Origin of the sequence: Actinoallomurus rhizosphaericola (genome assembly GCF_024055675.1) — a bacterium.
GTDB lineage: Bacteria > Actinomycetota > Actinomycetes > Streptosporangiales > Streptosporangiaceae > Actinoallomurus > Actinoallomurus soli.
This window is the reverse complement of record NZ_JAMXMW010000014.1, coordinates 172,223-229,319: the sequence shown is the minus strand read 5'-3', so window position 1 is coordinate 229,319 and position 57,097 is coordinate 172,223. Positions and strand designations below refer to the sequence as shown.

At 72.0% G+C, this 57,097-nt stretch carries 51 protein-coding genes and 1 pseudogene (2 of these 52 cut by a window edge); 29 read left to right on the top strand and 23 right to left on the bottom strand.

Features of this window, described 5'->3' with window-relative positions; translation table 11 throughout:
- Together NE234_RS28850 and pip are read right to left on the bottom strand one after the other, a co-directional pair.
- Positions 1–378 carry the 5' portion of an arginase family protein gene (locus NE234_RS28850; protein WP_252783819.1) on the bottom strand. 567 nt of this gene lie to the left of the window's left edge, so 378 of the gene's 945 nt are visible here — the first part of the coding sequence; it begins with the start codon at positions 376–378; the stop codon falls past the left edge of the window.
- Positions 379–433: 55 nt separating this feature from the next.
- Positions 434–1,390: a prolyl aminopeptidase gene (gene pip, locus NE234_RS28845; RefSeq protein ID WP_252783818.1), complete on the bottom strand. Its 957-nt coding sequence runs from the start codon at positions 1,388–1,390 to the stop codon at positions 434–436.
- 186 nt (positions 1,391–1,576) lie between these two features.
- On the opposite strand from pip, the gene NE234_RS28840 reads away from it, so the two are divergent.
- From NE234_RS28840 to NE234_RS28795, 10 genes are all read left to right on the top strand, one after another.
- Positions 1,577–3,739 carry a coiled-coil domain-containing protein gene (locus NE234_RS28840; protein WP_252783817.1) on the top strand — a complete coding sequence of 721 codons (2,163 nt, stop codon included), beginning with the start codon at positions 1,577–1,579 and terminating at the stop codon, positions 3,737–3,739.
- 247 nt (positions 3,740–3,986) lie between these two features.
- Positions 3,987–5,645 (top strand): CTP synthase, encoded by a 1,659-nt coding sequence (locus tag NE234_RS28835; RefSeq protein ID WP_252783816.1) that lies wholly within the window; start codon positions 3,987–3,989, stop codon positions 5,643–5,645.
- Positions 5,642–6,304, top strand: a complete 663-nt coding sequence (locus NE234_RS28830; protein WP_252783815.1) for an NUDIX domain-containing protein — start codon at positions 5,642–5,644, stop codon at positions 6,302–6,304. Before NE234_RS28835 ends, NE234_RS28830 begins: the two co-directional genes overlap by 4 nt.
- 74 nt (positions 6,305–6,378) lie before the next feature.
- Entirely contained in the window at positions 6,379–7,290 is a 912-nt protein-coding gene (gene xerD / locus NE234_RS28825; RefSeq protein ID WP_252783814.1) for a site-specific tyrosine recombinase XerD, read from the top strand.
- Positions 7,291–7,481: 191 nt separating this feature from the next.
- The gene (locus NE234_RS28820) at positions 7,482–8,372 is read left to right on the top strand and encodes a ParA family protein (protein WP_252783852.1); all 891 of its coding nucleotides are present in this window, start codon (positions 7,482–7,484) and stop codon (positions 8,370–8,372) included.
- 73 nt (positions 8,373–8,445) lie between these two features.
- Positions 8,446–9,282, top strand: coding sequence for a segregation and condensation protein A (locus NE234_RS28815; RefSeq protein ID WP_252783813.1), 837 nt, complete (start codon positions 8,446–8,448; stop codon positions 9,280–9,282).
- 208 nt (positions 9,283–9,490) lie between these two features.
- Positions 9,491–10,024 carry an SMC-Scp complex subunit ScpB gene (gene scpB / locus NE234_RS28810; RefSeq protein ID WP_252817359.1) on the top strand — a complete coding sequence of 178 codons (534 nt, stop codon included), beginning with the start codon at positions 9,491–9,493 and terminating at the stop codon, positions 10,022–10,024.
- Positions 10,021–10,758 carry a pseudouridine synthase gene (locus tag NE234_RS28805; RefSeq protein WP_252783812.1) on the top strand — a complete coding sequence of 246 codons (738 nt, stop codon included), beginning with the start codon at positions 10,021–10,023 and terminating at the stop codon, positions 10,756–10,758. The genes scpB and NE234_RS28805 overlap by 4 nt, the downstream gene beginning before the upstream one ends.
- A gap of 38 nt (positions 10,759–10,796) precedes the next feature.
- Positions 10,797–11,165, top strand: a complete 369-nt coding sequence (aroH, locus tag NE234_RS28800) for a chorismate mutase (RefSeq protein ID WP_252783811.1) — start codon at positions 10,797–10,799, stop codon at positions 11,163–11,165.
- A gap of 102 nt (positions 11,166–11,267) precedes the next feature.
- Positions 11,268–13,673, top strand: a complete 2,406-nt coding sequence (locus NE234_RS28795; protein ID WP_252783810.1) for an ATP-binding protein — start codon at positions 11,268–11,270, stop codon at positions 13,671–13,673.
- Here NE234_RS28795 and NE234_RS28790 read toward each other — a convergent pair.
- Positions 13,651–14,556 carry a cyclase family protein gene (locus NE234_RS28790; RefSeq protein WP_252783809.1) on the bottom strand — a complete coding sequence of 302 codons (906 nt, stop codon included), beginning with the start codon at positions 14,554–14,556 and terminating at the stop codon, positions 13,651–13,653. The genes NE234_RS28795 and NE234_RS28790 overlap by 23 nt on opposite strands.
- A 214-nt stretch (positions 14,557–14,770) precedes the next feature.
- On the opposite strand from NE234_RS28790, the gene NE234_RS28785 reads away from it, so the two are divergent.
- From NE234_RS28785 to NE234_RS28770, 4 genes are read left to right on the top strand one after another with little or no spacing between them, the layout of a single operon-like run.
- Positions 14,771–16,315, top strand: a complete 1,545-nt coding sequence (locus tag NE234_RS28785; protein WP_252783808.1) for a sugar ABC transporter ATP-binding protein — start codon at positions 14,771–14,773, stop codon at positions 16,313–16,315.
- A complete protein-coding gene (locus NE234_RS28780) occupies positions 16,312–17,406 on the top strand; it encodes an ABC transporter permease (RefSeq protein ID WP_252783807.1) in 1,095 nt (364 codons plus the stop codon). The genes NE234_RS28785 and NE234_RS28780 overlap by 4 nt, the downstream gene beginning before the upstream one ends.
- Complete coding sequence (locus NE234_RS28775) at positions 17,403–18,557, top strand: substrate-binding domain-containing protein (protein WP_252783806.1); 1,155 nt, start codon at positions 17,403–17,405, stop codon at positions 18,555–18,557. The genes NE234_RS28780 and NE234_RS28775 overlap by 4 nt, the downstream gene beginning before the upstream one ends.
- A 59-nt stretch (positions 18,558–18,616) precedes the next feature.
- On the top strand, positions 18,617–19,684 hold the full coding sequence (locus NE234_RS28770; protein ID WP_252783850.1) for a prephenate dehydrogenase: 1,068 nt from the start codon (positions 18,617–18,619) through the stop codon (positions 19,682–19,684).
- Between the two features lie 9 nt (positions 19,685–19,693).
- Here NE234_RS28770 and NE234_RS28765 read toward each other — a convergent pair whose 3' ends face one another.
- A complete protein-coding gene (locus NE234_RS28765) occupies positions 19,694–21,001 on the bottom strand; it encodes an MFS transporter (RefSeq protein WP_252783805.1) in 1,308 nt (435 codons plus the stop codon).
- 43 nt (positions 21,002–21,044) lie between these two features.
- Positions 21,045–21,668, bottom strand: coding sequence for a GntR family transcriptional regulator (locus tag NE234_RS28760; protein WP_252783804.1), 624 nt, complete (start codon positions 21,666–21,668; stop codon positions 21,045–21,047).
- A gap of 120 nt (positions 21,669–21,788) precedes the next feature.
- Here NE234_RS28760 and cmk point away from each other — a divergent pair, with 120 nt between their 5' ends.
- On the top strand, positions 21,789–22,517 hold the full coding sequence (gene cmk, locus NE234_RS28755; protein WP_252783803.1) for a (d)CMP kinase: 729 nt from the start codon (positions 21,789–21,791) through the stop codon (positions 22,515–22,517).
- Positions 22,514–23,890, top strand: a complete 1,377-nt coding sequence (der, locus tag NE234_RS28750; RefSeq protein ID WP_406567086.1) for a ribosome biogenesis GTPase Der — start codon at positions 22,514–22,516, stop codon at positions 23,888–23,890. The genes cmk and der overlap by 4 nt, the downstream gene beginning before the upstream one ends.
- Before the next feature lie 225 nt (positions 23,891–24,115).
- On the opposite strand, the gene NE234_RS28745 is transcribed toward der, so the two are convergent.
- Together NE234_RS28745 and NE234_RS28740 are read right to left on the bottom strand one after the other, a co-directional pair.
- Positions 24,116–24,526: an STAS domain-containing protein gene (locus tag NE234_RS28745; protein ID WP_252783802.1), complete on the bottom strand. Its 411-nt coding sequence runs from the start codon at positions 24,524–24,526 to the stop codon at positions 24,116–24,118.
- A gap of 349 nt (positions 24,527–24,875) precedes the next feature.
- Positions 24,876–25,466 carry a hemerythrin domain-containing protein gene (locus NE234_RS28740; protein WP_252783801.1) on the bottom strand — a complete coding sequence of 197 codons (591 nt, stop codon included), beginning with the start codon at positions 25,464–25,466 and terminating at the stop codon, positions 24,876–24,878.
- Positions 25,467–25,664: 198 nt separating this feature from the next.
- Here NE234_RS28740 and NE234_RS28735 point away from each other — a divergent pair, with 198 nt between their 5' ends.
- The gene (locus NE234_RS28735; RefSeq protein WP_252783800.1) at positions 25,665–26,141 is read left to right on the top strand and encodes a hypothetical protein; all 477 of its coding nucleotides are present in this window, start codon (positions 25,665–25,667) and stop codon (positions 26,139–26,141) included.
- A 10-nt stretch (positions 26,142–26,151) separates the two neighbouring features.
- On the opposite strand, the gene NE234_RS28730 is transcribed toward NE234_RS28735, so the two are convergent.
- A complete protein-coding gene (locus NE234_RS28730; protein WP_252783799.1) occupies positions 26,152–26,295 on the bottom strand; it encodes a hypothetical protein in 144 nt (47 codons plus the stop codon).
- Between the two features lie 251 nt (positions 26,296–26,546).
- Between NE234_RS28730 and NE234_RS28725 the strand changes: the two genes are divergently transcribed.
- Together NE234_RS28725 and NE234_RS28720 are read left to right on the top strand one after the other, a co-directional pair.
- A complete protein-coding gene (locus NE234_RS28725; protein WP_252783798.1) occupies positions 26,547–27,632 on the top strand; it encodes an S-(hydroxymethyl)mycothiol dehydrogenase in 1,086 nt (361 codons plus the stop codon).
- Entirely contained in the window at positions 27,629–28,261 is a 633-nt protein-coding gene (locus NE234_RS28720; protein WP_252783797.1) for an MBL fold metallo-hydrolase, read from the top strand. Before NE234_RS28725 ends, NE234_RS28720 begins: the two co-directional genes overlap by 4 nt.
- Positions 28,262–28,403: 142 nt before the next feature.
- Here NE234_RS28720 and NE234_RS28715 read toward each other — a convergent pair whose 3' ends face one another.
- Entirely contained in the window at positions 28,404–29,150 is a 747-nt protein-coding gene (locus NE234_RS28715; protein ID WP_252783796.1) for a TetR/AcrR family transcriptional regulator, read from the bottom strand.
- A gap of 91 nt (positions 29,151–29,241) precedes the next feature.
- Here NE234_RS28715 and NE234_RS28710 point away from each other — a divergent pair, with 91 nt between their 5' ends.
- Positions 29,242–30,300 (top strand): amidohydrolase family protein, encoded by a 1,059-nt coding sequence (locus NE234_RS28710; protein WP_252783795.1) that lies wholly within the window; start codon positions 29,242–29,244, stop codon positions 30,298–30,300.
- Between the two features lie 114 nt (positions 30,301–30,414).
- On the opposite strand, the gene NE234_RS28705 is transcribed toward NE234_RS28710, so the two are convergent.
- Positions 30,415–32,076 (bottom strand): FAD-dependent monooxygenase, encoded by a 1,662-nt coding sequence (locus tag NE234_RS28705; protein WP_252783794.1) that lies wholly within the window; start codon positions 32,074–32,076, stop codon positions 30,415–30,417.
- Positions 32,077–32,164: 88 nt separating this feature from the next.
- Here NE234_RS28705 and NE234_RS28700 point away from each other — a divergent pair, with 88 nt between their 5' ends.
- Positions 32,165–32,773, top strand: coding sequence for a TetR/AcrR family transcriptional regulator (locus NE234_RS28700; protein WP_252783793.1), 609 nt, complete (start codon positions 32,165–32,167; stop codon positions 32,771–32,773).
- Between the two features lie 95 nt (positions 32,774–32,868).
- Positions 32,869–33,321 carry a carboxymuconolactone decarboxylase family protein gene (locus NE234_RS28695; protein WP_252783792.1) on the top strand — a complete coding sequence of 151 codons (453 nt, stop codon included), beginning with the start codon at positions 32,869–32,871 and terminating at the stop codon, positions 33,319–33,321.
- A 117-nt stretch (positions 33,322–33,438) separates the two neighbouring features.
- Here NE234_RS28695 and NE234_RS28690 read toward each other — a convergent pair whose 3' ends face one another.
- Positions 33,439–34,167: a dienelactone hydrolase family protein gene (locus NE234_RS28690; RefSeq protein WP_252783791.1), complete on the bottom strand. Its 729-nt coding sequence runs from the start codon at positions 34,165–34,167 to the stop codon at positions 33,439–33,441.
- Positions 34,168–34,318: 151 nt separating this feature from the next.
- Complete coding sequence (locus NE234_RS28685) at positions 34,319–35,980, bottom strand: DUF4241 domain-containing protein (RefSeq protein WP_252783790.1); 1,662 nt, start codon at positions 35,978–35,980, stop codon at positions 34,319–34,321.
- A gap of 255 nt (positions 35,981–36,235) precedes the next feature.
- On the opposite strand from NE234_RS28685, the pseudogene NE234_RS28680 reads away from it, so the two are divergent.
- Together NE234_RS28680 and NE234_RS28675 are read left to right on the top strand one after the other, a co-directional pair.
- Positions 36,236–37,195, top strand: a pseudogene (locus NE234_RS28680) (zinc-binding alcohol dehydrogenase family protein); the annotation flags it as partial.
- Positions 37,196–37,332: 137 nt separating this feature from the next.
- A complete protein-coding gene (locus NE234_RS28675; protein ID WP_252783788.1) occupies positions 37,333–39,237 on the top strand; it encodes a translocation/assembly module TamB domain-containing protein in 1,905 nt (634 codons plus the stop codon).
- A gap of 34 nt (positions 39,238–39,271) precedes the next feature.
- Here NE234_RS28675 and NE234_RS45495 read toward each other — a convergent pair whose 3' ends face one another.
- Both NE234_RS45495 and NE234_RS28665 read right to left on the bottom strand, forming a co-directional pair.
- Positions 39,272–40,552 carry a pentapeptide repeat-containing protein gene (locus NE234_RS45495; protein WP_252783787.1) on the bottom strand — a complete coding sequence of 427 codons (1,281 nt, stop codon included), beginning with the start codon at positions 40,550–40,552 and terminating at the stop codon, positions 39,272–39,274.
- A gap of 279 nt (positions 40,553–40,831) precedes the next feature.
- Entirely contained in the window at positions 40,832–42,073 is a 1,242-nt protein-coding gene (locus NE234_RS28665; protein WP_252783786.1) for an NYN domain-containing protein, read from the bottom strand.
- Positions 42,074–42,151: 78 nt separating this feature from the next.
- Here NE234_RS28665 and NE234_RS28660 point away from each other — a divergent pair, with 78 nt between their 5' ends.
- Entirely contained in the window at positions 42,152–42,349 is a 198-nt protein-coding gene (locus tag NE234_RS28660; protein ID WP_252783854.1) for a hypothetical protein, read from the top strand.
- Between the two features lie 30 nt (positions 42,350–42,379).
- Here the strand turns inward: NE234_RS28660 and NE234_RS28655 are convergent, their stop codons facing one another.
- Genes NE234_RS28655 through NE234_RS28645 form a run of 3 tightly spaced genes read right to left on the bottom strand, consistent with a single transcriptional unit; the run spans position 42,380 to position 45,715 of the window.
- Positions 42,380–43,174, bottom strand: coding sequence for a cyclase family protein (locus NE234_RS28655; RefSeq protein ID WP_252783785.1), 795 nt, complete (start codon positions 43,172–43,174; stop codon positions 42,380–42,382).
- Positions 43,161–44,474, bottom strand: a complete 1,314-nt coding sequence (locus NE234_RS28650; RefSeq protein WP_252783784.1) for an MFS transporter — start codon at positions 44,472–44,474, stop codon at positions 43,161–43,163. The genes NE234_RS28655 and NE234_RS28650 overlap by 14 nt, the downstream gene beginning before the upstream one ends.
- A complete protein-coding gene (locus NE234_RS28645; protein ID WP_252783783.1) occupies positions 44,474–45,715 on the bottom strand; it encodes a M20 metallopeptidase family protein in 1,242 nt (413 codons plus the stop codon). The genes NE234_RS28650 and NE234_RS28645 overlap by 1 nt, the downstream gene beginning before the upstream one ends.
- 101 nt (positions 45,716–45,816) lie before the next feature.
- Between NE234_RS28645 and NE234_RS28640 the strand changes: the two genes are divergently transcribed.
- Positions 45,817–46,827 (top strand): Lrp/AsnC family transcriptional regulator, encoded by a 1,011-nt coding sequence (locus NE234_RS28640; RefSeq protein ID WP_252783782.1) that lies wholly within the window; start codon positions 45,817–45,819, stop codon positions 46,825–46,827.
- 8 nt (positions 46,828–46,835) lie between these two features.
- Here the strand turns inward: NE234_RS28640 and NE234_RS28635 are convergent, their stop codons facing one another.
- Both NE234_RS28635 and NE234_RS28630 read right to left on the bottom strand, forming a co-directional pair.
- Positions 46,836–48,161, bottom strand: a complete 1,326-nt coding sequence (locus tag NE234_RS28635; protein WP_252783781.1) for an MFS transporter — start codon at positions 48,159–48,161, stop codon at positions 46,836–46,838.
- A gap of 89 nt (positions 48,162–48,250) precedes the next feature.
- Complete coding sequence (locus NE234_RS28630) at positions 48,251–48,916, bottom strand: GntR family transcriptional regulator (protein ID WP_252783780.1); 666 nt, start codon at positions 48,914–48,916, stop codon at positions 48,251–48,253.
- A gap of 132 nt (positions 48,917–49,048) precedes the next feature.
- Between NE234_RS28630 and NE234_RS28625 the strand changes: the two genes are divergently transcribed.
- Positions 49,049–49,630, top strand: coding sequence for a dihydrofolate reductase family protein (locus tag NE234_RS28625; protein WP_252783779.1), 582 nt, complete (start codon positions 49,049–49,051; stop codon positions 49,628–49,630).
- A gap of 79 nt (positions 49,631–49,709) precedes the next feature.
- Here NE234_RS28625 and NE234_RS28620 read toward each other — a convergent pair whose 3' ends face one another.
- The gene (locus NE234_RS28620) at positions 49,710–51,569 is read right to left on the bottom strand and encodes a serine/threonine-protein kinase (protein ID WP_252783778.1); all 1,860 of its coding nucleotides are present in this window, start codon (positions 51,567–51,569) and stop codon (positions 49,710–49,712) included.
- A gap of 385 nt (positions 51,570–51,954) precedes the next feature.
- Here NE234_RS28620 and NE234_RS45100 point away from each other — a divergent pair, with 385 nt between their 5' ends.
- The gene (locus NE234_RS45100) at positions 51,955–54,372 is read left to right on the top strand and encodes a choice-of-anchor Q domain-containing protein (protein WP_305886726.1); all 2,418 of its coding nucleotides are present in this window, start codon (positions 51,955–51,957) and stop codon (positions 54,370–54,372) included.
- A 110-nt stretch (positions 54,373–54,482) separates the two neighbouring features.
- Here the strand turns inward: NE234_RS45100 and NE234_RS28605 are convergent, their stop codons facing one another.
- From NE234_RS28605 to NE234_RS28595, 3 genes are all read right to left on the bottom strand, one after another.
- Positions 54,483–54,968: a hypothetical protein gene (locus NE234_RS28605; protein ID WP_252783777.1), complete on the bottom strand. Its 486-nt coding sequence runs from the start codon at positions 54,966–54,968 to the stop codon at positions 54,483–54,485.
- Positions 54,969–55,099: 131 nt separating this feature from the next.
- A complete protein-coding gene (locus tag NE234_RS28600) occupies positions 55,100–55,780 on the bottom strand; it encodes an SDR family oxidoreductase (protein WP_252783776.1) in 681 nt (226 codons plus the stop codon).
- A 157-nt stretch (positions 55,781–55,937) separates the two neighbouring features.
- Positions 55,938–56,690 carry a GntR family transcriptional regulator gene (locus tag NE234_RS28595; protein WP_252783775.1) on the bottom strand — a complete coding sequence of 251 codons (753 nt, stop codon included), beginning with the start codon at positions 56,688–56,690 and terminating at the stop codon, positions 55,938–55,940.
- A 191-nt stretch (positions 56,691–56,881) separates the two neighbouring features.
- Between NE234_RS28595 and iolC the strand changes: the two genes are divergently transcribed.
- Positions 56,882–57,097, top strand: partial view of a 5-dehydro-2-deoxygluconokinase gene (iolC, locus tag NE234_RS28590; protein ID WP_308206940.1) — the start only. It continues 756 nt past the right edge of the window; the window shows 216 of its 972 coding nt (coding positions 1–216); the start codon lies at positions 56,882–56,884; the stop codon falls past the right edge of the window.

Genomic DNA, 57,097 nt, shown 5'->3' with positions numbered 1-57,097 from the left:
CCCGTCGAGGTACACGAACCCGTACGCTCCGCGCCGCCGCAGCGCCAGGGCCGGCCCCAGCGCGATGCCGCAGTCGCCGCCCAGCACGAGCGGGAACCGCCCCGTGTCGAGGAGGTCCCCGACGCGGTCCGCGAGCCGTACGGAGAACTCCGCGATCGCGGGCCCGTTGCGGTAGCCGGTGACGGGGTCGCCGTCGAAGGAGTACGGCGGCGGCTCGACCCGGCCCGCGTCGGCCGCGCCGAGCCGGCCGACGAGGCCGTGGCCGCGCAGCGCGGCGGCGAGGCCGCGGACCCCGGGCTCGTGGCCCTCGCGCGGCGGCCGGAGCCCGAGGTTCGACGGAGCGTCCAGTACGGCGATCGACCGCTGCACGAGGGTCATGACACCACCTAAGTCGTTACGGTGGTCACATCCTGTCGGCGCTCGATCCGTGCCGTCAACGGGCGAAGCGGTCGGTGGCCTCGATGAGGTGGTGCAGGATGCCCGGCTCGCTGTAGGCGTGCCCCGCGTCGTCGACGAGATGGAACTCCGCCTCCGGCCACGCCCGGTGCAGGTCCCACGCGGTCGCCGCCGGCGTCGCGATGTCGTAGCGGCCCTGCACGATCACGGCCGGGATGTGCCGGATCTTGTCGACGTCCCGGATCAGCTGCCCGTCCTCGAGGAACCCGTCGTTGACGAAGTAGTGGTTCTCGATCCGGGAGAACGCCACCGCGTAGTCGGGGTCGCCCTGGACCGCGATGACCTCCGGGTCGGGACGCAGCGTGATCGTCGAGCCCTCCCACACGCTCCACGCCCGCGCCGCCGGGATCCGTACGTCCGGGTCGGGGTCGTTCAGCCGTGCGGCGAACGCGGCGATCAGGTCGTCCCGCTCGTCCTCGGGAATCGGGGCGACGTACTGCTCCCACAGGTCGGGGAAGAGCAGGGAGGCGCCCTCCTGGTAGTACCAGTACAGCTCGAAGGGCCGCAGCGTGAAGATCCCCCGCAGGATCAGCTCGGTGACCCGGTCCGGGTGCGTCTCGGCGTACGCCAGGGCCAGCGCGCTGCCCCAGGAGCCGCCGAACACCAGCCACCGGTCGATGTCCAGGTGCTCGCGCAGCCGCTCCAGGTCCGCGACGAGGTTCCAGGTGGTGTTGTGCTCCAGTGAGACGGCCGGGTCGCTCGCGTGCGGCCGGCTGCGCCCGCAGTTGCGCTGGTCGAACAGCACGATGCGGTACGCCTCCGGGTCGAACTGCCGCCGGTGGTCAGGCGTGCAGCCGCCGCCGGGCCCGCCGTGCAGCATCACCGCGGGCTTGCCGTCGGGGTTGCCGCAGACCTCCCAGTAGATCTGATCGTCGTCGCCGACGTCGAGCAGGCCGGAGTCGTACGGCTCGATCGGCGGGTAGAGCGTCCTCATGGCGGAGATTCTCGCATCCGACACGCCGACGACCGCGCAGAGTGACGGCGAACACCCTTACGGTGCGTAATCGCTGGTCACGGAGGCCGCACCAGACCGCGCAGATATCGAAATCATCACGAGTTATGCGCCACACCTTGCGTGACATGGCAGACAGCTAGGTGAGACGCCCGTAGAGTTCCCTATGTGAGCGATCTCAACGGTTCGGGCGGTTCCTATGCCGCGGAGGGCGCCGGGTCGTCGTGGGCGCCGGGCAATGTCAACACGCCGGCGCGCTCTGGCGAGACCGACCAACCGGCCGAGGTGGTCGACCGGCTGAGGCAGATGGCCGACATGCTCGCCGGCGCGCTCGCGCAGGGTGAGCAGAAGGTCGCCGAGGCCAAACAGGAGGCCGAGACCCGGATCGCCGCCGTACGCGCCGAGCACGAGTCGGCCAAGCAGGAGGCCGCCTCCGCCTGGCAGGAGGTGGAGCGGCTGCGCACCCAGGCGGAGCAGGCCCAGGCCACCGCGCGCCAGATGCTGGCCGAGCGCGAGTCCGCCAAGCAGGACGCCGCCTCCGCGCTGCAGGAGGTCGAGCGCATCCGCGCCGCGCACGACCAGATGGAGCAGCGCGTCGAGCAGGCCGAGGCCGCCGTGCGCCAGATGATGGCCGAGCGGGAGTCCGCGCAGCAGGAGGCCGCGGCCGCGCGCCAGGAGACCGCCACCGCCCGGCAGGAGACCGTGGCGGCGCGGCAGGAGACGCAGGCCGAGCGGCAGGCCAAGGAGCAGGCCGAGGCCGCGGCGCGGCAGTTGATGGTCGAACGCGAGTCCGCGCAGCAGGAGACGCTCGCCGAGCGGCAGCTGAAGGAGCAGGCCGAGGCCGCCGTCCGGCAGATGATGGCCGAGCGCGAGGCCGCCCAGCAGGAGACCGCCGCCGCGCGGCAGGAGACGCTGGTGGAGCGGCAGGCCAAGGAGCAGGCCGAGGCCACCGCCCGCGGCCTCATGGCCGAGCGGGAGGCCGCCAAGCAGGACGCCGCCGCCGCCCTGCAGGAGGTCGACCGGATGCGCGCCCAGGTCGAGGAGATGGGGCAGCGCGTCGAGCAGGCCGAGGCGACCGCCCGGCAGGCGATGTCCGAGCGCGACTCGGCCACGCAGGAGGCGCAGACCGCCTGGCAGGAGGGGCTGCGGGCACGCGCACAGGCGGAGCAGTCCGAGGCCGCGATGCGCCAGGCCCTGACCGAGCGTGACCAGGCGCGCGGGGAGGCCGTCGGCGCCCGCCAGGAGACCGACCAGGCCCTCGCCCAGGCGCGGCAGGCCGAGCAGCGCGCCGAGCAGGCCGAGGCCGCCGTACGCCAGCTCATGGCCGAGCGGGAGGCCGCCCAGCGGGAGGCCGGATCGGCATGGCAGGAGGTCGAGCGCCTGCGCGTCTCGACCGAGCAGGCCGAGGCCGCGATGCGGCAGGCGTTCACCGAACGCGACCAGGCACGGGCCGCCGCCGAACAGGCGCAGGCGGTCGCCGAGCAGGCCAGGGCGGCGGCCGACCAGGCGGAGGCCACCGCCCGGCAGGCGTTCACCGAACGCGACCAGATGCGCGAGGACCGCGACGAGGCGCACCGCTCCGCCGGGGAGGCCCAGACGGCGCGCAAGGCCGTCGAGGGCGAGCGCGACCGGATCTCCCAGCACGCGGCCGACCTGGCGCAGACCCTTGACGGCGCCCAGGCCGAGGTCGCCGGCCTGCGGGCCAAGGTCGCCGAGCTCGAGGCCGCGACGCTGACCCTGCAGCAGACGGCGGCGGCGTCGGCGAAGGAGGCCGAGGACGCCCGCCGTCGCGCCCAGGAACTCGACGTCGAGCGCCTGCGGGCGGTGGACCAGGCGGCCAAGGCCGAGAGCAACCGGGACCTGGCCGAGCGGGGACAGGCACGGGCCCAGTCCGAGCTGGCCCAGGCCCAGCGCCGGGCCGAGGACGCCGCCCGCGAACGCGACCAGGCCCTCGCGTCGGCCCGGCAGGCGAGCACCGACCGGGACCAGGCCCTCGCGTCGGCCCGGCAGGCGACCGCCGACCGGGACCAGGCCCTCGCCTCCGTCCGGCAGGTGACCACCGAACGCGACCAGGCCCTCGCCTCCGCCCGGCAGGCCACCGCGGACCGGGACGCCCTCGCCCAGAAGCTGAAAGAGCGCGAGGAGTGGGTCGACCAGCTCGCCGAGGCCGTCACCCAGCAGCGCGACGCCCTGGCCGCCCTCTCCACGGAGCGGGACCAGGCGCGTACCGCCGCCGACCAGGCACGGAAGATCATCGACGAGCTCACCGGCCAGCTGCAGAGCGGCGGGATCCCGAACACGACGGGAAGCTACGCGAACGGCTACCGCTGACGTCTCTTCGGCGCCGATCGGCGAACGTTCCTCCGCGCCGATCGGCCGGCGCCTCTTGGGCACCGATCGGAAAGCGAGCCTCCGCGCCGGTCGGCGGGTGATCCTTCCGCGCTGATGGGCGGGTGTCTTCTCGACGCCGATCGGCGGGCGCTGGCAGGAGAGCCGCCTGTTATCCTGGTGGCCCGTGGACATTCGGTTGTTCGCCACGCCGGTGAACGCCGCGACAACGACCACGGGAGCGTCTTTCTTGCCTTCGGCAGTCATTGGTGGGCCCCTCCGGGCCACCAAGCATCTCTTCGTCACCGGCGGTGTCGCCTCGAGCCTCGGCAAAGGCCTGACGGCCTCCAGCCTCGGGCGGCTGCTGACCCTTCGGGGTCTGCGCGTCACCATGCAGAAGCTCGACCCCTACCTCAACGTCGACCCCGGGACGATGAACCCGTTCCAGCACGGGGAGGTCTTCGTCACCGACGACGGGGCCGAGACCGACCTCGACGTCGGCCACTACGAACGGTTCCTCGACACGGAGCTGCACGGCTCCGCCAACGTCACGACCGGCCAGGTCTACTCCAACGTGATCGCCAAGGAGCGGCGCGGGGAGTACCTCGGTGACACCGTGCAGGTCATCCCGCACATCACCAACGAGATCAAGGACCGGATCCGCGGGATGGCCGGTCCCGACGTCGACGTGGTCATCACCGAGGTCGGCGGCACGGTCGGCGACATCGAGTCGCTGCCGTTCCTGGAGGCCGTGCGGCAGATCCGCCACGAGATCGGCCGGGACAACTGCTTCTTCCTGCACGTGTCCCTGCTGCCCTACATCGGCCCGTCCGGTGAGCTGAAGACCAAGCCGACGCAGCACTCGGTCGCCGCGCTGCGCAGCATCGGCATCCAGCCCGACGCGATCGTGTGCCGCTCCGACCGGCCGATCACCCAGGGGCTGAAGAACAAGATCAGCCTGATGTGCGACGTGGACGCCGACGCCGTGGTCTCGGCGGTGGACGCCCCGAGCATCTACGACATCCCGAAGGTCCTGCACACCGAGGGCCTGGACGCCTACGTCGTGCGCCGGCTCGGCCTGCCGTTCCGCGACGTGGACTGGAAGCAGTGGGACGACCTGCTGCACCGCGTGCACCACCCCGCCCACGAGGTCACGATCGCGCTGGTCGGCAAGTACATCGACCTGCCCGACGCGTACCTGTCGGTGACCGAGGCGCTGCGGCACGGCGGGTTCGCCAACGACACCCGCGTCAACATCCGCTGGGTCAAGAGCGACGACTGCGAGACGCCGCAGGGCGCGGAGCGCGAGCTCCGCGGCGTCGACGGCGTTCTGATCCCCGGCGGCTTCGGCGTGCGCGGCATCGAGGGCAAGGTCGCCGCCGCCCGCTGGGCACGGGAGAACCGCATCCCCACCCTGGGCATCTGCCTGGGCCTGCAGTGCATGGTCATCGAAGCGGCCCGATCCCTGGCCGGGATCGAGGGCGCCAACAGCGCCGAGTTCGACGAGAAGGCCGCCGACCCGGTGATCGCCACGATGGCCGACCAGGTCGACGTCGTCGCCGGCGAGCGGGACATGGGCGGCACGATGCGCCTCGGCCTGTACCCGGCCGACCTCGCCGAGGACTCCCTGGTCCGCGAGCTGTACGGCGCGGCCAAGGTCGAGGAGCGTCACCGGCACCGCTACGAGGTCAACAACGCCTATCGCGAGGAGCTGACCGCGGCCGGGCTCGTCTTCTCCGGTCTCTCCCCGGACGGGCGCCTCGTCGAGTACGCCGAGCTGCCCCGCGACCGCCACCCGTTCTACGTCGCCACCCAGGCGCACCCGGAGTTCCGGTCCCGGCCGACCCGCGCGCACCCGCTGTTCGCCGGCCTCATCGCCGCCGCCCTGCGCGAGGCGGGGGACCGGTGACCGGCGACGTGAGCGGCGCGGACCCGACCGGCGGGAACGACGGCGTCGCCGACGAGCCCTGCCGCTGGGAGACCCTGGGCAGCGAGCCGCGGTTCAAGGGCGCGATCCTGGAGGTACGCACCGACCGGGTCCGGATGCCGAACGGTGACGACTCCGAGGTCGTCGAGCGCGACATCGTCGTGCACCCGGGGTCCGTCGGAGTGATCTGCCTCGACGACGAGGACCGTGTCCTGCTGCTGCGGCAGTACCGCCACGCCGTCGGATACCGCCTGTGGGAGCCGCCGGCCGGGCTGCGCGACGTCGAGGGCGAGCCGCTCTGGCGCACGGCGGAGCGGGAGCTGGCCGAGGAGGCGGGCTACCGCGCCCGCGAGTGGCACACCCTCCTGGACGCCTGCACGTCACCGGGCATGACGAACGAGCGGACGCGGATCTTCCTCGCCCGCGGGCTCAGCGAGATCCCCGAGGGCGAGAACGACTTCGAGCGGGTGCACGAGGAGGCGGACATGCCGACCGTGTGGGTCCCGCTGGAGGAGGCGGTCACCGCGGTCCGGCGGGGACGGGTCCACAACTCCCTTGCCGTCATGGGTATCTTGTCGGTCTACGCCGCCCGGGCCACGGGCTTTCGCGACCTGCGCGCACCCGACGCCCCCGAGTGGTGACCCGCGTCCGCCACGACTCGTCGGGATGAGGTGCCGCGCTGATATCCGCCGCCGGTGAAGAGGTCGGACGATCGTTGCAGGCGCAGGTCCGGGCCTACCTCGACCATCTCGCGGTCGAGCGCGGCCTGGCCGCCAACACGTTGAGTTCATACCGGCGTGACCTGCGCCGCTACGTCGACACGCTGACGGCACGCGGCCGTACGGCGATCGGCCAGGTCGGCGAGGACGACGTCGTGTCCTTCCTGGCGGGACTGCGGGAGGGCGACGAGGCGCACCCGCCGCTCGCGGCCGGCTCCGCGGCGCGCGCGGTCGTCGCCGTGCGCGGCCTGCACCGGTTCGCGGTGCGGGAGGGCATGTCGGCGGACGACCCGGCCCGGGACGTCAAGCCGCCCGCGCCGCCGCGCCGGCTGCCCAAGGCGATCGGCATCGAGGAGGTCGAGCGGCTGCTGGCCGCCGCCGGGCCGTCGGACACGCCGCGGGGGATGCGCGACCGCGCGCTGCTGGAACTGCTGTACGGCACCGGCGCCCGCATCTCCGAGGCGGTCGGCCTGGCCGTCGACGACGTCGACCTGGACGACGCCGTGGTCCTGCTGCGCGGCAAGGGCGGTAAGGACCGCGTCGTCCCGGTCGGCCGGTACGCGCGGGAGGCCCTCGAGGCCTACCTCGTACGGGCCCGGCCGGCGCTCAACACGCGGGGCCAGGGCGGACCGGCGCTGTTCCTGAACGCCCGTGGCGGGCGCCTGTCGCGCCAGAGCGCCTGGTCGACGCTGCGGTCGGCGGCCGCGCGCGCCGGGCTGAAGGGCGTCTCTCCGCACACGCTGCGGCATTCTTTCGCGACCCACCTGCTCGACGGCGGCGCCGACGTTAGGGTGGTACAGGAGTTGCTGGGCCACGCGTCGGTGACGACGACCCAGGTCTACACCCTGGTCACCGTCGACCGGCTCCGCGAGGTCTACGCATCGGCGCATCCGCGCGCGCTGGCGTGAGCGGGCCGAGGGCGGGAGGCGGCGTTTCACGGCGTCCCGCAGGTCCGTGACACGGTGGTGTTCGCGGTGCGCCGCCTTGCCCGCCCTGATTGACAGGCCCTAGAGTCCCCATCTACGGCAAACCACAGCCGCCGGGGAGGTTCGAGGAGCTGGTGACTGAACCCAGCGAGCAGGAGAGAGCACGTTCCGAAATGGCGCTCTCGACCGCCATCGCGACCGATCCGCGTGACGCAGCGCCACTCGGCCCTACGCTGCGTCCCATTCCGTCCTTCCCGGACCCGCCGCCGTTGCACGAGCACGGCCCGGCCCGGATCGTCTCGGTCTGCAACCAGAAGGGCGGCGTCGGCAAGACGACCACCACGATCAACCTCGGCGCCTCGCTCGCGGAGCAGGGCCGCCGGGTGCTGCTCGTCGACTTCGACCCGCAGGGGGCGCTGTCGGTCGGTCTCGGCAAGGGCGATCCGCGCCAGCTCGACCTGACGATCTACAACCTGCTCATGGAGCGGGGCGTGGAGACCGAAGAGGTCATCCTGCCGACGAGCGTCGAGGGCATGGACCTGCTGCCCAGCAACATCGACCTGTCCGGCGCGGAGGTCCAGCTCGTCCACGAGGTCGGCCGGGAGTACATCCTCGGCGGGCTGCTCAAGCCGGTCGCCGACGAGTACGACTACATCATGATCGACTGTCAGCCGTCGCTCGGCCTGCTGACCGTCAACGCGCTCGCCGCCAGCCAGGGCGTCCTCGTGCCCCTGGAGTGCGAGTACTTCGCCATGCGCGGCGTCGCGCTGCTCATGGAGACGATCGAGAAGGTCAAGGCCCGGCTCAACCCCGGGCTGACCATCGACGGGTTCCTCGCCACCATGTACGACTCGCGCACCCTGCACACCCGCGAGGTGCTCGGCCGGATCGTGGAGGCGTTCGGCGAGCAGGTCTTCCACACGGTCATCAACCGCACGGTCCGCTTCCCGGACGCCACGGTCGTCGGTGAGCCCATCACCCGGTTCGACCCGTCGTCCATGGGCGCGAACGCCTACCGGGAGCTGGCCAAGGAGGTGCTGCAGAGGTGGCAGCCCGTCGGGTGACCTCCGCAGCCCGTCGGGTGACCCCCGCGACGGCGTCCTAGGGGAGTCCGTGACCTCGACTACCGTTGACGAGGTGGGCGAACCGGCGGCGGAGGAGACAGAGGATCAGGGCGGTGGATTCCGGGTCCACCTGGACAACTTCGAGGGCCCGTTCGACCTGCTGCTCGGGCTGATCTCCAAGCACAAGCTCGACATCACCGAGGTGTCGCTGCACAAGGTCACCGACGAGTTCATCGCCTACATCCGGTCCCACGGCAGCGAGTGGGACCTGGACCAGGCCAGCCACTTCCTGCTCGTCGCCGCCACTCTCCTCGACCTCAAGGCCGCGCGGCTTCTCCCGTCCGGTGAGGTCGAGGACGAGGAGGACCTGGCGCTGCTCGAAGCCCGCGACCTGCTGTTCGCGCGGCTCCTGCAGTACCGCGCCTACAAGGAGATCGCGGGGCTGTTCGCCGGGCGGATCGCGGCCGAGTCGCGCCGCTTCCCGCGGATGGTCCCGATGGAACCGCAGTTCGCCAACCTCCTGCCCGAGGTGCTGCTCGGCCTGGGGCCGGAGGCGTTCGCGGGCCTGGCCGCCCGCGCACTGGCGCCCAAGCGCCCGCCGACCGTGTCCATCGAGCACATGTACTCCCCGCAGGCCAGCGTGCGGGAGCAGGCGAGCATCCTCGTGGAGCGGTTGCGTAAGCTGGAGCGCGCGACCTTCCAGGTCCTGACCGCCGACTGCGCGGGCACTTTCGAGGTCGTCGCCCGGTTCCTGGCCCTCCTGGAGCTCTACCGCGAGAAGGCCGTCGCCTTCGAGCAGGACGAGCCCCTCGGCGAGCTGCACGTCACCTGGACCGGCGCGGCCGAGGGTGAGATCAAGGTCGGCGACGACTACACCGGCCGACCGACGGAGTCCGACGACGATGACTGACACGCCGCCCTACGAGCCCGAGCCGGCCTCCCGGCCGGACGCCTTCGCACCGGCCTCCGGGCCGGGAGAGCCGCCCGTCGAGGCGGGGGAGCCGACCTCACGGCCCGGCGAGCCGACCTCACGGCCCGGCGAGCCGGCCTCGCGGCCGGGTGGGCCCGAGACGCCCGGCGCGCCGTACGACGAGGGTCCGGACGCCCCGGAGCCGTCGCTGCGGGCGGGGCTGGAGGCGATCCTGCTCGTGGTCGACGAGCCGGTGCCGGAGGTCACGCTCGCGCAGATCCTCGAGCGGCCCCGCCACGAGGTCGCCGCGACGCTGCGCGAGCTCGCCGCGGAATACACCGCCCAGGGGCGCGGGTTCGACCTGAGAGAGATCGCCGGTGGGTGGCGCTTCTACACGCGTGACGTCTGCGCGCCGCTCGTCGAGCGGTTCGTCCGGGACGGCCAGCAGGCCCGCCTGACCCAGGCCGCCCTGGAGACGCTCGCCGTGGTGGCGTACCGCCAGCCGGTGAGCCGGGCACGGGTCTCGGCCATTCGCGGGGTCAACAGCGACGGCGTGATCCGCACGCTGACCCTGCGGGGCCTCATCGAGGAGGCGGGCCACGACCCGGAGCACCAGGCGGTGCTCTACCGTACGACCGGTTACTTCCTCGAACGGCTGGGTCTCAACAGCCTGGAGGAGCTGCCCGATCTCGCCCCGTATCTACCTGACGACGTGGAAGGCATAGAGGAACTCCAGCAGTGAACCAGACCAATGAGGGCGTGCGACTGCAGAAGGTGCTCGCCGACGCGGGCATCGCGAGCCGGCGCGCCTGTGAGGACCTGATCGCCGCCGGCCGGGTCACCGTGGACGGCGAGAAGGTGACGTGGTTCGGCGCTCGCGTCGATCCGGAGACCGCCGTCATCCACGTGGACGGCAAGCGGATCCCGACCCGCACCGAGCTGCGCTACTACGCCCTGAACAAGCCCAGGGGCGTCGTCAGCACGATGTCGGACCCGCGCGGGCGCAAGACCCTGGCCGAGTACGTCGGGGACGTTCCCGAGCGTCTCTACCACGTGGGGCGGCTCGACACCGAGACCGAGGGCCTGATCCTGCTGACCAACGACGGGGAGCTGGCCAACCGGCTGATGCATCCGCGGTACGGCGTCAGCAAGACCTACCTCGCGGAGGTGCACGGCCCGATCGAGCGTGACCTGGGCCGCCGGCTGAAGAAGGGCGTCGAGCTCGCGGACGGGTTCGCCAAGGCGGACGGGTTCCGGATCTTCGACCAGGTCGGCAAGCGCGTCCTGGTCGAGGTGACGCTGCACGAGGGCCGCAAGCACATCGTCCGGCGTCTGCTGGCGGAGGTCGGCTACCCGGTCCAGCAGCTCGCGCGCACGGAGTTCGGCCCGGTCAAGCTCGGGAAGCTCAAGTCCGGCACGATCCGGGCGCTGAGCACCAAGGAGATCGGCGAGCTGTACGCCGCCGTCGAGCTGTAGAGCGCACCGTTCGCGGGCGGGATATCGAGGAAGGTTCCATGGGACGAGCAGTACGAGCGGTACGCGGTGCCACGCAGATCGAGGACAACGACCGGGACCAGATCCTGGAGGCGACGGGCGAGCTGGTCGCCGAGGTGATGAGCCGCAACTCCCTCACGACCGATGACGTCATCAGCGTCATCTTCACGGCGACCCCGGACCTGACCGCGGAGTTCCCGGCGCTGGCCGCGCGCAAGATGGGCTTCAACGAGGTCCCGCTGATCTGCGCGACCGAGATCGACGTACCGCACGCGCTGCCCCGGGTGATCCGCCTGATGGCCTACGTCGAGACGGACCGGCCGCGCTCGGAGATCCAGCACGTCTATCTGCGCGGGGCCGTGGCCCTCCGGCTCGATATCGTCCAATAACGCGCGCTCCCGGTAAACTGGGCAGCGACCTGCCGAAACTTTCGCAAGGGTGTCGTGGCGGTAGCGATGACACGGCGATGCACGGGAAACCTACCGGCCGAGGTGACGAGCTTCGTCGGCCGTCGGCACGAGCTGGCCGAGGCGAAGCGACTGCTGTCGGTCGGCCGATTGGTGACCTTGACCGGCTCCGGAGGTGTGGGCAAGACCCGGCTGGCCGCTCGCGTGGCCGCCGAGATGCGGCGTGAGTTCCCCGACGGCGCCTGGCTGGTCGACCTGGCGCCCGTGGCTTCCGGTGAGTCGCTCACGCAGGTCGTGGCCGGGGTGCTCGGCTTCCAGGACCAGACGAGCCTGCAGATGCTCGGAGATCATCTGGCGAACCGGCGGCTCCTTCTCCTGCTGGACAACTGCGAACACCTGACGGCCGACGCCGCGGCGCTGGTCGGCAGCCTCTTGCCCTTCGCTCCCGGGCTGCGTGTCCTGGCCACCAGCAGACAGGTGCTTCATGCCGAGGGCGAGCACGTCCTGGAAGTGCCCCCGCTGTCCGTACCGGACCGGGACGAGGTCGCGCCGGGCGACGCCGCGACCCGTTTCGAAGCGGTGAGCCTGTTCGCCGAACGGGCGTCCGCCGTCGTGCCGGACTTCGTCGTCGACGCCGAGAACTCGGTCGCGGTGATGCGGCTGTGCCGCCGGCTCGACGGCATTCCCCTGGCCATCGAGCTGGCGGCCGTGCGGCTGCGGGCGCTGTCGGTGCGGCAGATCCTTGACCGGCTGGACGATCGGTTCCGGATCCTCGTAGGGCGGAATCCGACGGCCGTCCCGCGCCAGCAGACCCTGCGAGCGTTGATCGACTGGAGCTACGACATGTGCACACCGCAGGAACGCGCGGTGTGGGAGGCGTTGTCGGTGTTCTCCGGTGGCTGTTCCCTGGAAGCGGCCGTATGCGTATGCTCCGCCGACGACCTGTCCCCTGAGGACGTGGTGGACATCGTGACGGCGCTCGTGGACAAGTCGATCCTCCTGCGGAGGGACCGGGAGCGCCGCGCACCCCGGTACGAGATGCTCGAGAGTCTGCGAGAGTACGGGCGAGAACGCCTCGCCGCGTCGGGCCGGGAGACGGTGATGCGGCGGCGTCACGCCGCGTGGTGCCACGAGGTGGCCGCCGAGGCCCAGCGGAGGTGTTTCGGCCCGGACCAGATGGAGGTGGTCACCTGGATCCGCGCCGAGCAGCCCAACATCACTTCGGCACTGGAGTTCTGCCTGACGGAGGGCGGTGAGGCGCACTGCGCGCTGGAGATCGCCACGTGCATGTGGAGCCACCGGCTGTCGTGGACCTCACTCAGCGACGGTCACCGCTGGCTGGAACGCGGGCTCGCGCTCGATCGCGCCCCGACCGCCCTCAGGGCCAAGGCGTTGTGGGTCGATGCCTGGCTCATGCTGCTGTGCGGGGATCCCGCCGCCGCCGAGCCGCTGCTGGAGCAGTCCCGGGCGCTGGCGGAGCAGCTCGATGACGACGAGCAGCGAGCGGGCGTCACGCAGGTCAGCGGGTTCGCCGCGCTGCTCGCCGGAGACTTCGCCCGCGCCTCCGCCCTGTTGGAGAAGGCCCTGGAGTACTACCGCGCCGTCGGGTACCGCAACCGGATCTGGGTCTCCCTGTTCCAGCTGACCATGGCCGCCGTCTTCGGCGACGATCCGCGCTCCGCCGCGCTCTGCCGGGAGTGCCGGAAGATGTGTGAGGAGAACGGCGCCACCTGGACGCTGTCGTACGCGCTGTGGATCACAGGCGTCGATCGGTGGCGGCGCGGAGAACCGGAGGCGGGCATGGCGATCATCTCTGACGCGCTGCGCCTCAAGGATTCCCCCGGCGATCATCTGGGCGTCGCCGAGTGCGTCGAGGCGCTCGCCTGGCTGAAGGCGGACGCGCGGCAGTACACGCACGCCGCCGAACTGCTCGGCGCCGCCGGCGGCATCTGGCGGTCGATCGGAACGTCTCTGTCCGGGCTGGGACATCTGGCCGGTCCGCATGCCCGGTGCGAGGAGCGGCTGCGGACGGCCCTCGGAGACGAGGCGTTCACGGCCGCCTACGGAACGGGCTCCCGTCTCGGCGTCGAAGGCGCGATCGCCCACGCGCTGGGCGCTGAGGCCGCGGGCGGCTTCGAGGACCCCGGCGTCGCCTCCGCCCTGACGCCTCGGGAGCGGGAGATCGCCGAACTCGTCGCCCAGGGTCTGAGTAACAAGGAGATCGCGAACACCCTGGTGATCGCCCAGCGAACGGCCGAAGGCCATGTCGAGCACATCCTGCGCAAGCTGGGGTTCACGTCGAGGGCGCAGATCGCCGCCACCTGGAGCGCGCGAAAGGAGGCGGGTGCCCGGCCTGAGGAGGTGGGCGTCCGGCCGGAGGAGACGGGCGTCCGGCCTGAGCACAGGGGAGGCCGCCGCGCCGGCACGCGGGCCCGTGGAGCGGCCGGCGGTCGCCCGGCCGGACCGCTCACAGGACGCCGACGGGCGTAACGGGAGAGCCCGTCCCCCCGGGGATGTCGAGCGGGGCCACGACGAAGAGGAACTCATACCGTCCGGCGGCCCCGCAGGCGGTGGAGATCCCTTCGAGGTCGAGATTGTCGAGGAGCGGCACTCCCATCGCCGCGACGGCCAGGGCATGGATGGGGGAGTGGACGCCGGGCACCGGCGAGGGACGGACGTCGTTGTCGCCGTCGCCGCCGAGCAGCGCGATGCCCCGCTCGGCGAGGAGGGGGACGACGTCGACATGGAGTCCGGCGCAGGCCGCGGACGGATCCCAGGGGCCGAGCGCCTGACGACGCCGCAACTGACCGGATCGCACCAGGACGGCGTCGCCCTCCGCGATGCGAACACCGAGGGCGGCCTCGGCGGCGATGACGTCTGCCGCGCGCACGGCTTGGCCGGGCTCGATCCAGGGGACGCCGCGCACGAGGGGCAGGTCGAGTAGCACCCCGCGGGTCATGAGCGCGCCGAGCCGGTCGACCGACCCGTGGTGGACGCCCGCACTGTCCACCGCCCGGCGGGCGTCGTACCCTCCGAAGACGCGGCCTCGGTAGGCGACGTGCCCGAGGGCGTCAAGGTGACTGACCGCCTTGCCGTGGTAGTCGACGGCGATGAAGTCCCGGTGGATCGTGGGTTCGGGCTCCTCCACGTCGCCGAGCTCGGTCATGTGGTGCAGGGCCGGTCGCGGGTTGTCCGGGCCGGGCGTCGTGCTCCACGGCCGCGCCATCGGAACGACGGTGCCGGAGCGCACGAGGGCGGCCGCCGCCAGCGTGTGACCGGCTTTGACCTGATTCCAGGCCCCCCGCGCCGCATCGGGCCAGCGCCGCCACGCCCGTACGGAGTCGAAAAGGCGGTCGAACTCGGCGTGGGACACCGCCGGACCGTTGTCCGCAGGCCCGCCCGCCGCCATCCGTCCGCCGCTTATCACGATCGTGAGGATCCGGCCTGACGGCCGGACCGCCGTTCCCCTCCCCGACCACTGTACGAGAGGGCAGCCGGTCGGCGCCCCGTTTCGGCCGCCCGGTTTGTACGATGAAGTCGCTGGGCGGAGCACGATTCTCCGCCGGGACGGGGGCGCGGAGGCATCGGTGCGCGGCACCCTGGTTCGCCGCCGGGCGGGTCCGGCAACGCCGGGCTCCGACCCGCTTCTTCGGATCCGCGGGCTGCGCAAGCGGTTCGGGGGCACTCTCGCACTGGCCGGGATCGACCTGGATCTGTGCGGCGGGAGCATTCTCGCGCTGCTGGGGGAGAACGGCGCCGGTAAATCAACGCTGATCCAGATCCTGGCCGGAGCGCACCGCGCCGATGAGGGGTGGGTCACGGTGGCGGGTCATCCCCTGGGGACCGATGCCGCTACCCGCATGATGGCGTTCATCCACCAGGATCTCGGCCTCGTCGAATCGATGACCGTGGCCGAGAACGTCGCCCTGGTCGTCGGGTATCCCCGGCGGATCGGCCTGATCTCTTGGCGGCGGACCCGAGATCGGTGTCAGGCGGCCCTTCGGGCCGTCTCGGCCGATGTCGGCCCCGGCGCGCGGGTGGCGGACCTGACGCGCGCGGAGCGCTCCCTCATCGCCGTCGCCCGGGCCCTTGCCACCGACGCCGAGGTCGTCATCCTCGACGAGCCGACGGCAGGTCTGCCCGCAGCGGACTGCGCTCGCCTGTTCGACGTGCTGCGAAGGCTGCGCGACCAGGGCCATGGGATCATGTACGTCACCCACCGTCTCGACGAGGTCGAGGCGCTGGCCGACACCTTCGCAATCCTCCGCGACGGGCGTCTCGTCGGCCAGGGGCGGCTCACTGAGGGGCGGGCCGCCCGGCTGGTGACGGACATCGCCGGACACGAGTGCGAGGACCGCAGGCACCTGGCCGGCGACACCGGCGTCCCCGTGCTGACGCTGACGGACGTTCGCACCGCGCGGGCAGGCCCGGTGAGCCTGCGCGTGTGCGCCGGCGAGGTGGTCGGCCTGGTCGGCCTCACCGGTGCGGGACACACCGAAATCGGTCGCGCCGCGGCCGGCGCGTGCCCCATCTTCGCCGGCCAGGTCCACCTGGACGGAACGCCGGTGCGGCTCAGGTCGGTCGCCACGGCCGTGGACGCGGGCATCGGCCTGGTGACGGGTGACCGGCCGGGCGAGTGTTCCGCGCCGCAGCTGAGCGTCCGGGAGAACCTGCTGGCCAACCCACGTATCCGCGGCCTGTCGCCGATGACCTGGATGGGCCCCCGGCGTGAGCGCGCGGAGTCGTCGCGTCTCCTCAGACGGTTCGGCGTACGGCCCCCGGATCCCGAAGCGCCGTTCGGCACGCTCTCCGGCGGCAACCAGCAGAAGGTCGTGCTCGGACGCTGGCTCGGGGCCGAACGGCGCGTCCTGGTCCTCGAGGACCCGACGGCGGGGGTGGACGCGGGCGCGCGAGCGGAGATCTACCGGCTGCTCGAGGAGGCGCGGGCCAAGGGCACCGCCGTCCTCCTCGTCTCCACCGACGTGAACGAGGTGGTACGGCTCTGTCACCGCGTCCTGGTGGTCGTCCGCGGCGTGATCACCGTGGAACTGCCCGGAGAAGACCTCACGGCCGCCGCGGTGGTCCAGGCCATGTCCGCCGGACCGTCCCAGGGAACGCCGGAGCGTCGATGACCATGCGTCCTCGCACCCACCTGCGGTCCGCCGGGCACTGGATCGGCGGCTACGGCCTCCTCGCGCTGTCCGCCGTGCTGTTCGGTGTCTTCTCGCTGATCCTGCCGGACACGTTTCCGACGATGGCCAACATCACCGCGCTGCTGTCGAGCAACTCGATCACCGCGATCCTCGCGCTCGGCGCGATGATCCCCATCGTGGCCGGCGGGTTCGATGTCTCCATCGGCTACGGCCTCGGGCTGTGGCACGTGCTCACACTGCAGCTCCTCGTCGCGGGAGGCTGGCCGTGGGTGCCGGCCTGCCTCGCGTCGCTCGTCGGCGGAGCCATCGTCGGTACGATCAATGGCTTCCTCGTCGAGGTCGCGCAGATCGGCTCGTTCGTCGCGACGCTCGGCACCGGCAGTGTCATGTACGCCATCACCGGCTGGATGACCAAGGGCGCCCGGATCGTTCCCGGTCCGAAGGGGCTGCCCGCGGCGTTCACCGGCCTCTACGACACCACGGTTCTCGGCGTGCCGATCCCGGCGTTCTATGTCCTGCTGCTGGCCGTGATTCTCTGGATCGTCCTTGAACGCCTTCCCCTCGGCCGTCACCTGTACGTCATCGGAGAGAACCGCCGCGCCGCCGCGTTGGTGGGCGTCCCCGTCCGGCGATGCGTCGTCTACGCCTTCGCGGCGTCCGGGGCGATATCCGGCGCCGCCGGGGCACTGTTCGCGGCGCGCGAGGAGATCGGCGACCCGAGCGTCGGCATCGGTTACCTGCTACCGGCCTTCGTCGGCGCCCTGCTCGGGTCCACGGTGATCAGACCCGGCAGGCCGAACGCGCTCGGGACGGTCGTCGCCGTCGCGGTGCTGGCGATCGGTCTGTCGGGCATCGAGCAGCTCGGGGCCGACTTCTGGGTGACGCCGCTGTTCAACGGCGTGATTCTGATCGTCGCGGTGGGCCTGGCCGGTTACTCGGCCCGGCGGCGGGTACGCGCGGCCGCACGGCCGGGTCCGGCGTCGTCGCCTCCCGCGGTACGGGATGACGCGGGCGGCTCGACGAGCGCGTCATCGATGTCGCCCGCACCTCCGAAGGGAGACCGCGGATGAACGGCGTGCGCGACCGCGTTCATCGCTGGACGGTGATCCTCCTGGCGGCCTTCCTCCTCACCGGCGGTTGCGGCAGGGCCCGGATCGCGTCCGCACCCGACGCCCGGTCCAACACGACCGGGGGGAGCGGGTGCTCGCAGATCCTGGGGGAGGCGAAGAAGGCCGTCGCCCGTGCCGAGACGGCCGGCGGCGCCTGGGACGGTCCCACCAGCGGTCCCCGGGCCGTTCGTGGGAAGAGCGTCATACTGATCGCCGAGGCGATGACGAATCCGGGCGTCGCCGGAGTGGCCAGGAGCGTTCAGACGGCCGGGCGCTCGATCGGCTGGAGCATCCGGATCATCGACGGCCAGGGCAGCCCCGCCGGCATCAAGACGGCCTTCGGCGAGGCGATCACCCTGCGCCCGTCCGGGATCGTCGTCGCCGGGTTCGACCCCGGCTCCGTCGCACAGGAGGTCAGGCGGGCCAACGAGGCGGGCATCCCGATCATCGGCTGGCACGCCGTCGCCGACCCGGGGCCCAGCACGACGCCTCGGCTCTTCACCAACATCACCACCAGGATTGAGGACGTCGCGGCCATCAGCGCCCGTTGGATCATCGCCACGTCCAACGGGAAGGCCGGTGTCGTCGTCTTCGGCGACTCCTCGGTCCCCTTCGCGGACCGGAAGGCGAAGCTGATCAAGACTGAGCTGGCGAGGTGCCCCGGAGTCACCGTGCTCGCCGACGAGAACATCCCGATCCCGGACGCCGGAACGCGTACGCCGCAGGAGGTCTCCGCACTCCTCGCCCGTCTGGGAGCCCGCTGGACCCACTCGGTCGCGATCAACGACCTGTACTTCGCCGACGGGGCGCCGGCGCTGCGGGCGGCGGGCAGAAGCGGTGACGGCCCGCCGTACGCGGTCGGCGCCGGCGACGGCGATCCCTCGGCGTTCGTGCGGATCCGGGCCCGGCGCGACCAGGCGGCGACCGTGCCCGAGCCGCTCGGACAGCAGGGCGCCCAGATCATCGATGAGTTCAACCGGGCGTTCGCCGGGCGGCCGCCCAGCGGCTATGTCGCGCCCGTACACCTGACCACGGTCCATAACGTCGACGACACCACCGCCTGGGATCCGAAGGGCTACCGGGAGGCGTACCGGCGGATCTGGGGCATCTGACGCCGGGGTGTACGACGGACGGAGTCGCTACGCTGGTAGTTCATTCGGAGGTGAGACCAATCGGCGGATTCCGGCGGATCGTCGTCATCGGCACCGGACTGATCGGCACGTCCGTGGCCCTGGCACTGCGTGAGCGCGACGTCGAGGTGGCGCTCGCCGACCGCGACCCCGCCTCCGTGCGCCTGGCGGCCGAGCTGGGAGCCGGGACGCCGCTGCGCGACGATGACGGACCGGCCGACGTGGCGGTGCTGGCGGTTCCGCCGGCGGCGGTCGCGGCCACCCTCCTGGACGCGCAGAAACGCGGCCTGGCCCGCGTCTACACCGACGTGGCGAGCGTCAAGACCCGGCCGCTGCGCGAGGCCGCCGAGCTGGGCTGCGACCTGGCCTGCTTCGTCGCCGGGCATCCGCTGGCCGGCCGGGAACGGTCCGGGCCCGCCGCCGCGCGGGCCGACCTGTTCCTCGGCCGGCCGTGGGCGCTGTGCCCGACGGACGACACCGACGTGGCCGCCGTCGAGACCGTGACCGCCCTGGCGCGGGAGTGCGGGGCGCAGACCGTCGTCGTGGACGCCGAGGAGCACGACCAGGCCGTCGCGCTGGTCTCGCACGCGCCGCACGTCGTCGCCGCCGCGGTCGCCGCGCGCCTGCAGGACGCCCCGAAGGTCGCGCTCGGCCTCGCCGGCCAGGGCGTACGCGACGTGACCCGGATCGCGGCCGGCGATCCGGACCTGTGGATCGGCATCCTCGGGTCGAACGCCCTGCCGGTGGCGGAGGTGATCGACGCGGTCGCCTCGGACCTGACCACCGTGGCCGCCGCGCTGCGTGCGGGCGCCGGGCCGGACGTCACCGACCTCCTCGAACGCGGTGGCGCGGGCCGCCGCCGGCTGCCCGGCAAGCACGGCGGCCGGCCGGGCGCGTACACCGTCGTGTCCGTCGTCATTCCCGACCGGCCCGGTGAGCTGGCGCTGCTGTTCCAGGCGGCGGGCGTCGCCGGGGTCAACATCGAGGACGTCACGATCGAGCACTCCCCGGGCCGCCCGGTCGGTGTCGTCGAGCTGAGCGTCGATCCCGCCGCGGCCGAGCGGCTCGCCGACGAGCTCCGGGCCCGGGGCTGGTCCGTTCCCCGCTGAGCGGGCCGCCTAGCGGCCGGGGCGCGACCGGCGCATGAGCATCGTCACGCGCACCGCGCCGATGACGACCAGGCCGGTGATCGGGATGAACGCCACCTGGAAGGCGGTGGGTCCGTAGCCGCCGCCGGTGGCGTCGAGCAGGACCCCGGCGGTGAGCAGGCCGGTGATGGTGGAGGAGAACCCGCCGAGGTTGACGATGCCCGAGACGACGCCGCCGCGTTCCGGCGGGTTCGAGTCCCGTGCGAGGTCGAAGGCGAGCATGGAGGCCGCGCTGCCGACCGCGTTGATCAGGACGAGGAGCAGGGCGAGCGGAGCGGGCAGATGACCGCCCGGCCAGGTGATCGCGACGAGCCAGGCGACCGCGAGGGTGATGACGGCCGAGGTGATCAACCGGCCGCGCAGATCGGGACGGCGGCCGGCGAACCAGCCGAGCAGCGGGGCCGCCACCATGGGCGTCGCCGCGCCGAGCGTGAGGATGAGCCGGGCCGGTCCGGGCGCCATGCCCAGCCCCTTGACCAGGTAGGGGTAGCCCCACAGGGTGGCGAGCACGGTGAACGACGACAGCGTGAAGTGCGTCCACAGGCCGGTGCGGGTGCCGCGCGCGGCGAAGACCGCCCGGATGTCGGCGAGCGCCGAGCCCTTCTTCTCATCGGAGGTGCCGGAGAGGGAGATGGAGCGTTCCATGGGAGCGCCCGGGTGGTTGCGCACGAACAGCCACACGACCACCGCCATCGCGCCGCTGATCACGCTGATGCCGACGAACGTCCTCGTCCACCCGTACGCGTGCAGCCCGGCGGACAGCGGCACCGTGCCGGCGACCTGGCCGAGCGACCCGACCATCGCGGTCATCGCGGTGAGCAGCGCGAACCGCCGGCGGGGGAACCACGCGGCGATCAGGCGGATGATGTTGAGGAACGTCATCGCGTCACCCAGCCCGACCAGCACCCGGCCGGCGATGGCGAGCGGCATCGCGGTCGCGAACGCGAACACCGTCTCGCCGAGCGCCATGATGACGAGGGCCACGCCGATCATCCGGCGTGGCCCGAACCGGTCGGCCATCAGGCCGCCCGGGATCTGCATCGCCAGGTACACGCCGAGCTGCAGGATCACGAACATCGACAGCGCCGTCGCCCCGACTCCGAAGCGCTGCTGGGCGGCGAGCGACGCGACGCCGAGGCTGGTCCGGTGGAAGAAGGCGATCAGGTAGGCCAGCGCCGCGACGCCCCACACGGTCCAGGCGCGGCGGCCGCCGAGCGGATGAGAAGGGGGCCGCGGTGCGGACGCTTCGGCGGGAACGGTCAGTACCGCGGGTTTCACGGGGGACAGCCTTTCGGGGGTGGTGCTTCGATCGGTATGGCGGTCACGCGTGCCCGCGCAGCGCCGTCACCGCGACGCGCAGGTGACGGTGGACCGCGGCGCGGATCCGCTCGCGGTCGCCGGTTCGTACGGCCTCGAGGATCTCGGCGTGGTCCTGGATCGCGGTCGCCGTGCGTTCCGGATCGTCGGCCGTCAGCCGTGCCATGCGCAGTTGACGGTCGCGTAGGGCGTCGTAGAGCTGCGTAATGATCTCGTTGCCCGCCGCGGCGACCATTGTTCGGTGGAAACAACGGTCCGCGCGCGCGAATTCCCGGGCGTCCCCGGCGGCGGCGTGGGCGCGCATCGCCTCGAGCCACCGGGCCAGCTCGTCGATCTGCTCCGGGCCGAGCGTCGCCTTGTCGGCGGCGAACGTCTCCACGAGCTCCCGCGCCTCGAAGACGTCGGAGATCTCCTGGGACGAGACCGGCAGCACCAGTGCGCCCCGCTTGGGATAGAGCCGGACCAGGCCCTCCGCCTCCAGCCGGAGCAGCGCCTCGCGTACGGGAGTACGGGAGACGCCGACCGCCGAGGCGATCTCACCCTCGCTGAGCAGCGCGCCGCCCGGGTAGGCGCGGTCGAGGATGGCCTGCTTGACGTGGTCGTAGGCCCGGGAGGTTGCCGAGGCCATCTTGTATCTATCTTACATACAAGTCGTACGGGACCGCCGACGGCCACGGCGGCGGCCGCGGACCGGTAGCCTCGTTCGTTGGCCGGTCGGTTATTGAAACAGGCAGATAAGGAAGCGAACGTGACGCTCGTCATCGCCATGGACGGTCCCTCCGGGTCGGGTAAGTCCAGCGTCTCCAAGGGCGTGGCGCGCGCCCTCGGGCTGCGCTATCTCGACACGGGGGCGATGTACCGTGCCATGACCTGGTGGATGCTGCGCGCGGGCGTTCCGGTCGATGACCCCGCGGCGGTCGCGGCCCGGGCCGGCGAGCCCGAGCTGGCCTCCGGCACCGACCCGGCCGCGCCGACGATCACGGTCGACGGCGTCGACGTGTCCGGCCCGATCCGGGGTTCGGAGGTCACCGGCGCGGTGAGCGCCGTCGCGGCCGTGCCCGCCGTCCGTGAGCGGCTCGTCGCCCTGCAGCGGAAGATCATCGGCGCGGGCGGCATCGTCGTCGAGGGCCGCGACATCGGCACCGCCGTCGCCCCCGGCGCCCAGGTCAAGATCTACCTCACCGCGAGCGCCGAGGCACGGGCCCAGCGCCGCAACGCCGAGCTCACCGGCGCCACGATCACCGCGACGCAGGCCGACCTGGCCCGCCGCGACCACCTCGACTCCACCCGCAAGGTCGACCCGCTCGCGCAGGCGGCCGACGCGATCGAGGTCGACACCACCAGCCTCGGCCTCGACGAGGTCATCGAGGAGGTCCTGCGCATCGCGCGCAAGCACCTCGCCGCAGCCGACGGCGATTCGGCATCACCGGCGCGCTCCCTGACGGGTGAGCCGCCCCACGAGGAGCGAGACGAGTGAGTGAGTTCCAGCACGCGGAGGCGATCGACGTCGCCATCGAGCACGACGTCGCGCCGCCGCCGGTCGTGGCCATCGTCGGACGGCCGAACGTCGGCAAGTCCACCCTGGTCAACCGCATCCTGGGCCGCCGTGAGGCGGTCGTGGAGGACGTCCCCGGCGTGACACGGGACCGGGTGGCGTACGACGCCACCTGGAGCGGACGGCGCTTCACCGTCGTCGACACGGGCGGCTGGGAGCCGAACGCCGAGGGCCTCGCGGCCGCCGTCGCCGACCAGGCGCGGCTCGCCGTGGACGCCGCCGACGCGGTCCTGTTCGTCGTCGACGCCACGGTCGGCTCGACCGACACCGACGAGGCCGTCGCCGACGTCCTGCGGCGCGCCAAGAAGCCGGTCGTCCTGGCCGCCAACAAGGTCGACGACGCCCGGGCCGAGGCGGACGCGACCGCCCTGTGGTCGCTCGGCCTCGGCGAGCCGATGCCCGTCTCCGCCCTGCACGGGCGGGGGAGCGGTGACCTCCTCGACGCCGTCCTGGAGGCCCTGCCGGAGGAGGCGCCGCCGGAGACGTACGGCGCGGCGGGCGGTCCGCGGCGCGTCGCGCTGCTCGGACGGCCCAACGTCGGCAAGTCCAGCCTGCTCAACAAGCTCGCGGGGGAGAACCGCGTCGTCGTCGACTCGGTCGCCGGCACCACTCGCGACCCGGTCGACGAGCTCATCGAGCTGGGCGGCGAGACCTGGCGGTTCATCGACACGGCCGGCATCCGCCGCCGGGTCCGCGAGTCCCAGGGCGCCGACTTCTACGCCACCCTGCGCACGCGTTCGGCGCTGGAGCGTTCCGAGGTCGCGGTCGTGCTCGTGGACGCCAGCGAGCCGCTCGCCGAGCAGGACCTGCGGATCATCTCCATGGTGATCGAGTCCGGCCGCGCGCTCGTCCTCGCGTACAACAAGTGGGACCTCGTCGACGAGGAGCGCCGCCACTTCCTGGACCGTGAGATCGACCGGCAGCTGCACCACGCCCGCTGGGCGCCGCGCGTCAACATCTCGGCCCGTACGGGCCGGCACGTGGAGAAGCTGGTCCCGGCCATCGACACGGCGCTGGCGGGCTGGGGCGAGCGGGTGCCGACGGCCCGGCTCAACTCGTTCATGACGGACCTCGTCGCCGCCCGGCCGCACCCCGTACGGGGCGGCAAGCAGCCCAAGATCCTGTTCGCCACGCAGGCGAGCGTGCAGCCGCCGAGGTTCGTGCTGTTCACGAGCGGGTTCCTGGAGGTCGGCTACCGCCGCTTCGTCGAGCGGCGGCTGCGCGAGGACTTCGGCTTCGAGGGCACCCCGATCGAGATCAGCATGAAGATCCGGGAGAAGCGCCCGCGCAAGTGAGCCCGGCCCACCCGCTCGGGTGACCCGCCGTCCGGCTGCTGCCCTCGGCGTCGTACGTGTCCAGCGAGCCGGCCGCGATGTTCCTACGGGAGGGCGCGGGTACGGCGGGCGCGTCGGCGAAGTCATCGCCGGGCCATTCGCTCGGAGCACCGCCGCCACCCGGCTCTTCCGGCGCTCGGGCGCGACGGCCGAACCCGGCCGGGCTCGGCCGCCGCGCCGCCGGCGTCACCGGCGCGGCTTGCGTCCGCGCCCGCGTACGCCGGCGGTCGAGCACGACCGTGGCGCGACCGCGCCGAGCCGCCGGGGCAGCCCGACCGTGGTGGGGACGAGCCGTGGCAGGCCCGCGAGGTCGAAGACACGGCGTACGTTCCCCTGTTCCGGGATCGCCACGGACAGGGGGACCCGCAGGGCGGTGCTGCGCCCGTGGGCCCGCACGATGATGTGGATGCCCGCGGAGTCGAGGAACCTCGTGCCGGTCAGGTCGAGGAGCATCTCCGTCACGCCGCTGTTGAGGAGCCGGAGCACGCGCTCCCGGATCGCCGCGGCGTTCACCACGTCGACCTCTTCCGGGAAATGGACGACGGTCACTCCGGAGACCTGCTCCACCTCGAGATCGACCGTGGACAGATGTCGCATCGAGATTCCACCTCACGGCTGGCCGGGAACGGGGCGACACCGCAACTGACGAGATGACAGCCAGTCAGGAGCGCTGTGTCGGGACTATCCATGTACCCGGAATGAGTGGATGAAACCATCGATGGCCTCTGACCTGCGGTTACGCCGGTAATGTGCGGTGATCTCCCGTCCGCCCGAGGTGACGGGAAGGTGTAAGGGCCGGCGGCCGGCCCGAGGAGGAACGCGCAGACCGCCTGACGACCTCGACGGTCAGCCCCCTGAGCGGACCCTGCGGCGGGGGGCGGAAAGAGCACGCGGCGCCCGCCGGAAATGATGGCGGCGGGCGCCGCGGCCTTCTGCGCGTGGAACGTCAGGACGAGTGCTGGTGGTCGACCGCCTCGGCCAGTTCGTCCTTGTTCATCGTGGAGCGGCCGTGGACGTCGAGTTTCTTGGCCTCCTCGTACAGCTCGTCCTTGGTCCGCTCCTGGGTGCCGGTGCCGGTGCCGGTGCCGGAGCCGCTGCCGCCGTCGGTGAGCTCCTGGCGGCGCCGCTCGGCGAAGGCCGTGCCGAGCTCCTTGAGGCGTTCGGCGGAGACCGCGTCGCGGAGCGCGGGGAGGATGTCGCTCTCCTCCTCCTCCTCGACATGGTGCTTGACCGCGTCGATGAACTCCTTCAGCTTCTCCTCGAACTCCTTGCCCTCCGGCGACATCCCGCGGAGCTTCTCGAGCATCTCCTCGGCCTCGTGATGCTCCTCGGCCCCATGGTGGGCCTCGTCCCGCTCGCCGGCCTCCTTCGCCACCACGGGGTAGACCCGCTCCTCCTCGGCGCGAGAGTGCGCGGTCAGCAGCGCCGCGACCTTGTCGAGCAGCTCAGGGCGCCGCCCGGCGTCCTGCTGCAGCTCGTCGAACAGCTTCTCCAGCGTGCGGTGGTCCTGCATGATGAGTTCGACGACGTCGGCCATGCGCTCTTCCTGTTCCTGTCCGTGCCTGTGAGTGACCCGGTCCTTACCCGGAGAGCGGCGCTCAATCCTCCTCGTCGCGGTGCGGTGTCACGGGGTGAGCATCAGGGTCCCCGTCGAGACGCCCGAGGGCGTCTCATCCGGGCGCCCCGCCCGGTCGGCGGACGCATGAAACCGCTGCTCGGGTGGCACAGACCGGGCATGAACCTTCTGGGCATCTATCTCAACGACCATCTGGCCGGCGCCACCGCCGGCGTCGAACTCGCCCGCCGGGTCGCCGGGACGCACAAGGGAAAGACGAGCGGGGAGACCTTCCGACATCTCGCCGCGGAGATCGCCGAGGACCGCGACGCGCTGTTGCGGATCATGCGGGCGCTCGGCGTACCGGTTCAGCAGTACAAGGTGTACGCGGGCTGGATCGCCGAGAAGATCGGCAGGTTCAAGCCCAACGGGCACCTGACGACCCGGTCGCCGCTCAGCGACCTGGTCGAGCTGGAGGCGATGCGGCTCGGCATCGAGGGCAAGGCCTCGGGATGGCGTTCGCTCCGGGCGGTCGCCGACCATGACGACCGGCTGAGCGGCGAGGAGCTCGACGAGCTCCTCGCGCGTGCTCACCGTCAGGCCCAGACCGTGGAGGAGCTGCGGACCGAGATCGCCGGGGCGGTCTTCGGCGGGTGACGGCCGGCGGTCAGCTCGTCTCGACCGACCGCTGCTGCCCCGGATAGCCGGGACGCTGCTCCGGGAGACCGACCCGCCGGCCGGGTTCGGTGGCGAGCAGGTCGACGGGCTCGGGCGGCGCGCCCTCGGCAGGGGTGCCGTCGTCTCGCGCCACGAAGGTCCCCTCATCGGCGTCCGGAGACGCGTTGACGCCCTGTTCCTCGACGAGATCCTGGTCGGTGCAGTGTCGCTCGTGACGGGTCGTGCCACTCCATTACCCCTGAAATCAGGCGACATCCCGGTCACCGGGCTTCCAGCCACCGGAACCGCCTGGTAGAGAGGGGAGCGGGCGCGCGTACGATCGGCGCACAGCCCACGAGGCCGACCGGGCCGCACCAGGCCCCACCATCGGAAGGACACGCAGGCATGGCGCAGGAAGTACGCGGAGTCATCGCCCGGGCCAAAGGCGCGCCGGTGGAGACGACGACGATTCTCGTGCCGGACCCAGGTCCCGGTGAGGCCGTCGTGAAGATTCAGGCCTGCGGGGTCTGCCACACGGACCTGCACTACCGCGAGGGCGGGATCAACGACGAGTTCCCGTTCCTGCTCGGCCATGAGGCCGCGGGCATCGTGGAATCGGTCGGCGAGGGCGTCACCGACGTCGCCCCCGGCGACTTCGTCATCCTCAACTGGCGCGCGGTCTGCGGTCAGTGCCGGGCCTGCCTGCGCGGCCGTCCCTGGTACTGCTTCAACACGCACAACGCCGCCCAGAAGATGACCCTGACCGACGGCACCGAGCTCTCGCCCGCCCTGGGCATCGGCGCGTTCGCCGAGAAGACCCTGGTCGCCTCGGGCCAGTGCACGAAGGTCGACCCGGCGGCCTCACCGGCCGCCGCCGGGCTGCTCGGCTGCGGCGTGATGGCGGGAATCGGGGCCGCGATCAACACCGGGGGAGTGGGACGCGGCGACTCGGTCGCCGTGATCGGCTGCGGCGGTGTGGGCAACGCGGCCGTCGCCGGCGCCCGGCTGGCCGGCGCCGCGAAGATCATCGCCGTCGACCTGGACGACCGGAAGCTCGACCAGGCCAAGAAGCTCGGCGCCACCCACACGGTCAACTCCGGCAGCACCGACCCCGTCGAGGCCATCCGCGACCTGACCGGCGGCTTCGGCGCCGACGTCGTCATCGAGGCCGTCGGCCGCCCCGAGACGTACCAGCAGGCCTTCTACGCGCGCGACCTGGCCGGCACGGTCGTCCTCGTCGGCGTTCCGACGCCGGAGATGCGGCTCGAACTGCCGCTGCTGGACGTCTTCGGGCGCGGCGGCGCGCTCAAGTCCTCCTGGTACGGCGACTGCCTGCCGTCCCGGGACTTCCCGATGCTGATCGACCTGTACCTCCAGGGCCGGCTCGACCTGGACGCCTTCGTCTCAGAGACGATCCCGCTGGACGACGTCGAGGGCGCGTTCGAGCGCATGGGGCGGGGCGACGTCCTGCGTTCGGTGGTGACGCTGTGACCACCGCGCGTCTCGACCACATCGTCACCTCCGGCACGTTCTCCCTCGACGGCGGCACCTGGGACGTCGACAACAACGTCTGGATCATCGGCGACGACGCCGAGGCGCTGGTCGTCGACGCGGCGCACGACGCCGACGCGATCGCCGCGGCGGTCGGCGACCGCCGCCTGGTCGCCATCGTCTGCACCCACGCCCACGACGACCACGTCGACGCGGCCCCGGCCCTGGCCGCCCGCACCGGAGCGCCGATCCTGCTGCACCCCGCCGACCGGCCGCTGTGGGACCTCACGCACCCGGACCGCACCCCCGACGCCGACCTGGCCGACGGGCAGACGGTGCGGGTCGCCGGCGTCGAGCTGACCGTCCTGCACACGCCGGGCCACAGCCCCGGCGCGGTCTGCCTGTACGCCCCGGCGCTGGGCGCGGTGTTCTCCGGCGACACGCTGTTCCAGGGCGGCCCCGGCGCGACGGGCCGGTCGTTCTCCGACTTCCCGACCATCATCGACTCGATCCGCGGCCGCCTGCTGACCCTGCCGCCGGAGACGGTCGTCCACACCGGCCACGGCGACGACACCACGATCGGCGCCGAGGCCCCCCACCTGGAGGAGTGGATCGCCCGCGGCCACTGACCGCCGGGCGACCCCGGCCGCCTGCGGCCCCCCCGAACGGCTCCGGCCGTCTGCGGCCACTGACCGCCGAGCGGGAATCAGCCGTTCGCGGCCACCGCCGAGCGGGGATCGGCCGTTCGCGGCCACTGACGGCCGACGAGGTCTAACCGTTCGCGGCCAGACGGCCGAGCCATTCGCCGAGCAGGTGTTCCTCCGCGTCGCTCAGCGTCGTCTGCCCGGGGAGCAGGACACGCATGGCCCGGGCCGCGGCGGCGAGTCCCGGCTCCCGTACGGCCGGCTCTTCGTAGGTGACGGCGGCGACCATCGACTCGCGCATGGTCGTGAGCAGAGCGGGGTCGCGCTGCGACTCGGGCAGTGACAGCCAGGTGAGCACCGCACCACGCGTGGTCGCGTGGATGAGGGCGGCGGCGAGCTCCTCATCGACGCGGAGCCGGCCGGCGGCGGCGATGCGGCGGATGCGTCCCCTCAGGATCCGCATGCCGGCCTGGAAGGCGGCCGACGTCGTGCCGCGTCCCGGGTCGCCGTACATCAGCGTGAACAACTCCGGATTGGCGAGCCCGAACTCGACGGCGATGTTCCAGCCCGCGCGCAGGTCTTCGACGGGGTCGTCGGGGGCGGCGTCCTGGTGCTTGGCCGCGAGGAACGCGGCGTAGCCGTGCCCGGCGACGGCTTCGAGCAGCCCGTCCTTGTCGCCGAACAGCCGGTAGATCACCGGGGCCTGCACTCCGGCGGCCGCCGCGACCGCGCGGGTGGTCACCGCGTCGCGCCCCTGGCGCGTGAGCAGGTCCGCCGCTGCCTCGACGATCCGCTGCCGGGTGAGTTCACGGGCGCCGCCCGCCCTCTCCGGCCCGGTCCCGACATCCGTGTCACCTCTCGCTTCATCATCCACGAATCAATGATATCGGTCGCATGTTGCCATCGATGTTATCGTCGGTATAGTCATCCACGAATCGTTGATAACACGAGATGAGGGGACTCCGATGCCGAACAGACTGCGCATCGTCGCCTTGGAAGAGCACGTGGTCCCGCCCGTCCTGCTGGACGCCTGGGCGAGGGCGGGAGAGCCGCAGATCGCCGCGCGCGGCTACGGCGACGAGCCGCTCGCGCGACGGCTGCGAGACGTCGGTGACCTGCGCCTGGCCGACATGGACGATCAGGGCGTGGACGTCGCGGTGCTCTCCCTGGCCACGCCGGGCGTGCAGAGCCTCGCCGCGGCGGACGCCCTGAGCGTCGCACGCGAGGCCAACGACACGCTCGCCGAGTTCGTCACCGCTGATCCGCAGCGGTTCCAGGCGCTCGCGGCCATCCCCACGCCGGCCCCCGAGGCCGCCGCGGCCGAACTCGAGCGCGCGGTCACCCGGCTCGGCTTCCGCGGCGCGATGCTGTACGGGCGCACCGGCGACAGGCCGGCCGACGCGCCGGAGCTCGACGACCTCTACGCCACCGCCGAGCGGCTCGGGGTGCCCCTTCACTTCCACCCGCAGACCCCGGTTCAGGCGGTCCTCGACGCCTACTACTCGGGGCTGCCCCATGGAGTGGGGCAGGTGCTCGCGGGACCCGGGCTGGGCTGGTACTACGACCTGGGCGTGCAGTACCTGCGGATGATCTTCTCCGGGGTCTTCGACCGGCACCCCGGCCTGCAGGTGATCGCGGGGCACTGGGGCGAGGTCGTCCTGTTCTACCTCGACCACACCGGTTACCTGCAGGAGACGGCGAAGCTGGAGCGGCCCCTGATCGACTACTTCCGCCGGAACTTCTGGGTGGCGGGCAGCGGGACGGTGAGCGAGCGGTACCTGCGGTGGACGGCGGAGGCCGTCGGGACCGACCGCATGCTCTACTCCACCGACTACCCCTACACCTTCGGGACCCGGCCCGCCGGCTTCCCCTTCATCGACACCAGCGGCGGGGTCGCCCGGTCCTTCCTCGAGCAGGCGCCGTTCAGTGAGGAGGAGAAGGCCGCCATCGGGTCCGGCAACTGGGAGCGGCTGACCGGCCACCTGGCCGCCGGCCGCGGCCGTCAGGACACCGCGTCGGCGTAACCGACCCGGGACCGGTGCTGCGGCGCCCCGGGATCGTGACCATCGGTGATCGGCCGGCGCGGGAGGGCGGTGGTCGCCGGCCGGCCTGCCGCGGTGGGGTAGACGAGCGACGCGTCACCCCGCCTCAGCGCGCCCGGAGCGGTCGAATCCCCGTGCCCGTCGCGTGGCGGCGGCGAGGGCGGTGAGGGGATCGGGGGCGGCGTCGGGCGCGCGCCATGCGATCACGTGATCGGGGCGGATCAGCAGGGCGCCGTGGTCGCCGATGCCGCAGGCACCGGCGGGCCGTGTCGCCGCCGAGGCGATCCGGTGGGGCAGGAGCGCCGTGTCGAGAAAGGCGCCGTGCGGATCCAGCCGCCGGGCGGCCCGTACCCAGGCGTGTCCCTCGGGTCCGGAGAGGAGCAGATACCGGCCCTCGCGGACCAGGTCGAGCGTCGATCCGGGCCCGTCCCGGCCGGTGAGGGGCAGATGCGGCAGCCGCGTGCCGGGCTCGCCGCGCCGGCGGTCCGGCTCGTCGGCCATCGCGGGGCCGCCGTCGGCCGGGTCCGCGCCCGGCATTGGGTAGCGGTAGCCGATGGCCACCGCCGCCTCACTGAGCAGCGGACGATCATCCGGAACGCGGGCGCGGTGGCGGGCGCGCAGGAGCGCCTGCTCCACCGTGATCCGGCCCACCACGCGGCGCTCGGGCTCGTAGTCCTCCAGCAGCCGCGGGCCGGCGTGGCCGCGCAGGACAGAGACCAGTTTGGCGGTGAGGTTCCAGGCGTCCTGGATCCCGGTGTTGGCGCCGAAGCCGCCGGTCGGCGGGGTGACGTGGACCGCGTCGCCGAGCAGGAAGACCCGGCCGGCGCGGTAGGAGTCGGCCACCCAGGCGCCCATCTGCCAGGGACGGCTCCCGGTGAGCGTGAAACGCGACGGCGGCAGCCCGAGGGCGCGGGAGACGATCCCCCCGCATCGCCGGGCGTCGAACGCCGCCGGATCGGTGAGTGCGGGATCGTACGTCACCGACACGGTCCCGCGGTCCTGCGCGGTGTTCCAGGACAGGAACGCCTGCTCGGGCGGTCCGGTGAAGGCCAGGGCGAGCCGACGGCCCTCGAGCAGCCGGCGCAGGTCGGCCTCGAAGCCGATCTCCATGATGTGCGCGACCACCTCGGTGCCGCTGCGCCCGATGCCCAGGCTCTCGCGTACGGCGCTGCCGTTCCCGTCCGCGGCCAGCAGGTAGTCGGCCGTCGCGGTGTACGTGCTGCCGTCGGCGCGGCGTACCTGCGCCTCGACGTGGTCCTCGTGCCGGCGCAGTCGGAGCAGGCGGTGGCCGAACCGCAGGTCGGCCCCTGCGGCGCGGGCGTGCGCGCGGACCACCTCTTCCAGGTCGGCCTGTTTGACGAAGGCGCTGGGGCAGGGGGAGACGCCGCTGAAGTCCTCCGCGGCCGGCAGCCGCCAGCGCCGCAGTTCCGGGCCGGCGAGCGAGGCGACCACCGCGGCGTGGTCGGCCGGTGGGAGGCGGCGCTGGACGGCATAGACGTCCTGGTCGGCCCCGACGGAGCGGTACGCCTCCATCGTGCGCGGATAGAACAGCTTGGCGCGTGGCCTGGTCGAGACCGCGGTGTGCTTCTCGACCAGGACGGGGGTGATGCCGCGGGCCGCGAGGAACAGCGCGGCCGAAGCCCCCACGATGCTGCCGCCCACGATCAGAACGGGAACACGGGCGGGCGGCGGCGCATCGGCGGTGACCGGAGCGGCCTCGCCCCCCGCCCTGGCCGCCGCGTTGCCGGGATCGGACATGAGAACTCCCAAAACGAATCAGAACAGGTCTGTTCCATTATTGCCCCATGCCGGGAACCGAACGCAACAGCTCTGTATCGTTACCCAGGTGAACGCGGAGACTCCGGGCCGTCGCGGCGGACGGCGGCGCGACCCTGCCACCGACGCGGCCATCATCGATGCGGTCCTCGACATGGTCGCCGCGGGCGCCACCCTCACCGGTCTGTCCCTTGTGGCCATCGCCAAGCAGGCCGGAGTCTCCCGGAACAGCGTCTACCGGCGCTGGAAGACCAAGGACGAGCTCTACCTCGACGTGCTGGAGACGATCAACGAGCGACGGCCCGCGCCGACCGGCGCCGACCTCCGTGAAGACCTGGCCGTCCTCCTGCGGGCACTGGCCGAACGCGTCGTCGACGAGCGGGCCAGCAGCATGCTGCGCGCCCTCAACGCCGAGGCCGCGGCCTTCCCTCGGCTGCACAGCCGCTACTTCGAGGAGATCGTCGCGCCCCGCCGGGAGGCCATGAACCAGGTCCTGCGGCGCGGCGTGGAACGAGGAGAGATCCGCCCGGACGTCGACCCGGACCTGATCTCCGAGCTCCTCGTCTCACCTCTCCTCGCCCGCATGGCCTCGGGCAACATCGACCGGCTCGACCCCGAGCGGACCGGCCGGCAGATCATCGCTCTCGTCCTCGACGGCGCGGCGGCCACGCCGAGCTAGACCCAACGGCCCCAGGGGCGCCGTCACATTCCCCCGCCGGGATCAGTCATTCCCAATGACCGCACACCTGCGCGAGCGCGACCGAGGAGAACATCATGGAAGCTCGCATGAAGAATCCGGCGATGGTTCTCGACGCCGTCCCCTCCATCCAGGAGATGAACAAGGCCATCTACTCCGGCGGGGTTCCGCCGACGATCCTGGAGCTCGTCCACCTGCGCGCCAGCCAGATCAACGGCTGCGCCGCCTGCGTCGACTCGGGCACCAAGGGCGCAAGAAGGGCCGGCGAGAGTGAGGAGCGGCTCTTCGCCGTCTCCGTCTGGCGGGACTCGCCGCTGTTCACGGACGCCGAGCGGGCCGCGCTGGCGCTCGCCGAATCCGCCACCCGCCTCGCCGACAACCCCGACGCCGTGCCGGACGAGGTGTGGGAGACGGCCGCCGAGCACTTCGACGAGCGGGGTCTCGCGTCCCTGGTGCTGATGATCGCCTTGACGAACTTCTACAACCGGCTCAACGTCACCACGAAACAGGTGCCGGGGGCCTGGGGCTGAGCCCCGCCGGGCGCGGCCGGGCCCCACCGAGGTGCGCCCGGGCCGCGCCCGCAGGCCCGCGCCGAGGTTCTCCGTCGCGTCGACGACGAGGATCCTCGGCGCCGACCGATGAAGTCGTCAGCACAAATGCCGCGTGAGGAACCCCAGCGAGTCGTCCACTTCGAACGATGGAACGTCCCCGTGCCTGCCCGGGTTGGCGTGCAGCGTCTTCTCAGCCGAGGCCAGGGCGTCGAACAGGGCCAGGCTCTGGTCCCGGGGGACCATCTGGTCGTCCCACTGGACCAGGAACTGCACCGGCACGGTGATCCGCGCGGCGTCTTCGGCCACTCCGTGCACACCGAGCAGGCCCAGCACCGCGGCGCGGATCCGGGGTTCTGCGGCGACGAGCGGGATGCCGAGTCCGCAGCCCATCGACATGCCGCAGTAGCCCACCGGGCCGGCGCCGACCTGGTCGAGGCGCTGAACGGCGGTCAGGACCGCCTGCCAGTCCGCGACGGCCCGACCGGCCAGATGAGCGTGCATGCCGGCGACCAGCGCGCCTGGATCCTCACCGGCGGCCATCCCGGCCCGCAGCTCGGCCGCGATCCGTACGAACTCCTCGGACTTGGGCCGGTCGCCGTGGTCGGGCGCGTCGATCGCGACGACCGCGAAACCCTCGGCGGCGTAGCGACGCGCGCGGGTCACGACGCCGGGGGCCGTCTTGTGCTGCCCGCCGCCGTGGCCCATCAGGATCAGGGGACGAGCACCGCGGGCGTCGTCCGGTGTCCACAGCACGCCGGGAATCTCGTCGAGGATGAAGAACCGTTCGGTGACGCCGTCCGACGACGCCTGGGAGGTGAAGCGCATCAGCGTTTCAAGCCTTTCGGGATGCCTTGCGCGGGCGCTCCCTAGGCCATGCGAAGGAGGGAGCCCCGACCTGTCACAGCGTTGATCGGTCTCACCTCCTCGGATGCGCAGTGGTGCACGGCGACGCCGAAGGTACCACAAAGATCAGCCTTCACCCCTTGCCCGGACGAACGTCATCCGACGGGTCAAGGTGCCCGGACTCGTCGGCCGGGACCGCCGCGCTCTTCGGAGATGCCTTGACGGCCGGGCGGGCGGGGACGGCGGCGGAGGCCAGGGACTGCCGCATCGGAGACAGGGGCCGTCCCTGAGACAGGGGCCGCGCCGGGGACGTCTTCACCGGCGACAGGGCGACGGCCGGGTCCGCCCGGCGCAGCGACGTGGCCGGCGTCCCCGGGGCGGTCCGCACACTCCAGGGCACGGTGCCGTCCGGGGCACGCAGCTCGACGCCGTCGTCGCTCACGGCGAGCACGCTCCCCGGATGACCCGCCGTGCCGGTGGACCACACCACACGGCCCCGCCTGTCGTAGAGGACGAAGTCGCCGTCCGCCTGCAGCACGCAGCGGGCGGTCTCGCGCCCATCGGTGCCGGAGGCCCACACGGCGCCCCGGCCCTCGTTGTCGTAGAGCACGATGTTGCCGTCGTCCTGGTGGACGAACGTGTGGCGCCCGGACGGCGAGGTGAGCGACTGGCGGCCCAGGGTCTGCCCGGGCAGCATCCGGTCGCCGATCGCCACCGGCCCCTCCGGCGCCGTGACCTCGGCGGTGCCGGACGACCAGACCTCCGCGCCGGCGGCGTCCTCGACGACGATGTCGCCGTCGTCGCGCACCACCAGCCGGGCGGCGGGCCCGCTGGCGCCGGTGCACCAGATCCGCCGGCCGTCGGAGCCGAACAGGGCCAGCCCGTCGCTCGCGCGCAGCACGCAGTACGACCCGTACGCGCCGTCGGTGCCCGACGCCCACCACGGGTGCGGCCGCACGTTGTCGTAGAGCACGATGTTGCCGTCGTCCTGGTGGACGAACGTGTAGCGTCCGGACGGGGAGGTGAGCGACTGGCGGCGCAGCGTCTGGCCGGCCCGCATCTCGTGGCCCTGCGCGAAGTCCCTCAGCGCGTGACCCGCCCCGTCGCCAGGGGGCGTCTTGTCGTCCTCGCCGGCCTCATCGTCCTCGTCGTCGGTCAGGATGAAGAAGTCGGTGATGAAACAGGCGACCTCCCCGTCGGCGGTACGCCCGACCCAGGTCGGGTAGTGCCCGTCTCCGCCTCCGGAGGGAAACACCACCGCGAGCGGCCTGCCCTCGTCATCGGTCAGCGTGCCGGGCGCGGTGTGGTCGGTGTCCCGGTCGTAGAGGCACGCCATCACCCGGTCGAGGTAGTCGTCGCCGTCCAGGCACAGTGCCGCGATGCTCGCGGCGTCGACGAATCCGCCGGTGCCCCCATCGACGGGGTAGCCGAAGAACTCGTCGTCGCCGAGGGTCGAGACGTCCTGACCCTCGTGCACCGCCATCTCCCAGGAGACGACGGGCTCGTCCCGGATCACCAGCCGCGCCGCCGCGATCACGTCGTACGCGTCCGGGCCGTCCGGCTCACCGAACACGGCGAGCACCAGCTCCAGCGGGTAGCGGCCCGGCGGCACCTGCTGGACGAACCCGCCGTCCATCGCATCGAACATGAACGGCTCGCCGGCGACGACCCGGCCGGACGGCAGCCACAGCGATGCCTCCCGCCGCAGCCGGACGGTGGCGACGTCGCCGCCGGGCAGCGTGTGACGCGTGCCGGGGGCGAAGAGCCGTTCGAAGTCGGGGGCGGGCAACGGCATGAGCGCTCCTTCGGGGACGGAACCGGTACCGGTGACGCATGGCGGGGGCCGCCATCGGCTCGGGACCTTAGCGCCGGGCTCCGACAGCGCGCCGAGCTCCGGCTACCGCTCGGCCGGGGTCCTCGCGACGAGAAGCCGGATCGCGTCAGGACGCGCGCGAGGCCGCCTCGCGGATCTCGCCGGCGAGCCGGATGAAACCCCGTTTCGCCAGCGCGTCGAGGAGCGCGTTGCGATCGATGAGCGAACGAGGTCGTCGTTCGCGTGCGGGCGATCGCCGTGAACCCCGTCGACGGCATACCGGGCTTCCTGTACCGCCTGGCCCTGCCGTGGCTGACCTTTCCCGCCGTCATCGGCTCGGACGTCGCCGGCGAGGTCGTCGAGGTCGTCGAGGTCGGCGCGGGCGTGACCCGGCTGCAACCGGGCGATCGCGTCCTTGGGCACGCGTTCGGCGTCGAGAAGTCGCAGAACCGCGCGGCGGAAGGCGCCTTCCAGCACTACGTCGTGCTCCTGCAGCACATGGTGTCCTCCATTCCGGACCCGCTGTCCTTCGAGCAGGCGGCCGTGCTGCCGCTGGCGCTCTCGACGGCGGCGACCGGCCTGTTCCAGCGGGACCACCTCGGCCTGGCACTGCCCGGCGCCGACCCCGTCGACCGGCACGAGACGGTGCTCGTGTGGGGCGGTTCGACGAGCGTCGGGAGCAACGCGATCCAGCTCGCCCGCAACGCCGGCTACCGGGTCGTGGCGGCCGCGTCACCGCACAACCTCGACTACCTCCGATCGCTCGGCGCGGCCGGCGCGGTCGACCGTCGCAGCCGCACCGCCGTCGACGAGATCGTGGAGCTGATCGGCGACACCCCGCTCGCCGGCACGCTCGCGATCGGATCCGGGTCACTCGTACCGGCGGTCGCGATCGCCTCCCGCACCACGGGTGGCAAGCGGATCGCGTCGGCGGAGCCCGCGTTGGTCACGCGCCTCCGGGGCCCACGGGCGCGGCGCCCCGGGGTGCGCGTGAGCGGAATCTGGGGCGGCACCCTGAAGGACAATGAGGTCGGACCGGCGATCTACGCCGACTTCCTCCCGGCCGCGCTCGCCACCGGCGCCTACCGGGCCGCACCGGACGCGACCGTCGTCGGCGACGGACTCGCCCGCATCCCCGACGCGCTGCGGCAGCTCCGGGGCGGCGTCTCCGCGAAGAAGCTCGTCGTCACCGTCTGAGCCGCGCCGCGGGGAGCGGCCGGGCAGGCTCACGCCGCCACGCCGGCGAAGCGTCCGAGAGAGCAGGGCGGCCGCGGCACTCAGGGCCGCCCACACCAGGGGAGCGGACAGCAGTGCGGATCAGTGATGATGTCGCCATGGCCGTCCACTTTCGGAGACGACTGCAGCAGGCCGCCGCCACCGGAACACTCCTCGACCTGCGAACCGGTGATGCCCGGCACGACGATCCCGCTCGCGGGAGAATCTGGGGGGCCGAGCGGTCCGTGCCCGCCGATGTGCTGATCGACCTGCTCACCGGACAACGGATGCCCCCAGGCGGCGGGCTACGGGCGGTGAAGCTGCGCGGTGCCCGCATCACCGGCAGCCTCGATCTCTCGGCGGTGGAGTCGCCCTGCCCACTGGCGCTGACCGACTGCCATTTCGAGCAGCCGGTCAGCCTGCGCGAGGTCAGCGCACCGGCGATTCGCCTGCCCGGCTGCCACCTGCCCGGACTCACCGCGGACCAGCTGCGCACCACCGGTGATCTCGATCTCGACGGCATCATCGCCGAAGGCGCGGTCACCCTGAACGGCGCCCGCATCGGCGGCCGCCTCTCTTTCGCCGGCGCCCGGTTGTCCAACCCCGGCGGTTGTGCGCTGACCGCCGACGGACTCACCATCGGCCACGATCTGGACTGCGCGGGCGGGCTCAGCGCCGACGGGACGGTCAACCTGCGCGGTGCCACGATCGGCGGCACCGTCTACCTGACGGGGGCGCATCTCAGCGCTTCCGGCGCCGAAGCGCTGACCGCCGCCAGGCTCACCGTCGGTCACGACATGTTCTGCGAAGAGCTCACCGCCGATGGAGAGGTACGTCTCCCCGGTGCCCGCATCGGCGGCCGACTCGACCTGAGCCGGGCGCGCCTGACCAACTCCGGTGCCCCCGCGCTGACCGCCGATCGGCTCAGCGTCGACGACGGCGTGCTGAGCGAAGGGCTCACGGCCGAGGGCCAGGTACGCCTTCCCGGCGCCCGCATCGGCGGGGATCTGGTCCTGGCCGGTGCCCGTCTGACCAACCCCGGCGCGACCGCGTTGTTCGCCGACTCCCTCACCGTTGAGGGGGGCATGTCCTGCGCGAACGGATTCACCGCCCAGGGAGAGGTCCGCATGCTCAGCGCCCGCATCGGCGAGGTGTTCTCCCTCGAAGGCGCCACCCTCTCCAACCCGGGCGGCCGGGCCTTGTACGCCTTCCGGCTGACCGTGGGAAACGACCTGTACTGCCGGCGCGGGTTCAGCGCGGAAGGCGAGATCCAACTGTCCGGCGCCCGCATCGGCGGCCTGCTCCACCTGGCCGAATCCAGCCTGTCCAACCCGGATGGGCAGGCGCTGGACCTGGAAGGCGTCAGGGCCATAGCGCTGTTGCTGCTGCCGCGCCGGCGACCCGACGGCATCGTCAACCTCACCAACGCCCAGATCGACATCCTCTACGACGAGCCGGGATCATGGCCCACCACCGTGCGCTTGCACGGATTCGCCTACAACGCACTCGCGAACCACGAGATCGACGTACGGGATCGGCTCCGCTGGCTGACACGGCACCCCGGCGGTTACGTCCCCCAGATCTACGACCAACTCGCCGCCGCCTACCGGCGCGCCGGAGACGAACAGGCGGCGCGCACGGTCGCGGTCGCCAAGCAGCGGCGGCGCCGCGCGGTGCTCAACCCGGCGGGCAGGCTGGCGAACTGGCTGCTGTACCTGACCGTCGGCTACGGCTACCGCACCTGGCTGGCCGCCATCTGGCTGGCCGGCCTGCTCGCCCTCGGCACCGGGGTCTTCGCCGATGCCCACCCTCACGACCTGACGCGCGTCGACACGCACGCCTCGGGCTTCAACGCCTTCGGCTACACCCTCGACACGCTGTTGCCGATCGTGGACCTCGGTCAGCAGAAGGCCTGGCAGGCACACGGCGCCGCCGTGTACTGGTCATGGGCGTTCACCGCGGCCGGATGGCTCCTCACCACCGCCGTCGTCGCCGGACTGACCGGCATTCTGAAACGCGACTAGCCGGCCTCTTCGACAGGAACACCGGGGATCTCGGTCAGGGGAGCAGAGACCGAATCCTGGAGCGGAGATCGATCCGTACTCGTCGGCGGGTTCGCGCCGCTCGGCGGGAGCCGGAGGCGGGGGGCGCGGAGACCCGCTCCAGCGTGGCCGTTTCGCCGTCGGTCGAGATCCGCCAGCCCGTGGGCCACACGTTCGGTCCCGACGGGTCCTTCACGGATACCTCGCTCAGGTCGAGCGGGCCATGGAAGACGGCCTCACCGCAGGACGCGCTGACGACGTACCGTGCCCCTTCCGGCCAGTCTCCGAACCAGACGCCCGAGCCGAATGTCGCCCCCCGGAAGCTGACCTCCTGGTGGAAGACCGCTCCGTCGAAGCGGGCCGCCCCGCCGAAGGTCGTCGCCAGGAAGTCGGCACTGCCGCGGAACTCGGCGGCGGGAAAACGGGCCTGGTCTCCGGCGAACTCGATCTGCGACAGGTTCACGTAGTCGTGGAAAGAGACGTAGTCGAAGAACGCGCCTCCATGGATGACGGCGTTGTGGAAGTACGCCGGGCCGTGGAAGACCGCGCCGTTCAGGCTCATCGAACCCGTCCGGCAGTAGGAGAACGTCGTGTCGCCGTAGAACTGTGCTGAGCTGAATTCCGGGAACAGTGCCCGGCAGTGCGAGAAGTCGAAGTCGATGAGGACTGCGGAGGACAGGTCGACCTCCATGCCGTCCCAGAACGTCGGACCCGGTACGTCGGGATCCAGGTCCAGCCAGACCTCGTGGTGGGGGCGCAGGTGCTCGGTCAGGATGCTCTGCGCGGCGAGGCGGACCTGAAGCTCCTCCTGCGCCGCGGCCCGATCCGGGCTCTCGGCTCCAAGGGCAGCGGGCAGTACGTAGGGCATGCGCAGATAGGCGCAGATGACGTCGACGATGGTCTGTCGGTGGTCAGGGTTGGTCTGCGCCAGCCGTTCGAGCGCGTACAGGCCGGCCAGGCGGACCGGGGCCTTGTCGCTGCCGAGCTGATCGGCGGCCTTGCCGTACAGCTCTGTGATGCGCCGCTCGCGGGCGTCCTCCTCGGCGTGCGTCTGCGCCCGCTCGCCCAGCCACTGACGGCGTATGGCCAGCACGAGAGCGATCGCGCCCCCGGTGCCCGCCCCCACGCTCAGCCCTGTCTTGATCGCATCGATGCGCAGAGCGGCGTCCGGCGCGCCGGTCTGGGCGAGCAACCACGCGGTCGACACCCACACCGCCGCGGCGACCGCGACGACACCCCACACCACCCACCACCATGAGATCAGCCTTGGAGTGGTACGACGCCGTCTCTTCGCCACCGCTCCACGGTCGGCCGGTGCGACACCGCTCCCTGCCACGACCCGCGCCGCCCGGTTGCGTCGCCTCTTCACCCGCATGGCACCCATCTTCATGATCCGGGCTTCGAGGTGCTACTTCAGCGGATATGCGAGCTTGCTTCGTCACAGACGGTGCGGCCGGGACCATGCGTTCCGCTCGTTCGCAAGGCCGTCGGGCGGTTGACGCGGGGACGCGCCGGCCATGCCCACGTCCGCATGGGTGCCGATGGCGTGGGAGGCCGCCCCACTCACCTAACAAGATCACGATCTCGGACTGTCGCCCAGCCAGTCTCTCACCACGGCTAGCTCGTCCCCGGTGAATGCCTCCTCGCCGCCATAGACGCGGCTGAGTACATTGCTCACGAATGCCGCCCCGATCTGCTGGGCCGTGGGCGGCGGTGACTCGTGCAGTGGGCAGCCGCCTGAGGCGGTTCCTCGTGTGACGTACAGGACCGCGCTGCGGGGAACGGGATGACCCTGGTCTCGCAACCGGTCGCGGGACCAACGGGTGCACTCCGTCAGATTGAAACTATGTGAACGCGCGTAGTCGGACAACGTCTGGTAGATGAGGGGCCATTGTTCCCGGTCGATGCGGGGAAGGGCGCATGCTTCGACGAGTCGTTCGACAGGCTCCGGCAGGACGGAAGGCTCGCCGTTGAGGGACGTCGGAGCGGTGTGTCTGGTCTCGTCCCACATGTGATGGGATGAGAGGCGCAGGCCGAACAGGTGCAGCGAGCGGACTGCACGCCCAAAACCGCCGAAGCCGAACCAGTCGGTCTCGGCGATGATTTCACCGAGATCACGGCGAATTTCGATTGCCAGACTTGCCATGTTCAGCGGTTCCTTGGCTGCCTCATACTTTGTCGTCACAATTGAGCGGAAGGACTCGTATGCCGTGTCGTCACCCCCCGCGAGTAGCGCCGGGTCTGCCGTCGAGTCCTCCTCGTCCACGAGCTCTCCCTGCACCAGTTCGAACAGTTGTTGACTGTCGACCACCTGGTCGGCTACAGAGAGGAACGCCTCGGCCGCATCGCTTGGGGTCACGATGACCGTCCGTCGGTCGGCACGACGCAGCCGGTGCAGCAGGGGAGTCATATCGGAATCCCCAGAGACGATCACGAATTGCTCGACGGCCGGGTCCGCCGACAGGGCGTCCATGGCGTCCAGGGTCAGGCGAATGTCGGCGGCGTTCTTGGTCGCGTTGTAGAGGGGACAGTCGATGACTTCGAATCCTGCACGGACGAATGCCCTACGGAATCGTGAGAAGTACAGTCGCCGGTACTCTGCTGACGGATCGGGGTTAGGCACCCAGCCGCCCGGATTGAGATAGCACCGTAGAACGAGCCAGCGTCCTCCGGCGTCACCCGTCACCGCTGTCGTCAATCGTTCGAGCCACCCCCCTGGGTCGTCCGCGAATCGAACGGCGACCACGGGGTCAAGGCCATGCAAACCGAGGAAGACGTTGTCAAAGTCGAGATAGAGCCCGGCGCGTATGGGAGCCATGGGGGCAGCTAACACCAGGAATCCGATTGGCGCGACCAAGTCCGCGTTTCTGGCATAGCGCGCGGGCCGTGCCAGCGCATGATCATCGTCAGCAGCTCCGAGGGCTTCGTGCCGAGGGCGTACGTGGCGCACTACCGGTCGAGTGACCCGCAGAGGCACCGCCGTGAGCTGCAGCGCGCCCGGTCACTGCTGTTCGTCGCCGCCACCCGCGCCCGTGACTCGCTCACGATCTCCTGGCACGGCCGCCCCAGCCCCTTCCTGCCCGACCTCCCCTGACCCACCACGCCCCGGTCACCCGGCTCTCGATCAGCCCTCGACCAGGGCGAGTGGGCGGATGGGCGCGCCGGTGGCGCCGCGGATGTTCAACGGCGCACCGACGAAGAGGAACTCGCCCGCGCCGCGTGCGGCGAGGGTTTCGAGCGCCATCACCTCGATCAGGTTGATGCCGTTTTCGGCGAGCAGCAGCCGGTGCACCGGCAGGCTGGCGAGCCCGCCGCCGGGTGGGATGTGCTCGAGCGCGATCGTGTCCGCGCCGACCGCGGCGACGCCCAGCTCGGCGAGCCAGGCCGCGGCCTCGACATCGAGGCCGGGTACGCCGCGCTCGTCCCCGAGGTAGGCCGGTGGGTCACCCCACAGCTGCGCCCATCCGGTGCGTACCAGCACGACATCGCCCCGCTTCGGCAGGACCTCGACGGCGCGCAGGTCCTCCACGCTCACGGGCTCACCCGGGGGGAGGCGGTCCAGCCCGCGTACGGCGGGGACGTCGACGAGTACTCCGCGGCGGACGAGCGGCGGCACCTGGTCGATGCCGTGGCTGCGGTACCGGCCGTCGTCGAGGGCATCGGCGACCGCCACGCCCCCGTACATGCGGCCGTCGACGGCGACATGGCACAGCGCGTCCATGTGCGTTCCGACGTGTCCGCCGAGGACGATCATCTCGTGCGATCCGGTCATGCCGTCCGGGCGCTCGACGTCGCCGTGCCGCTGGCGCAGCGCGAACTGGAAGCCGGGATGCGTCGGGGACACGGGCATTCCGGTCTCCAGCGGCTGTGCCAGGTCGATCGCCTCGATGCCGTCATCGAGCAGGTCAAACAGCTTCACGCGCAATGCCCTCCGTTTCGTCGCTGTGGCTCCCGGTCGCGGTGAGACTCATCCCGCGGGTCTCGGGCAATGTGAGGACGGTCATCGCGGACACCACCAGCAGGAGCACCACATAGCCGGTGAACGCGGCCCGGCCGGCGGCCGCTCCCATCCACGTCTGCAGGTACGGCGCCGTTCCGCCGAAGGCGGCCACGGCGATCGAGTACGGCACCGCGAGCCCGACCGTGCGGATGTGGGTCGGGAACATCTCCGCGTACGCGGCGGGCAGGATCGACACGCCGGCGCCGATGAACACCATCGCGACCGCCATGGCCACGCCCAGCCGCCAGGCGCTGTCATCGATCATCGCCTCCAGGGGAAAGAGTGAGGCGGCCGTGCCGAGCGTGCTGACCAGCAGCACCGGCCGGCGGCCGACACGATCGGACAGCGCGCCCCACACCGGGAGCACGCCGATGAGCACGAGGCTGGACAGGACTCCGGCGAGCAGGGCCGCGTTGGCGTTCACGTGCATCGTGCTGATGGCGTACGCCGGGGCGGCGATCACCCAGGCGTAGTAGACGACCGTGAGCCCGACGCTCATGCCGACGACCTGGACCGCCTGCCGGCGGTGACGCAGCACCTCCTGCCAGAGCCGGGGCCGCTCCTCCCGCTCGGCCGTGAACGTCGTACTCTCGGCGAGCGACCGGCGAATCCAGAGCGTCCCGGCGCCGAGGACCCCGCCGACGATGAACGGGATGCGCCAGCCGAAGGACGCCATGGCCGACTTGGACAGCAGCTCCGACAGCAGAAGACCGAGCAGGACGCCGACGGTGTTCCCGCCGACGCTGGCGATGTAGATGACGCTGGACCAGAGACCCCGGTGCCGCCGCGGCGCGTACTCTGCGAGGTACGTCTGGGCCGACGGCAGTTCGCCTCCGGTGGCCAGTCCCTGGACGATGCGGGCGAGCACGAGGATCGCGGAGGCTCCGGCGCCGAGTGTCGCGTACGTCGGGCAGATCCCGATGACCAGGCTGCCGGCGGCCATACCCGCGACGGTCGCCAGCATCATCGGCTTACGCCCGACACGGTCGGCGAATCGTCCGACGATCAGGCCGCCGACCGGGCGGGCCGCGAACCCGACCGCGAAGACCGCGAGGCTCGACAGTACGGCGGATACCTGGTCGTGCGGGTCGAAGAACCGTGTCGAGAAGAACGGCACGAAGATCGCGTAGATCCCCCAGTCGTACCACTCGAGGGCGTGTCCGAGGGCCGTGCCGACCAGTGCCCGGCGTGTGGGCCGCGCGGAACGACGATCGTTCATCACAGGACCTCCCCAGGCGCTGCTGCCGGAAGGCCGGACGGCCGTAGGGCCGTCCGCCGCAACGCCAACGCGGCGTACAGGGCCGCCCCCAGCGGGAGCACGGCGTCGTCGAAGACCGCACGGCCGCTGTGGTTGTAGGCGGCGTGCCGGGGATCCGCGCCGGCCGGCAGGGCGCCGACCGCCACGAAACTGCCCGGAACCTCGGCGAGCACCCGGGAGAAGTCCTCGGCGCCGGTGAACGGCTGCGGCAGCGGCTCGTGCAGGTCATCGCCGAAGACGTCGCGGATCGTCCGCTCCGCGAACGCCGTCTCGGCCGCGTCATTGACCGTGGCCGGGCGTTCCCGGACGAAGCGCGCGTCGACGCGGACGCCATGGGCGTCGGCGATCCCGAGGAGCAGGCGCAGAGCCTCCTCACCCACTCTGTCGGCGACCGAGTCGCCGAACGTGCGGATCGTCGCCTCGAATGTCGCCGTTGCCGGAAGGACGTTGCGCCGCGTGCCGGCGTGCAACGTGCCGACCGTCAGGACGACGGGGTCGAACGCGTCGAACCGCCGGGTCACCATGGTCTGCAGAGCCGAGATCATCTCTGCGGTGGCGGTGATCGGGTCGCGGGCCAGGTGTGGTGCGGACGCGTGACCGCCCTCACCGTGCACGGTGACCAGCAGCGCGGAGGACGCCGCCAGCATCGGGCCCGGGCGGGTGAACAGACGCTGCGGCAGGGTGGAGAAGACATGCAGCCCGTACGCGGCGTCGGCTCTTCGCCCCGACGCGTCGAGTACGCCTTCCTCGATCATGGCTCTGGCCCCTTCCCAGCCCTCCTCGCCCGGCTGGAACATCAGGACCACATCGCCGCTCAGGTGGTTCCGCCGCGTCGCGAGCAGGCGCGCGGCGCCCACCAGCATCGCGGTGTGCAGGTCGTGACCGCAGGCGTGCATCGCGCCTTCGACGCGCGAGCGGAAGGGCAGGCCGGTCTCCTCCGACACGGGCACGGCGTCCATGTCCGCACGCAACAACACGGTGGTTCGTTCCTCCGCCGCGGTCGGCGCACGCCCGCGCAGCACCGCGGTCACGGACGTCGACCGCTTCCCCGGCGTGATCTCCAAAGGCAGGCCGTCCAGGGCCTCGAGCACCGCCGCCTGAGTCCTGGGAAGATCCAGGCCGATCTCCGGGTGAGCATGGAGCCGGTGCCGAAAACCCGTCATCTCGCCGAGTAGCGCCCGCGCCTCGCGAACGATCTCCACGTCGCCACCTCCCATCCGTTCCGAACAGGATCGGCGACGGGCGCACACGGGAGCGATAATCGACCGAATCAAGCAGACAAAGCCCGATTCGGAGGCGATTCGTGCAACTCGACGAGCGAGATCTGCAACTGCTGCACGCCCTGCAGATCGCTCCCCGGGTCACGTGGACGGACGCGGCACGCATCCTCCGCGCCGGCCGTTCCTCCCTGGTCGCCCGCTGGACTCGGCTGCGATCGGCCGGCCTGGCGTGGGTGAGTGCGCAGCCGGGCGCCGGATACCGCGATGTGACCCTGTCTCTCGTCGAGGTCGACTGCCTCCCGGGAAAACGGCCCGACGTGCTGCGAGCCGTGTGCCGGGATCCGCGGGTCGTCACCGTCGAGGAATCGACTCGCGGCCGGGACCTCCTCCTCACGGTCATCACCCACGACCTGCCGGAGCTGACCGTCTTCCTGCTCGATCACCTGGAGTCGTTGCCCGGCGTCGCACGCCAGCGCAGCCACGTGGCGACGCGCGTCCACCGCCACGGCAGCCACTGGCGCCTCGATGCCCTCGAACCGGCGCAGGAAGCGGCGTTCGAGCGGATCGCCCGGAGGGCTCCCAAGGGACCGGGCGGGAGAGTGCCGGCGGCCCTGACGCCACTGATCCAGGCGCTCGCCCAAGACGGTCGGGCGAGCGCCGCCGACCTCGCCCGTGCCCTCGGCCAGAACCCCGCGACCACCCGCCGCCAGCTGCAGCGGGTGCTGCGTTCGGGGTTGCTGTCCTTCCGCTGCGAGCTGGCGGCAGAGGTGTCGGGCTGGTCGGTGAGCAGCACCTGGACGGCCAGGGTGGAGGCCGCCGATCACGACCGCGCCGTCACCGCCCTGGCGAGCCTGCCCGAACTGCGGATGTGCATCTCCACCACCGGCGAGACCAATCTCGCGATGACCATCTGGACCCGTTCCGTCGGCGACATCCAGCGCATCGAACTGCTGCTCGGAGCGCGCCTGCCCTTCCTGCGACTCCGCGACAACGCCATCAACCTGCGCACCCCGAAACGCATGGGCTGCATGCTGGACGCGACGGGCCGCTCGACCGGCAGGGTCATCGTCCCGTCCGCCCTCCTTCCTCGATGAGCCCGGTGTCACCCGCGCCCGGCCCGGCGGTGCTCCCACGGCGCGGGCGCCGGCCGCCGCTGTGACCGCTCCTCCTCGGTGGCCGTCATCGCCGCCGTGACGCGGGCGCCGGTCGCGACGAGGGCGAGGCAGAGCAGGGCCGCGGCGGCGACCGCGGTCAGCATGACCGGGTACGACAGCCAGGCCGACAGGGTGGCGAGGACGGTGGGCAGCAGGAAGCCCGCGTACGCGAGCGTGTAGTAGACGCCCGTCAGGCCCGCCAGGTCGTCGGGGCCGGCCATGCGCTGGATCTCCAGCAGCCCGGAGACCACCGCGATGCCGTAGCCGGCTCCCAGGATCACCGCGGTGGCGGCCGCGAGCCAGGGCGACAACAGCACCGCGTTCGCCGCGCACAGCGCCGCGCCGAGGAGCATCACGGCCATCGCCGCCACGGGAGCCCGCCCCGCGCGGGCTCCCGCTCCCCGCTCCAGTCTCTTGGCCACGGGCTGCACGGCCGCGCCCATGCCCAGGGTCAGCACGGTGAGCCCGGTCGCGTAGGCGAGTCCCCAGTGCCCCGCACGGGAGCCGACCAGTTGCGGCATGACCGCGTACGCCAGTCCGGCCGCGCCGAACACCCACGGCGCCATCGGCAGCACCACCAGCCGGAACCGCCGGCGGGCCGGCATGGGGACGCGCAGGTCGGCCACGAGCCCCGTGAGGAGCCCCCGGACCGGACCGCCCTCGTACGGAAGCGGCGGCCGGGTCTCCGGCACCCGCAGGAGCAGCACGGGGATCGCCAGCGTGAGCAGGACATGGACGGCGTAGGGGGTCACCATGGGCCACGGTCCCCACTGGGCGAGCGCGCCCGCGACACCCGCGCCGAGCCCGAATCCCGCCGTCTGGCACAGGGATGCCCGGCGCGCGGCCAGTCCGCCGCCCGCGTCGGATGAGAGCTCCTTCACCCAGCTGCTGCCCACCGCCATGGCGATGCCGACCGCGATACCGGTGGTCAGCCGGCCCGCGTAGAGGGGCCAGGGGCTCTGGCCGCCGAAGCAGAGCACCAGGCTCGCGACGGCCGAGGCGACGGTGCCGGCCACGAGCACGGGACGCCGCCCGCGCCGGTCCGAGACCGGTCCGGCCAGCAGCAATCCCGGGACGAGCCCGACGACGTACGCGCCGAGGAAGGCGTCGACGCTGAGCGTGGAATAGCCGCCGAGCCGGCGATACATGAGCAGAAGCGGGGTGAACTGGTTGCCGCCCCAGCCGCAGGCGAACATCGCCGCGGCGACGATCCGCCAGGCGTCCGGCCGGGATGCGGCGGCAGGGGGGTGGGCGGCTTTCCGGGTTCCAAGCATGAAGAGGGACAGACCTTCGCGTACTGGGTGTTGGGCACGGTCGACGCCGCCGGTGAGGGCGCGGCCGTCAAGAGTGGGCCGGAGTGGCTTCAGCCGCCGTCGCGGACGGCCGGGTGCGGCGAGCCGTGCGTCGCGGTGAGATGACCGAGCAGGGCCGAGGCGAAGCCGGCGTCGTCGCCGAGACGGAGGAGGTCCAGCAGGGCCTCATGCTCGTCGGCGAGCAGAGACAGCCGCTCCGGCCGCAGGCGCAGCGCGGAGATGCTCATCCGCCGCTGACGGTCACCGAGCGTGGCGTAGAACCGGACGGCCAGCCGGTTCCCCGACGCCTCGACGATGCACCGGTGGAACGCCTCGTCCGCGTCGGCGAAGCCGGCGACGTCCGCGACCGCGGCGAGAGCGCGCTGGCGCGCCAGCAGGGCCCGCATCCTCTCGTGGTGTTCGTCCGGCAGGCCGGTCCGCGCGATGCGCTCCGCCGCGGATCGCTCCAGCGCCAGGCGCAGCTCCAGCACGTCCGCCGCCTCTCCCGGGGACACCGGTACCACCACCGCGCCGCGCTTGGGATGAAGCGCCAGCAGTTCCTCCGACTCCAGGCGCAGGAACGCCTCCCGTACCGGGGTCCTGCTCACGCATACCCGCTCGGCGATCTCCCCCTCGCTGATGAGGCTCCCGCCGGGAAGCTCTCCGGACAGGATGAGCTCCTTGGTCACCGTGTACGCGGTGTGAGCGGCGGACGGACGCTTCGCGGGATCGGGCATGCGGAGAAGCGTACCGGCATAGATGCAAGCTTGTATCTATGAGAATCGTCACCGATTCACCGATGAGTCCCGGTCTTCCGGGCCGTTATAGGACCGTTCGTTCGTTCGGAGAGCAGCACCAGGGAGGCCCAGATGGCCGTTTACTCGCACATGACGATGTCGCTGGACGGATACATCGCCGATCCGGAGGACGGGATCGGCGAGCTGTTCGGCTGGTACGGCGCCGGTGACGTCACCGTGCCCAGCGCGAACGAGCACATCGCGTTCCAGGTCGACGCCGACAGCGCGGTGCTGCTGCGCGGCGTCCTCGCGGGCGCCGGTGCGCTGGTGTGCGGCCGCCGGCTGTTCGATCTGACCGACGGGTGGGGCGACGATCATCCGATCGGCGCGCCGGTCGTCGTCGTGACCCACAACCCGCCCGCCGACACGGCGAAGTGGCCGCGTACGACGTTCGCCGGCGGCGTCGCGGAGGGCATCGCCCGCGCCAAGGAGATCGCGGGGGAGAAGGACGTCAGCATCGCGAGCGCGGACATCGCGCGGCAGGCCCTCGACCTGGGACTGGTGGACGAGGTCGTCGTCAGCCTCGTGCCGGTCCTGCTCGGCGCGGGCATCCCCTACTTCGCCGGCCTCACCGGCGCGCCGCACCGCTTCGACGACCCGGTGGTGATCCAGGGCAGCCGGGCGACCCACCTGCGCTACCGCGTACGCCGCTGAGCCGCCTGCCGGTCGCCGGAGCGGTGGGGTCGGCCGGCGGTACGGGGGAGTCGCCGACGTCGAGGGGACGCGCCTGTGTTCACCGGTGCCGGTAGTAGTCGACGGCGATCTTCGCGGCGTAATTGCCGTCGTCGGTGTCGATGACCTTGATCACGGCGGTCTCGCCGGTCTTCCGGGCGCGGAGGCAGAACACGCTCCCGGGCGGAGCCTGCCGGAAGCGCACGATGGAGGCGGGAGCGTGGGCGATCCGCGCGGCGCACTGGTCGGGCGTCAATGAGCCGCTGGGGGAGACGTACGCGTCGGCGCCGTCGGGGAGCTCGAAGGCGCCGTGCCCGTCGCCGCCGCTGTTCGTGCTCATCGAGAAGGGGCCGTCTCCCGCGGCCACCGTGCCGGTCTGAAGGTCGAAGTAGTAGTTGTAGTTCGGCAGGTCCAGGCGCCGGTTCTGGTAGACCGCGACGTACGCGGACGGTGTCGCGGGGGTCGATGGGGTCACGCTCGTACGGGCGTTGGCGTGGGCGCGGTCGTCGGAGCCGGAGGGATACAGCAGCACCGTGGTCAGGACCGCGGCGGCGGCGACCGCCGTGATCAGCACGGCGACGGCCGCTCTGCGCCCGCGGCGCGTGCGGCGGGCGGCCGCCGTGCCGAGCAGGGCGAGGAACTCCTCGACGCTCCGCCCGACCCGGGTCCGGGCGGCGGCGGGCAGCCAGTCCGTGGTCGGCGCGTGGTCGCCGCAGGCGTCGATGATCTGAGCCGGGGTCGGTCGGCGTTCGGGGTCCTTGTCCAGGCAGGCGGTGATGAGCGCGCGCAGCCGGGCGTCGCCGCAGTCGAGGGCGGCCGGATCCGGGTCCGTGTGGATGATGCGGTAGAGCACTTCGCCGGTCGTCCCGTCGCCGAAGGGCGCGACGCCGGTGGCGGCGTAGGCGAGGACGGACCCCAGGGAGAAGACGTCGGCGGCCGCGGTGACCGGTCGGCCGTCGGCCTGTTCGGGGGCCATGAAGGGGACCGTCCCGACGCGTACCCCGGTCTCGGTCAGCCGCGTGCCGTCCTCCGCGTGGGCGACGCCGAAGTCGATGACCTTGGGACCGGTGGCGTCGAGCAGCACGTTGACCGGCTTCAGGTCGCGGTGCAGCACGCCGGCCGCGTGGATGCTCGCGAGGGCCTCGGCGATCCCGCCGGCCAGCCGGAACACCGTGTCCGGCGGCAGCGGGCCCTCTTCGTCGATCACCTCGCCCAGGGACGGCCCGGGGATGTAGGTCGTGGCCATCCACGGCTGCTCGGCGTCGGGCGCGGCGTCGACGACCTCCGGGGTGTAGGGGCTGCGCACGCGGCGGACGGCGGCCACCTCCGCCGCGAACCGCTGCCGGAAGTGCGGGCTCTCCGCCAGATGGCTCCGGACGACCTTGACCGCGACGGGCCGCCCGGTCTTCGACGTGCCCAGGTACACCTGGCCCATCGCGCCCCCGCCCAGGCGCCCGAGCAGCCGGAACGGCCCGGCGCTCGCGGGGTCCGTGCGGGTGAGCGGCGCGATCGCCGGCGACACGTCGTCCGCAGCGGACGGGTCCTGCCACGGCACCGTGTCGGGTCCGCCGGGATCCCGCGCGGCGTCGTCCGCGACCTCCGGCGGCTCGGCCTGGGGCGCGGCGTCGTCCGCGGTGATGAGCTCCGGGTGCTCGGCCTGGAGCGCGGCGTGCAACGCGCGCCAGCGCTCCCGCCACGCGTCGGCGTCGCCGCCGCAGGCCGTGACGAACGCGAGGGTGACGTTCAGCGTCGGGAGCCGGCGTCCAGCGGCGGCGACCGACAGGACGGACGCCGAGTAGTGCGCTCTGCGGGCGAGCTCCCGGTAGGTGGGTGCTCCGGGCGCGTTCGTCCGCAGTTCGCGAAGCGCGACGGCGAACTCCTTGAGCGGCCCGTCCGGAACCGGCGCCTCTCGCCTGCCCATCCGTACTCCGATCACAGCGTCCGGGTCGCCTCCCGGCGGGTGAGGCGGCGGACCCACGGTATTGATCGCTGACGAGGCGGGTCAACGGCCTGTCATGGCCGATCCCGGAAGGCTTCGCCGGCGACCGCCGCGCGACGCCGGGCAGCAGGAGACGCGCGCGGCACGGGGCGCGGCCTGATCGCGGCGACACGCCGCCGACCTGCGGAGACAGCGCGCCGAACAAACCATCAAAGTCGCGAACGAAAGATCAACGCGGAACTCTGTTCCGGCCGTCCCCGCCGGTCGACCCTGAGGGTGTCCGACCCCCGGGCGGAGCGGGGTCCCCCTCCCGGAGACGAGATCCCCAGGGCCCGGCGGCAGATCTCCGATGTGGAGGACCACCCTCATGTACGGACCGTCTCCTGGCGCGTCGCGCCGGCTCGGCGCCCGCCTCACGCTCGTTCTCGCGCTCCTGGTCGCCGTCGCCTCGGCGGTGATGTCCAGCGCCCGCGGCACCACGACGCCGCCGACCGCCGATCCGCTCTTCGGCGTGAACATGTCGTTCTACGATCCCGGCGACGCGTTCGTCACCCGGCCGGAGACGCGTGAACTGTTCCGCTCCTGGGGCGTGCCGATCGTACGGGTGCCGCTGCGCGACAGCTTCAAGGACGGCACCCCGCTCGGCGACGACCAGTGGCTGTCGGCCATGCGCGCCGTACGGGACATCGGCGCGACACCGATGCTGATCATCCGCGGCCCCGGCCACGGCCGGACCGTCGACGACCTGAAGCGGACCGACCTGCACCTGCTCGACCTGATCCACCAGGTCTTCGGGGACGGCACCGCCTACCTGGAGTTCGGCAGCGAGCCCGATCTGCCGGGCATCGACGTACCCGCCGCCGACTACACGGTGGCCTGGAACACGGTGGTGCCCGCGCTGAAGAGCCGTTATCCGAAGGCGAAGTACCGCTACGTCGGGCCGGCCTCCTGGCGGGTCGACCACGACTACGTCAAGTACCTCGGCGCCTTCGTCGCCGGCGCGACGCCCGAGCCGGACTTCCTGTCCTGGCACGAATACGTCTGCGGCACCACCGGCGGCTCCGCCTGGAAGCAGACCTGCGAGAGCCATCTGGCCAACTGGCAGACGCACGTCACCGACGTCGAGATGACCGTCCAGGGCGAGATCGGCAGGCAACTGCCGTACTTCATCTCCGAGTGGAACGCCGACTCCGACGACAAGGGCTCCGTCTACACGGAGGCGAACGCCGGCTACCTCGCGTCGTGGACGACCAAGGCGATCGAACGGCTGCGCGCCCTCCGCCCCGCCCCGTCCGGAGCGATGATTTACACCGCCACCGACCACGAGGGGTTCGGCCTGGTCACCGGCGCCGACCAGGTCACCGCCCAGGGCAGGGCGTTCCAGGCGGCGATGACGGGCTCGGCCCCGGTGACGCGGCCGAAGACCGACCCACCGTCGAAGCCCGCATCGCCGATCCCCGCCACCGAGCCCGCATCCGGCACGACGCCCGGCACGGACTCGTCCCCCGGCACGGATTCGCCCTCCGGCACGAATTCGTCCCCCGGGACGGACTCGTCTTCCGGTACGGATTCGCCCTCCGGCACGAATTCGTCCCCCGGGACGGACTCGTCATCCGGCCACGACTCTTCCTCCGGCGACGATTCGCCCCCGGCGTCACCGCCGACCGGGACTCCGCCGCCCGCCTCGGAGTCGTCCTCCGCCGCTCCCGGGGTGCCCGAGGCCACCGGGAACCAGTACTACGTCGCTCCCGGCGGCGACGACGCGAAGGGAGACGGGACGAGCGCCCACCCGTGGGCCACGATCCAGCACGCCGCGGAGACGATCACGGTGGGGAGCGCCGGTGCCACCGTGCACGTCGCCGACGGCACGTACGCCGAGTCCGTCAGCACCACGAAGAGCGGCCACGCGGGCGGATACCTGACGTTCGAGGCCGAGCACCCGGGCAAGGCGGTCATCGCTCCGAAGACCGCGAAGTTCCCCTTCGAGAGCAAGGGGGACTACGTGCGCATCACCGGGTTCGACATCAGCGGCGCGGGAGGCGCGTGGAGCGGCATCCTTCTCTGGGGACATCACAACGTCGTCCAGGGAAATCACGTCCACGACGTGCTGACACACCTCGGGTCGAAGGACTGCGACGGCAGCCCGGGCGGGCAGGCGATCGGCGACGACGCGTCGGCCTCCGACAACGCCTTCCTCGGCAACCGTGTCGACCACATCGGCCCCTATCCGACCGCCTGCGAGTACGTCCACGGCATCTACCCGTCGGGCGGCGCGGACGTCATCCAGAACAACATCGTGTCGCAGACGTCGGGCAGCGGCATCCGCTTCAACCACAACGCGAAGGGCGCCACGATCGCGAACAACCTGTCGTTCGCCAACGCGAACCACGGGATCTACATCACGGGCGGCGACTCGACGGCGGACCACTTCGTGATCACGAACAACATCGTGCGCGACAACGCGATGTACGGCATCAACGTGCGCAGTGACGCGAACGGCCCGCACAACGAGTACCGGAACAACCTCCTCTTCGACAACCGCAAGGGCAGGTACGGGCTGGACAACAGCGAGGAGTTCACGCCGCCGAACACCTCGGGAACGCTCGACGCCGACCCCCGGCTCGTGCGGTACACGGCGGACGGCACGGGTGACTACCACCTGACCGCGGGCAGCCCGTGCGTCGACGCCGGAAGCACCACGGGCGCCCCGTCCGACGATTTCGACGGAGTCGAACGCCCCGCCGGCCGGGGCGTCGACATCGGGCCGTACGAGCTGGCCCGCTGATGTCGTCCGCGTCCTCGGTGCCGCCGTCACGTGGGCCGGCGGCACCGAGGACGCGGCCACCCGTGAGCCCCCATCAGACGGACCGGGTCAGCCGGCCGGTGGCGGTCCCGTCAGGCGTCGTACTCCAGCTTGAACTCGGCGATCACGAGGTCCAGCGGCCGGTCGGCGTTGTGGGCGATCCGGAGGGCGAGCGGCACGTCCGGGGACACGAAGATGGCCCAGGCCTTGGCGAAGCACTGCATCCCGGGCGAGGGCGGGCGGTGCTCCGTGCAGGTCGTGTCCGCCACCCCGAAGGGGTCGCGGACGAACTGGTCGCGGAGCTCCGTCGCCGCGTCGCCCGACGCGGACTCCCACTGGACCATCGCGTACAGCCGGCCCCACGCCTCGTGCGCCGGCCAGATCAGCCCGCTCTCCGGGTCGGAGGGGAAGGGGTGGTCGGCGCCGTTCCGCGTCTGGGCGTGCATGTTGTCCGCGTCGTACGACTCGGCCGCCCCGTACGGGAAGCGGACGACGTGGTACGAGTCGCCGGCCGGGACGGACTGCGGGCCGCCGTCACGGTCGGCGTCGAACTTCAGCGAGCACACCCGCACTGCCATGGCTCCTCCAGCGCATCTCGGCGATCTTCCGAGGTCGGCATGATCGCGGCGGAGCGCCCGGCGGGTCAACCGGCGCGGACGGCCTCCGGCGTCGTCCCCGCCGACGGCGGCGGGGCGCCCTCGAGACCGGCTCAGGCCACGACGGGCGCGGACAGGTTCCGCTTGACCTTCCGGCTCACCTCGTCGGCGAGGATCTCCGCGGTGTCCGCGGCGAGCCCGTCCAGCGCGATCTCGGCGATCACGGCCGGGTCGGACTTGGGGGCGGTGACCCCCGAGGCCATGTCGGTGTCCATGTACCCGACGTGCAGGCCGGCGACGTGGATCCCCTTGGGGGCCAGCTCCTGGCGCAGCGCGTTGGTCATCGCCCAGCCGGCGGCCTTGGCCGCGGCGTAGGCGCCGACGGCCGGGGCGTGCCACCAGGAGAGCACGGACAGGACGTTCAGGATCGCGCCGCCGCCGTTGGCCTCGATGATCGGTGCGAACGCCCGGGTCACGCCCAGCGTGCCGAAGTAGTGCGTCTCCATCTCGCGGCGGATGTCCTCGACGTCCCCGTCGATCAGGGACGTGGCCGTGAAGATGCCGGCGTTGTTGATCAGCAGGGTCGCGTCCGTCGCCACGGCGGCCGCCTCCCGCACCGACGCCGGATCGGTGATGTCCAGCCGCAGCGGCACGGCGCCGGGGACGTCCACCGTCTCGGGCCGCCGGGCGGCGGCGTACACCTTGGCCCCGCGCTCGACGAGCCGGGTGGCCAGATGCCGCCCGAACCCCCGGTTTCCGCCGGTCACCACCGCCACCGAACCTTCGATCTTCATGATCTCTCCTTCCGCCCGGTTCTCGACAGGGCTAAATATGACCGGTCGTCTTAGAGCTGTCAACCCGGCGCGTCCTCGGTCGACACGGAGGAGACGGCCGGCCAGGCGGGTCTGATCGAGGCGGTTCGGTCGGGCCGGCCCGACCAGGCCCGAGGGTTCAGCGCTCGACGAGGGTGAGGGTGAAGAAGTAGCGGCCGGCGCGGTAGACGTGGCTGCCGTACTCCACCGGGCGGCCCTTGTCGTCGTACGCGAGCCGGGTCATGGTCAGCAGCGGGACGCCACGGCGCTCGTCGAGCAGCCGGGCCTCGGCGGCGGTGGCGCCCCGGGCCCCGATCGTCTGGTGGGCGATGCGCAGGTTCACCCCTGCCGTGCGCAGCACCTCGTACAGGCCGCGCGCCGCCAGGTCGTCGCCGGTCAGGGCGACGAGGCCGGCCGGGAGGTAGTTGGTGAGCAGGGCCAGCGGCTCTTCGCCGGTCAGCCGGAGCCGCCGCAGCCGTACCACCTCCGTGCCGGGCGCCACGTCGAGCTCGCGGGCCACCGCCTCGTCGGCGGGCAGTGTGTCGAGCTCCAGTACACGGGTGGCGGGGCTGCGGCCGGCGGCGAGCAGGTCGTCGTACAGGCTGGTCAGCTCGATCGAACGGCGCACCTGCGCCTGGACGACCTGGGTGCCGACGCCGCGCTTGCGCACCAGCAGGCCCTTGTCGACGAGGTGCTGGATCGCCCGCCGGATCGTCGGCCGGGACAGGCCGTAGCGGTCGGCGAGCTGGAGTTCGTTCTCCAGGCGGCTCCCGGGCGGCAGCCGCCCGTCGTGGACGGCCTCCTCGAGCTGCCGCGCCACCTGGTAGTACAGCGGGACGGGGCTGGCGCGGTCCACCCGCACCACCGGGCGGTGCACGGCCGCTCTGCCCATGCCGCACCTCCGGGCATCCGCTCCGAAGCCCGCTCGCCGGCGGCATCGTCGAGCGGTCGCTGCCTCCACGGTAATACGTCCTCATGTCAGGACAAACTCTTGACATGCGGTCATCCCCTGCGGAGGCTGGGAGCGCCGGTGAACGAACCGTGAACCGGCGACACGCCGGCGTGCCGGAGGTGGTCCGTTCCGTGAGTCCGTACGACCTGATCACGATGGGGCGGGTCAGCGTCGACGTCTACCCCCTGCAGGTCGGCGTCCGGCTGGAGGACGTCGAGACGTTCGGCAAGTACCTCGGCGGCAGCCCCACCAACGTGGCGGTCGCGGCGGCGCGGCACGGTCACCGGACCGCGGTGATCACCCGGACCGGCGCCGACCCGTTCGGCCGATACGTCCACACGGCGCTG

Bases quoted from the DNA above. Each gene is read 5' to 3' on its own strand.
- pip (WP_252783818.1), bottom strand. From the start codon at position 1,390: ATGAGGACGCTCTACCCGCCGATCGAGCCGTACGACTCCGGCCTGCTC.
- NE234_RS28820 (WP_252783852.1), top strand. From the start codon at position 7,482: ATGGCGCTCTCGACCGCCATCGCGACCGATCCGCGTGACGCAGCGCCA.
- aroH (WP_252783811.1), top strand. From the start codon at position 10,797: ATGGGACGAGCAGTACGAGCGGTACGCGGTGCCACGCAGATCGAGGAC.
- NE234_RS28780 (WP_252783807.1), top strand. From the start codon at position 16,312: ATGACCATGCGTCCTCGCACCCACCTGCGGTCCGCCGGGCACTGGATC.
- NE234_RS28775 (WP_252783806.1), top strand. From the start codon at position 17,403: ATGAACGGCGTGCGCGACCGCGTTCATCGCTGGACGGTGATCCTCCTG.
- NE234_RS28760 (WP_252783804.1), bottom strand. From the start codon at position 21,668: ATGGCCTCGGCAACCTCCCGGGCCTACGACCACGTCAAGCAGGCCATC.
- NE234_RS28745 (WP_252783802.1), bottom strand. From the start codon at position 24,526: ATGCGACATCTGTCCACGGTCGATCTCGAGGTGGAGCAGGTCTCCGGA.
- NE234_RS28740 (WP_252783801.1), bottom strand. From the start codon at position 25,466: ATGGCCGACGTCGTCGAACTCATCATGCAGGACCACCGCACGCTGGAG.
- NE234_RS28735 (WP_252783800.1), top strand. From the start codon at position 25,665: ATGAACCTTCTGGGCATCTATCTCAACGACCATCTGGCCGGCGCCACC.
- NE234_RS28725 (WP_252783798.1), top strand. From the start codon at position 26,547: ATGGCGCAGGAAGTACGCGGAGTCATCGCCCGGGCCAAAGGCGCGCCG.
- NE234_RS28710 (WP_252783795.1), top strand. From the start codon at position 29,242: ATGCCGAACAGACTGCGCATCGTCGCCTTGGAAGAGCACGTGGTCCCG.
- NE234_RS28705 (WP_252783794.1), bottom strand. From the start codon at position 32,076: ATGTCCGATCCCGGCAACGCGGCGGCCAGGGCGGGGGGCGAGGCCGCT.
- NE234_RS28695 (WP_252783792.1), top strand. From the start codon at position 32,869: ATGGAAGCTCGCATGAAGAATCCGGCGATGGTTCTCGACGCCGTCCCC.
- NE234_RS28690 (WP_252783791.1), bottom strand. From the start codon at position 34,167: ATGCGCTTCACCTCCCAGGCGTCGTCGGACGGCGTCACCGAACGGTTC.
- NE234_RS28685 (WP_252783790.1), bottom strand. From the start codon at position 35,980: ATGCCGTTGCCCGCCCCCGACTTCGAACGGCTCTTCGCCCCCGGCACG.
- NE234_RS28675 (WP_252783788.1), top strand. From the start codon at position 37,333: ATGGCCGTCCACTTTCGGAGACGACTGCAGCAGGCCGCCGCCACCGGA.
- NE234_RS28665 (WP_252783786.1), bottom strand. From the start codon at position 42,073: ATGGCTCCCATACGCGCCGGGCTCTATCTCGACTTTGACAACGTCTTC.
- NE234_RS28660 (WP_252783854.1), top strand. From the start codon at position 42,152: ATGATCATCGTCAGCAGCTCCGAGGGCTTCGTGCCGAGGGCGTACGTG.
- NE234_RS28650 (WP_252783784.1), bottom strand. From the start codon at position 44,474: ATGAACGATCGTCGTTCCGCGCGGCCCACACGCCGGGCACTGGTCGGC.
- NE234_RS28635 (WP_252783781.1), bottom strand. From the start codon at position 48,161: ATGCTTGGAACCCGGAAAGCCGCCCACCCCCCTGCCGCCGCATCCCGG.
- NE234_RS28630 (WP_252783780.1), bottom strand. From the start codon at position 48,916: ATGCCCGATCCCGCGAAGCGTCCGTCCGCCGCTCACACCGCGTACACG.
- NE234_RS28625 (WP_252783779.1), top strand. From the start codon at position 49,049: ATGGCCGTTTACTCGCACATGACGATGTCGCTGGACGGATACATCGCC.
- NE234_RS28620 (WP_252783778.1), bottom strand. From the start codon at position 51,569: ATGGGCAGGCGAGAGGCGCCGGTTCCGGACGGGCCGCTCAAGGAGTTC.
- NE234_RS45100 (WP_305886726.1), top strand. From the start codon at position 51,955: ATGTACGGACCGTCTCCTGGCGCGTCGCGCCGGCTCGGCGCCCGCCTC.
- NE234_RS28605 (WP_252783777.1), bottom strand. From the start codon at position 54,968: ATGGCAGTGCGGGTGTGCTCGCTGAAGTTCGACGCCGACCGTGACGGC.
- NE234_RS28600 (WP_252783776.1), bottom strand. From the start codon at position 55,780: ATGAAGATCGAAGGTTCGGTGGCGGTGGTGACCGGCGGAAACCGGGGG.
- NE234_RS28595 (WP_252783775.1), bottom strand. From the start codon at position 56,690: ATGGGCAGAGCGGCCGTGCACCGCCCGGTGGTGCGGGTGGACCGCGCC.